Here is a 56,982-nt window from a genome sequence, read left to right as displayed (position 1 = left end):
GGGTCAGGGAGATCGCGACGGTGTCGTCGACCGTCGAGGAGTTCTGCACGATCATGTCGATGTTCGCGCCGGTCCCGGCGACCACGTCGAACAGCAGCGCCGCCTTGCCCGGCGCGTCCGGGACCTCGACGACGGTGATCTTGCCTTCGCTGCGGTCGTGGGCGACGCCCGAGATGATCGGCGCCTCGAGGCCCGGTGCTGCGATGTCGTCCATGGGGAGCTCCTTGGTCGGGTCGGCGGCGTCGCGACGGGCGGCGTCCGCGGGGCGGAGGGTGACGTCGGGGTCGATCGGGATCTCGCGGTCGGGCTCGTCGGTGACGATCGTGCCGAGCCGGCCCGAGTACGAGGAGCGCACGTGCAGCGGCACCCCGTAGCGGCGCGCGTACTCGACGCTGCGCGCCATGAGGATCTTCGAGCCGTTCGCGGCCATCTCCAGCATCTCCTCGCTGGAGATGACGGGCACACGGCGCGCGGCCGGCACGATCCGGGGATCGGCGGTGAAGACGCCGTCGACGTCGGAGTAGATCTCGCAGACGTCCGCCTCGAGCGCCGCGGCGAGCGCCACGGCGGTCGTGTCCGAGCCGCCGCGGCCGAGGGTGGTGATGTCCTTCGTGGTCTGCGAGACGCCCTGGAATCCGGCGACGATCGCGACCGCGCCATCCTCCAGCGCCTCCTCGATCCGGCCCGGGGTCACGCGCAGGATGTGCGCCTTGCCGTGCACCTCGTCGGTGATCAGCCCTGCCTGCGAGCCGGTGTAGGCGCGGGCGTGGACGCCGGTGTCGTTCAGCGCCATCGACAGCACCGCCATCGAGATCCGCTCGCCGGCCGTGACCAGCATGTCCATCTCGCGCGGCGGCGGGTTCGGGCTCACCTGCTCGGCGAGGTCGATCAGATCGTCGGTGGTGTCGCCCATCGCGGAGACCACCACGACCACCTTGTGGCCGGCCCGGGAGTACAGGGAGATGCGGCGCGCGACGCGCTTGATCGAGTCGGCGTCAGCGACGGAGGATCCTCCGAATTTCTGGACGACCAGGCTCATGAGCGGGTTCCTTTGACTGTCGAGGACGGTGCGGATCGTGCGTGGGTGCGCGGACATCCGCCGTCGCGGGTCCGCTCGAGCCGATCGGACGCCCCGTGCCGTGCGGTCCGAGCCAGCCTCGCGGGAGCGGCGCAGACGCACGCCTCTCGCCGGACACCGCTCGTCCCGGACGATCCGGTGACGCCGTCGCGACACACAGGGCAGTCTACGAAGACGGCTCCCCGAAGCCCCAGTGACCTCGTCATTCGAGACAGGGGGCCAGGTCAGGACGGTTCGCGCACGTGACCGGCGCAACACCGCCCCGGGCGCGCCGCGGTGCGGGGCACCGCTTCCCGGTCACCCACCCTCGCTCCTCGACATCATCACCGGAAGGCTCTTCGAGACGTGGATCTGTGCTCCTATGCGGGCCCATACCGTCACTCAGCCACGTCTCGCATGGCGTAGGCCCGCCGGGACCACCGCGGCAGCTGCCCGGAGAGTGATGGCAGCGTGCCGGACGCACGGCAGCGGCAACCACTCCGGGAGCGCGCCGGCGGCTCACCGAGCCTGCGGCGACCTGCGGCCGAGGGTGCTGTGGAGGAACGGTCCGGGGCCATGACCTGGCGATCCATGCAGCCCGCCGAGGTGATGTGGAGGGTTGTGCGACGGGGCGGCACGTCCGGGCATGCTCCCCGCATGCCGCGCCGCCTGCTACCGCTCCCCGCCTCGCTCAGCGGGCCCGTGTTCACAGCAGCCGAGGCGCGGGCCGCTGGAGTCTCGGGAGGCAGGCTGCGCGCCGCCGACGTCTCACGGATCGACCGAGGGCTCTATGCCATGACGGAACGGTCGACCGGGGCCGCGAGCCCGCCCGAGAGCGACGGGGCCCTGCCCGGCGAGGGGGCGAGCACGGTCCGCGAGGCCGACGTGATCCGTGCGCTGCAGCGCGCCGACCCGGACGCGGTCGCCTGCGGTCTCAGCGCGGCCAGGATGTGGAACCTGCCCCTCCCCCTCGACCTCAGCTCCTGGGATGTCGACGACGCGGACTCGACGATCACCATGTCCCTCACCGGAGTCCATCGGCTCAGCTCACAGCAGGTCACCTGGCGTTCCATCGACATCTCCCCTCGCGAGAGGACACGCCGGCGCGGCATCGTCACCACCACGCGCCTGCGCACGTTCCTCGAGCTCGCCGAGGTGCTTCCCCAGGACGACATGGTGGCGATCGGCGATCATCTCGTGCGCATGCCTCGCCCCTCCCTCGAGGGCCGCAGCCTGCCTCATGTCCCGATCGACGAGCTCTCCGACGTCGTCATCCGGTTCCGGGGCCGTGGGTCACGCCGGCTGCGGTCCGCGATGGCGGACGTCCGCGTCGGCGCGGACTCGCCTCAGGAGACGTTCCTCCGCCTCGCGCTCCTTCGGTCCGGCCTGCCCGAGCCTGTGCTGAACACGACGATCCGTCAGGACGGGCGATGGCTCGGGGAGCCGGACATGTCGTGGCCGCAGTGGAAGGTCTGCCTCGAATACGACGGGAGGCACCACCGCACCCGGACCCAGCAGGAGAAGGACATCCTGCGCGGGGAGCGACGACGGCTCGCGGGATGGACCGAGCTCGTGGTCTCCGTGGGCGACATGGACCATGGCGCAGCACGGGCCATCGAGCGAGTGAGGTCCGAGCTGCGCAGGCGCGGCCACACGGCGTGAGCGCGCCTCGAGTCGGCCGTACAGGATGAGCTCGTGCCCCACCATCCGTGCGCCGCGAGCACCCCGAGTCGGCCAGTCGATGCGAGGCTCCGAGCCGGCCGTGCGCGGCGGCCCCCCGACCAGGCCCCGATGGCGATATGCCGAATCCTCCGCGGCACAGGGGGCGAGACGTGGCTTTGTGCTCGAATGACTCGCAATAACGACACAACGCCACGTCTCGCCTCACCGGGCGGAGCCGGGGCGGGCAGGGCCGGACGTCAGAGGCCGGCGGTGAGCTTGGTGAGGAGGGTGCGGGCGCCGTCGGTGCGGAGCGTCCGGAGGGCGTGGAGGTAGGGCGTCGTGAACGCCTCGTGCTCGACCAGGTCGCCGAACAGCTCCTCGTCGCGGAGGAAGGCGAGCGGGTCCTCGTCGTGCTTCGCGGCGGCGGCCATGACGCGGTCGTGGAGGCGGTCCACGACGGGCCACTCCTCGCCGTTCTCCCCCGTGCCCTCGGCGTACCGGGCCCAGGAGGCGACGATCGCGGCCGACGCGGAGACGTCGCGGCCGGCCTCGAGGTTCTCCCGGATCACGGGCACGAGCCAGGTGGGGATGCGGTCGGAGGACTCGGCGGCGAGGCGGGCGAGGGTGTCCTTCACGCTCGTGTTCGCGAAGCGCGCCATGAGCTCGTCCTTGTAGGCGTCGAGGTCCATGCCGGGCACCTCGGGCACGGTCGGGGTGCCCTCGCGGTCCATGTACAGGGTGCGGGTGAAGGGGGCGAGGTGCGGATCGACGGCGGCCTCGTCGGCATAGGTCTGCCCGAGCAGCAGGCCGAAGTAGGCGATGGCCTGGTGGGAGCAGTTCAGCAGGCGCAGCTTCATCAGCTCGTACGGCTCGACGTCCTCGACCATCTGCACGCCGACTTCCTCCCACGCGGGGCGGCCGGCGGGGAACTCGTCCTCGAGCACCCACTGCACGAAGTCCTCGCTCACCACCGGCCAGGCGTCCTCGATGCCGTAGTCCTCGGCGATCATCTCGATGTCCGACTCGGCGGTGACGGGGGTGATGCGGTCGACCATGCAGTTGGGGAACGCGACCTCGGAGGCGATCCAGTCCGCGATCGGCGCATCGCCGTGCAGGCCGTTCTCGTCGCGGCGCTGAGCATAGGCGAGGATCATACGCTTGGCGAGGTCCCCGTTGCCGCGAACGTTGTCGCAGGACATGACGGTGAAGGGGGCGGTGCCGGCCTCGCGGCGTCGGCGCAGCGCCTCGACCACGTAGCCGAACATCGTGCGGGGCTGACCCACCTGCTGCGCGGAGTTCGCGCCGCCGGCGTCCGAGGCCGCGAGGCCCGCGGCCTGGGCGTCGGCAGGATCGAACCGCGTGGCGAGGTCCGCGGCGACCGCCTCGGTCTCGTACTGGAACTCCCCGGTGGAGGGGTTGTAGTTGTACCCGCCCTCGGTGACGGTGAGCGAGACGATCCGCACGGCCGGGTCGGTCATCTGGGCGAGCACGGCCTCGGGGTCGTCGGGGGCGAAGAGGTAGCGGGCGATCGAGCCGATCACGCGGGGGTCGCGCGTCCCGTCGGGCGCCTTCGTGACCAGGGTGTACAGGAAGTCCTGGGCGTCGAGCGCGTCGCGCATCCGGGCGTCGCCCGGCAGCAGGCCGACGCCGCAGAGCGCCCAGTCGAGGTCGCGTCCGGCGTTCATGAGGCGGTCGAGGTACATCGCCTGGTGGGCGCGGTGGAAGCCGCCGACGCCGAAGTGGACGATGCCGACACGTCGCTCGTCCAGCGGCTGCTGCGGGGTGGCGACCTCGCCACGCGCGGCGATCTCGGAGAGGCTGGAAGCGGTCAGGGCGGTCGGAGCGGTCATCGGCTCATCCTTCGACGAGGAATCGGGGGTGCGCCCGACGATACACACTCTGGCGTCAGATGAGCAGAGGGTGGCGCTCACCTGTTCGAGGTCGGGTTCACCGCGTGCCCGAGGGGCCTAGCGGCGGCGCGGTCTACCCGAGGCGACACGGCGGCGCAACGCGCGACCGGATCGGCCAGCACAGCAGAGGCGGAGCGGCCGACCGAGGACGGAGGGGCGCGCTCAGCCCAGGAGCGCCTCGACCTGCTCGGCGAGCTCGGGGGCGAGCACGATGTCGTCGACGAGGCCGGAGCGGGCGGCGGCGAGCACCGCCTCGGGATGGCCGACGGCGGGGATCGCGGCGATCACGCGGGCGCGGCGGAGCTGGTCGGGCCGCACCCCGATCACGCGGTCCTCGACGGCGGAGTGCCACACGGCGCCGCTCTCGCCGAGCAGGATCCCGCAGATCTCGGCGACGACGCCGGCGTCGAGGGCGCGCTGCTGCTCGGCGGGGCGCAGGCGGCTCCAGAGGGTCGAGGCCCCGTCGGCCCAGGCGCCGACGGACACGGTCGCGAGGTCGAGCCCGTCGGCCGCATCGAGCGCCGTGCGCACCTCCTCCATGGAGCGCAGCGAGGCCGCGACCTGCGGGGAGTCGACGATGAGCGGGGTGGGGAGGGCCCAGACCTGGCCGCCGGAGCGGGCACCGAGCTCGTGGACCAGCGCGGAGGACTGCGCGGTCGAGTGCCCGGCGGTGCTCACGGGGCCGACGAGCTGGACGATGTCGGCAGCGGGCAGCGCGTCGAGCGCGGCGGGCAGGTGCATGAGGGTGCGCGACCAGGCCACGCCGAGCCGTCCGCCCTCGCGCAGGTGACGGAGCAGCAGGCCCGCGACCTGGCGGGCGATCGCGGCGCGGGGCGCCTCGCCGGGACGGGCGACCGCGACGGTGACGGAGGAGATGCCCAGGCGCTCGGCGAGCGGGGAGAGGTCGCGGCCGGCGGCGGTCGGGTCGACGACCTCGATGCGGACGATGCCCTCGGCGCGCGCCTCGTCGAGCAGGCGCGCGACCTGGAAGCGGGAGAGTCCGTGGCGCCGGGCGAGCTCGATCTTCGGCACGCCCTCGAGGTGGTGCTCGCTCGCGAGGGCGACCTTGAGCGCGATCGCGTCCGCGACCCCGGCGCCGGCCTGCATCCCGGCACCCGCCTGCATCCCGGGTCCAGCCTGATCGCTCCCCATCGGTTCTCCCTCCGCTGCCTGCATCGACCCCTCAGGTGAGGGCAGATGGTTGCTCGGCTGAGCGTATATGACTACGCTCACCCTCAGTTGAGAAGTCTCCCCGCTCATCTGAGCGAACGGTCGTCCCGTCGGCCGTGCCCTCCCGGGCACGCCCCCGAGGCGCCGACCGTGCCCGCCCTCCGCGACGACGCGCCCGAGCGGCCCGTCTCCGCGATGTTCACAGGAGAACAGCGCATGGGTCCCCGTCCCCACCCCTCACCCCCGCCACGCCCCTCCCGTCCCCGTCGGCGCACGGTCCTCGGCGCCGGGCTCGCCGCGGGCCTCGGTGCCGCCGGCCTCGCCGGATGCGGCGCCGGCTCCTCCGCCGGCGGGAAGGAGTCGATCGTCGTCGCGATCGTCTCGAACCCGCAGATGCAGGACGCGATCAGCCTCATCGACCGCTTCACCGCCCAGCATCCCGACATCGACGTGCGTTTCGTGTCCCTGCCGGAGAACGAGGCGCGCGCGAAGATCACCGCCTCGGTCGCCTCCGGCGGCGGCGAGTTCGACGTCGTGATGATCTCCAACTACGAGACCCCGCTGTGGGCCCCGAACGGCTGGCTCACCGACCTCGAGCCGTACATCGCCCGCACCGAGGGCTACGCGCCGGAGGACTTCGTCCCCACGATCAAGGACGCGCTCACCGTCGACGGCGCGATGTACTCCGTCCCCTTCTACGGCGAGAGCGCCTTCCTCGTCTACCGCGAGGACCTCTTCGACGAGGCGGGCCTGACCATGCCCGAACGTCCCGGCTGGGACGACATCCGCTCCTTCGCCCAGACCCTGCACGACCCCGACGCGGGCATGAGCGGGATCGCGCTGCGCGGACTCGCGGGCTGGGGCGAGAACCTCGCCCCGATGAGCACCGTCATCAACACCTTCGGCGGCTGCTGGTTCGACATGGACTGGGCTCCGCGACTGGACTCCCCCGAGGTGCACGACGCCGTCGCGCTCTACGTCGACACCCTGCGCTCCTACGGCCAGCCCGGCGCCGCGACCTCCGGCTTCGGCGAGTGCCTGACCCAGTTCAGCCAGGGCAACGCCGCCATGTGGTTCGACGCCTCCTCGATGGTCTCCGGCGTCGAGAACCCCGACTCCTCGACCGTCGTCGGGAAGACCGGCTACGCGCTCGGGCCGACGAAGGACACCGAGTACGCCGGCTGGCTCTACTCCTGGGCGCTCGCGATCCCCGAGACCAGCCGCAAGAAGGACGCGGCCTGGGAGTTCATCGCCTGGATGACCCACCCCGACTACTTCCAGCTGGTGGGCCAGGAGATCGGCTGGGAGGCGCTGCCGCCCGGATCGCGCCTGTCCACCTACGAGATCCCCGAGTACGCGGAGCTCTCGAAGACCTATGCCGAGCCGACCCTCGACTCGATGGAGAACTCGACCCAGGAGAACTCGATGACCGTGGACGTCCCCTACGACGGGCTGCAGAACGTCGTGATCCCCGAGTTCCAGGACCTCGGCACCCGCGTCGGCCAGCAGTTCTCCGCCGCGATCGCCGGGCAGAAGAGCGTCGAGGAGGCCCTCGACCAGGCGCAGGGCTTCGCCGAGTCCGTCGCCCGCACCTACGGCTGGGAGGGCTGAGCCATGACCGCACTGGACACCGCACCCACGCCCGGAGGGCGCGCCCCGTCGGCCGACGGGCCCCGCTCCCGCCGCCGCGAGGACGCCACCTCCCGCGCCGAGGGCTGGCGCCGTCGGCTCCCGCTGATGCCCGCCTTCGTGTTCGTGGTGATCTGCACGCAGATCCCGTTCCTGCTCACGATCTGGTACTCGCTGCGCTCACGGAACCTGCTGCGCCCTGAGGGCGAGACGTTCGTGGGGCTGCGGAACTACCTCGACCTCGCCGTCGACTCGACCTTCCGCACCGCGGCGCTGAACTCGATCCTCATCACGCTGGGCTGTGTGCTCGTCTCGCTGCTGCTGGGAATCGGGCTCGCGCTGCTGCTGGACCGGGAGTTCGTGGGCCGCGGATTCATCCGCACCCTGCTGATCACGCCGTTCCTCATCATGCCGGTGGCCGGCGCGATGCTGTGGTCGATCTCGATGTTCGACCCCACCTACGGACTCGTGAACTGGCTGATCGGCACCGTCGGCGTCTCCCCGGTGGACTGGACCAGCCAGTTCCCGATGCTCTCGATCATCATCGCGCTGGTGTGGCAGTGGACGCCGTTCATGATGCTGCTGCTCCTGGCCGGCCTGCAGTCCCAGACCGGCGATGTGCTCGAGGCCGCGCAGATGGACGGGGCCGGGACGTGGACCACCTTCGTCCACATCACCCTCCCCCACCTGCGGTTCTACCTCGAGCTGTCGGTGCTGCTGGGCGCGATCTACGTGGTCAACACCTTCGACCAGATCTACCTCATGACCGCGGGCGGGCCCGGCACGGCGTCCGCGAACCTGCCGTTCTACATCTACCAGCGCGCCTTCCTCGGCTTCGACATCGGGCAGTCCGCCGCGATGGGCGTGGTCACGGTGATCGCCACGATCATCATCGCGACCTTCGCGCTGCGCCTGATCTTCACGAGCATCAACTCCAAGGAGCAGTCATGACCGCCACCCTCCATCGACGAACTGCGAGGAACGAGCGGGAGGAGAGGGCGTCATGAGCACAGCCACAGTCTCTGCGTCGGCCGCCCCTGCCGCCGTGCGCGCTCCCCGCGCCCGCCGCGGCAGGGGCCGGATCGGCGGGCACCTGCTCTCCGTCCTCGCCTGGGCGGTCGGCCTGCTGTTCTTCGCCCCGGTGGCGTGGATGGTGCTGACCAGTTTCAAGCAGGAGTCGCAGGCCGCCTCGAACCCGCCCACCTTCTTCTTCACCCCGACGCTCGAGCAGTACGCCTCGATCATCAGCTCCGCCCAGGTCGGCTCGTACGTGCTGAACTCGGTGCTCGCCACCGGCATCTCGACGCTGCTGGTGCTGGTCCTCGCGGTGCCCGCCGCGTACGCGGTGAGCATCCGGCCCGTGAAGCGCACGCAGGACGTGCTGTTCTTCTTCATCTCGACGAAGATGCTGCCGGTGGTCGCGGTGATCATGCCGATCTACGTGATCGCCGGGCAGATCCGGATGCTCGACAACATCCTCACGCTGATCGTGCTGTACACGGCGATGAACCTGCCGATCGCGGTGTGGATGATGCGCTCGTTCTTCCTCGAGGTGCCCGGCGAGGTGCTCGAGGCGGCCTCGATCGACGGCGCCTCGCTGCTGCGCACGATGCGCACGGTGCTGCTGCCGATGGTCGCCCCGGGCGTCGCCGCGACGGCGCTGATCTGCGTGATCTTCGCGTGGAACGAGTTCTTCTTCGCCCTGAACCTCACCGCGGCGAACGCGGCGACCGTGCCGATCTTCCTGATGTCGACCATGACCTCGGAGGGCCTGTTCCTGGCCCGGCTCTCGGCCGCCTCGGTGCTCGCCTCGCTGCCGGTGGTGCTCGCCGGCTGGATCGCGCAGAAGCAGCTGGTGCGCGGCCTGTCGATGGGTGCGGTGAAGTAAGCGGCCGGCCAGTCGGACCGCGCGGCCGACCACCGAGACGTAGGTTCCTGCCCCTATCGAGCGCGATAGGAGCAGGAACCTACGTCTCGATGCGTGCCGGAGCCCGCGGTCCGGCCGACGCCCGGTTCCGTCAGTCGCCGGGGACGTCGCGCTCGATCTCGGCGAGCCAGGCGGTCGACGCGGCGTCCGAGGGCATCCGCCAGTCCCCGCGCGGGGAGAGCGAGCCGCCGGCCAGCACCTTCGGGGCGTTCGGCAGGGCGGAGCGCTTGAACTGATTGGAGAAGAAGCGCCTGGTGAACACGGTCAGCCAGTGCTTGATCTCCTCGCGGGAATAGGCGCGGCGGTCCTCCTCGGCGTTGCCGGCCGGCCACTCCCCCGCCTCCGCATCGCCCCAGGCCTGATGGGCGAGATAGGCGATCTTGCCGGGGCCGTAGCCGCGGCGCAGCAGGTGGTAGAGCGCGAAGTCGTGCAGCGCGTAGGGGCCGATGGAGTCCTCGGTGGACTGCGCCTTCTGCCCGGGCGCGGTGGGGATCAGCTCCGGGGAGATCTCGGTGTCGAGCACGGCGCGCAGCACCTCGGCGGTCGCGGCGTCGAAGACCCCCTCGGAGATGACCCAGCGGATCAGGTGCTGGATGAGGGTCTTCGGCACGCCAGCGTTCACGCCGTAGTGGGACATGTGGTCGCCCACCCCGTAGGTGCACCAGCCCAGCGCCAGCTCGGAGAGATCGCCGGTGCCCACCACGATGCCGCCGTGGTGGTTCGCGAGGCGGAACAGGTAGTCGTAGCGCATCCCGGCCTGGACGTTCTCGAAGGTCACGTCGTACACCGGCTCACCCTCGCCGAAGGGGTGACCCATGTCCTTGAGCATCTGGGTGGAGGCGGGGCGGATGTCGATCGTCTCGAAGCTCGCGCCGATCGCCCTCGAGAGCAGCTCAGCGTTGGAGCGGGTGTGCTCGGTGGTGGCGAAGCCCGGCATCGTAAAGGCGAGGATCTCGGAGCGGTCTCGGCCCAGCAGGTCCATCGCGCGGGCGCACACGATGAGCGCGTGGGTGGAGTCGAGTCCCCCGGAGACGCCGATGACGGGGCGGGTGCCGCCGGGCTTGTCCCCGCCGATCTGCTTCAGGCGTCGCACCAGCCCTGCGACCTGGATGTTGTACGCCTCGTAGCAGTCCTGGGCGAGGCGCGCGGGGTCGTCGGGCACGAAGGGGAAGCGGTCGAGGTGGCGGCGCAGCGGGCCGGTGGCGGGGCGCGGCCGCTCCGCCAGGACGCCCTCGGGGTCATACGTGCTCCCGGAGTGCGGTGCGTACGCGAACCAGCCCGTCGTCCGTGCGTGCCGGCTCTCCGCCGTGGCGGAGTCCGCGGGCTGTGGCGAGGAGTGCTGGTCGACGCCGTCGGCCGACCCTGGACCGTCGGCCCAGGCCATCGCCCAGTCCGGGTCTCCGGCGACGATCTCGTCGCTCTCGAACGGACCGAACAGGCTCGTCTCCTCCCAGCCGTCGAACTTCTCGAGCGAGGCGGCGTGGGTGCGTCGGTTGTCGTCGAAGGTGTTCTGGCGACGCCGCTCGGCGACGATCCGGTCCAGGTCGACGTCGACGATCGTGGAGCGCACCCCCGTCGGGAACCGCTCGGACTCGCCCAGCAGGTCACCGCACTCGTAGACGAAGGTCTGCCCGTCCCAGGCGAGATCCGTCGTGGACTCCCCCTCGCCGGCGGCGGCGTAGATGTACGCGGCCTGGCCGCGGGCGGAGGCGGAGCGGGCCATGAGCTTGCGGTCCTCGGCGCGGCCGATCGTGATCGGGGAGCCCGACAGGTTCGCGATCACGGTCGCGCCGGCGAGCGCGGCCTCGGCCGACGGCGGGACCGGCACCCACATGTCCTCGCAGATCTCGACGAACAGGCGCAGCCCCGGCACGTCCTCGACGGTGATGATCGAGTGCGGGGACAGGGCGTGCTCCTCCCCGCCCAGGCGCACCGACTCGCCTGCCGCGTCGTCCCCGGGCGCGAACCAGCGCCGCTCGTAGAACTCGCGGTAAGTGGGGAGGTTCTGCTTCGGCGTGACGCCGAGTACCCGCCCGCGATGGATCACGACAGCGCAGTTGAAGATCCGCGAGCGGTCCTTCGCGCGCAGCGGGGCGCCGAGCACGATGATCGGCATCAGCTCCTCGCTCGCCTCGAGCACGGTGAGCACCGCCTGCTCGGCCGCGTCCAGCAGCGGCTCCTGCAGGACGAGGTCATCGAGGGAGTACCCGGTCAGGGACAGCTCGGGGAAGACCGCGATCCCGACCTGCTGGCCGTGCAGGTCGCGCAGCACCTCGAGATGGCGCTCGGCGTTCGCGGCCGGGTCGGCGAGCGCGACCGGCAGGGTCACCGCGGCGACGCGCACGAAGCCGTGGTCGTAGATCGAGGCATGGGGGTCAGTGGCCGCGGCCGCGTGACCGGCGGTGTCCGTCGCAGAGGTCATGGCCCGAGCGTAGTGCGCCGCGCCCCTCCCCGTCGGCCCCTGGACGGGACGGACGGCGCCACGACCTGGGCGGCGCTGCGATAGCTTGACCCGGTGGAACATCGGCACGGCGCAGGCGGGAGGCATCGACGATGACCTCCCGCAGACCCCTTCTCGGCTGGCTCCTGATCGCCCCGAGCCTGATCGGCGTCACCTGCTTCCTGATCCTGCCGGTGGTGCTCGCCTTCGTGGTGTCCCTGTTCCGCTGGGACCTGCTGGGCACGCGCACCTTCCTCGGCCTGGACAACTACGCCTCCCTGCTCGCCGACGGCGCGCTCGCAAACTCCCTGCTGGTCACGGGCGTGTTCACGCTGATCTCGGTGCCGGTGTCTCTCGCGATCGGGCTCGTGCTCGCCACGCAGCTGGTGCGGGCGCTGCCGGGCTCGGCGATCGTGCGGGTGATCGTGGTGATCCCGTGGGTGTGCGCGCCGCTCGCGCTCGGCGTGGTGTGGAAGTGGATCTTCCAGCCGTCGGTCGGCGCGCTGAACCAGATCCTCGGGGTGCGGATCGAGTGGCTGACCGACCCCTCGCTCGCCCTGCCGGCGGTCGCGTTCGTGGCGATCTGGCAGAACGTCGGCTACATCTCGCTGTTCTTCCAGGCGGGGCTGTCTCGGATTCCCGGCTCGATCTACGAGGCCGCCCGGATCGACGGCGCGAACGCCGGGCAGCAGCTGTGGTTCATGACGATCCCGCTGCTGCGCCCGACGACGTTCTTCCTCGCCGTCACCCAGGTGGTCGCCTCCTTCCAGGTGTTCGACATGGTCTTCGCCCTCACCGGCGGCGGGCCGCAGCACCGCACCGAGGTGATCGCCTCTCTGATCTACCACGAGGCCTTCGAGGCCAGCCGTCTGGGCCGCGCGAGCGCGGTCGCGGTGATCCTGTTCGTCCTGCTGGTGGTGATCACGCTGGTCCAGCAGCGCTGGTTCTCCCGGCGCATCACCTACGACATGAGCTGAAGAGGAGGGAGAAGATGACTGCTCACGATCCGAGCCCGGCCGACGTGCGCTCCGCGCCTGCTGCCGACGACGGCTCCGTCGGCCGCGATCACAGGCGCACCGCCCGCCCCTCCGGGCGCCGTCGGCCGCTGACCGGCTCGCTGCTCGCGCGCCGCGTGCTCGGCCACGGCGCGACCTATCTCGTGCTGATCGTCGCGGCCGCGCTCACCCTCGGGCCGTTCCTGTTCTCGGTGATGACCGCCCTGACCTCCACCACGCAGTTCGCGCAGGAGGGGCCGCTGTCGCTCCCCGCCCCGCCGGTGCTGGACAACGTGATCGCCCTGTTCAGCTCCGAGGACGGCTTCGTCACCCCCGTCGCGGTGACCGTGCAGATGGTCGCCGTGATCCTGGTGGGGCAGATGGTGTTCTCGGTGCTGGCCGCCTATGCCTTCGCCCAGCTCCGCTTCCCCGGTCGTGACCTGCTGTTCTGGGTGTATATCGCGACGCTGATGGTGCCGCAGGTGGTGGTCGTGGTGCCGCTGTACCTGATGCTCTCGGAGATGGGGCTGCGCAACACCTTCTGGGCGCTCGTGCTGCCCTTCGTGCTCGGCTCCCCCTACGCGATCTTCCTGCTGCGGGAGAACTTCCGCGGCATCCCCTCCGAGCTCATGGACGCCATGCGGATCGACGGCGCGGGCACGCTGCGGCTGCTGTGGCACCTGGTGGTGCCGCTGAACCGGCCGATCATCGTCACCCTCGTGCTGATCACGGTGGTCACCCACTGGAACAGCTTCATGTGGCCGATGGTGATCACCTCCGGGCCCGAATGGCGGGTGATCACCGTGGCGACCTCCGCGCTGCAGTCGCAGTACAACAACAACTGGACCCTGGTGATGGCCGGGACGACGCTTGCGATGCTGCCGCTGGTGATCCTGATGATCGTCTTCCAGAAGCAGATCACCCGCTCGGTCGGCGACGCGACGCTGCGCTGAGGACCGCGCTCGGCGCGCGCCGCAGCCCGGCGTCTCGGTAGGTCATACAGCGCCCCGCGACGGGGGCTGCGGACGATAATGGACAGAACACCACTTCCCGGAAGGACCTCCCATGCTGAAGCGTCGCACCCTCCTCTCCTCCTTCGCCGCCGCCGGCCTGCTCGGCACCGCGGCGGCCTGCTCCCCGTCGGGCGGCGGTGACAGCGGCTCCGGCGGCGAGGGCGGCGGCAGCGATGCCGGCGGCAGCAGCGGCGGCGACAAGGGCACGCTGACCTTCCGCCTGTGGGACGAGAACGCGGTGGCCGCCTACGAGGAGTCCTTCGCCGCGTTCACCGAGCAGTCCGGCTGGAACGTGTCGATCGACGTGGTGCCGTGGGCGGACTACTGGACGCGCCTGCCGCTGGACGTCGCCAGCGGCGATGCGGCCGACGTCTACTGGATGAACTCCGCGAACTACGTGCTGTACAAGGACTCCGGCGACCTGCTGGACATCAACGAGGTCGTCCCCGACGGCGCCTCCCAGTGGGAGAAGGCCGTGGTGGACCTGTACTCGCGCGACGGCGGGCTCTGGGGCGTGCCCCAGATCTGGGACTCGATCGCCGTGTTCTACAACAAGGCGCTGGTCGAGGAGGCGGGCGTGGACCCGTCGGCCCTCGCCTTCGACCCGGCCGCCGACACGGACTCCCTGCGCGACGCGGGCCGGAAGCTCACGGTGGACGGCGAGGGCCGCCACCCGGGCGAGGACGGCTTCGACGTGGACTCCCGTGCGCAGTTCGGCTTCAACTCGCAGGCCGACCGGCAGGCGATCATCGGCCCGATGCTCGCCTCCAACGGCGCACAGTGGCAGGACGAGGACGAGTACACCTTCGCCTCCCCCGAGGGCATCGAAGCGTTCCAGTACATGGCGGACCTGATCAACGTCGAGAACATCGCGCCCAGCGCCGCGGACACCAACGAGAACGGCGACTTCACCCGCGACCTGTTCACCCAGGGCAAGCTCGCCCTGTTCCAGTCCGGGCCCTACAACCTGCTGCCGGTCTCCGACGGCGTCGCCGACTCCTTCGAGTGGGCGCTCGCCGCCCCGGTCGCGGGCCCCGACGGGGCGAAGTCGCTGGTCCACGGCGTGGTCGCCGTCGGCAACGCGAAGGCCGACGACGAGCAGCAGGCCGGCATCGCCGAGCTGCTGACCTGGCTCGGCTCCAAGGACGGTCAGCTGCCGCTGGCCGAGAAGGGCGTCTCCTTCCCCGGCCACGTCGACGCGCAGGACGCGTACATCGAGTTCTGGAAGGGCAAGGGCGTGGACGTCAGCGTGTTCGTCGAGGCGGCGAAGAACCCCGCCGAGGCCGACACCGGCGCCCGCGCGAACGCGGGGCTGACCGCCGCGATGCCGATCTTCCAGGAGGTGTTCATCGGCCGGCTCTCCGCCGCCGACGGGATCCCGCAGGCGCAGGAGGAGGGCAACTCCGCCATGGCGGAGTGAGCCGCGGGCTCTCCACCGCTCCCTCACAGTTCGTGCCCCGAACGTGCCCAGGAAGGACTGTCGCTCCAGGTCAGGGCATGGGAATGTAGCCCCATGACACAGAGCACACCCCCGGACGGCCCGCCTCCGCCCCTCCCGCCGGTCGACCACGCCTCCCCGCAGAGGGCTCCCGGTCCGGAGGGGCCGGGAATCGTCGCCGAGCACGTCAGTCGCGCCTTCGGCAGCGTGCAGGCGGTGGCGGACCTGAGCTTCACCGCGCCGCGCGGGGCGGTGACCGCGCTGGTCGGCCCGAACGGCTGCGGCAAGTCGACGCTGATGCTCATGCTCGCCTCGCTGCTGGCCCCCGATTCGGGCCGAGTGCTCGTCGGCGGCGTCGACCCCGCCGAGGACTCCGCCGCGGTGCGCGCGCAGGTGGGCTGGATGCCGGACCAGTTCGGGGCGTGGGACTCGCTGCGGGTCGCCGAGGTGCTCGAGGTGATGGGCCGCGCCTACTTCCTGCCCACCGCGCAGCTGCGCGGGAGGGTGGACGAGCTGCTGGAGCTGCTGGACCTCGTGCCGCTCGCGCAGCAGCCCGCGCACGTGCTCTCCCGCGGGCAGAAGCAGCGCCTGGGCCTGGCCCGCGCGCTCGTCCACGACCCGCAGGTGCTGGTGCTCGACGAACCCGCCTCCGGCCTGGACCCGGCCTCGCGCCGACGCCTTTTGCAGGTGGTCCGCTCACGGGCGGCCGACGGGGCGACCGTGCTGGTCTCCAGCCACATCCTCGGCGAGCTCGAGGAGATGGCCGACCACGTCGTCTTCATGGACGGCGGCCGTGCCGTGGACGCCTCGAGCCTCCGCGACCTCGCCGCCCGGCCTCGCCCGTGGCGGATCTCCTCGCTGCACCACCAGGCGCTCGTCGAGGCGCTCGATCACCTGCACGTGCGCCACGGCGAGGTGCTGCCCGGCGACCGCACCACCTCCGGTCATGCGGAGGCGGTGGTGGAGCTGCCCGACGACGCGACCGCCGCCCGCCTGCTCGCGGACCTCACCGCCGCGGGCGCCCAGATCATCGGCTTCGGCCCGACGACGGGTCGGCTCGAGGCCGCCTATCTCGCCTCCGACGCCGCCCAGCGAGAAGGAGCCCTGTGATGAGCACTCCCCAGACCCTCGACGCCGGTCCCGGGACCGACCGTCCCCGCGGCCGCGGCAGCTATGCGCTGCGCTGGCGCGGACTGCGGCTGGTCACCTCGCTCGAGCTGCGCCAGCGCCTGCGCTCGAAGCGCTGGTACGTGTCGCTGGCGGTGTGGACGCTGGTGATGATGGGCATCGGCGCGCTCGGCCTCGGCCCGACGCTGTACTCCGCGCAGTGGGACGAGGTCGGCCCGATCGCGGCGATGGTGTTCAGCCTGCAGATGATCCTGGTGCTCTTCGCGATGCTGCTGGTGGTGCCGGCGCTGTCGGCCGGATCCATCAACGGCGACCGCACCGCCGGGACCCTCGCCACGCTGCAGGCCAGCCTGCTCAGTCCCGCCGAGATCGTGCTCGGGAAGCTGCTCGCAGGCTTCCTGACGGGCCTCGCCTTCCTGGTCCTCGCTCTGCCTTCGCTGGTGCCGATCGCGCTGCTGGGCAGCATCGGGATCCTGTACATGCTCCGGCTGCTCGGGGTGATCGTGCTGCTCACCCTGTGCGTGACCGCGGTGGGGCTCGGGCTCTCGGCGCTCACCTCGAGGCAGCTCGGCTCGGTGGTGCTCGCCTACGTGATCGTGTTCGGGGTGACGGTGGTGCTGCCGATCGCGTGGGGCTCCACCGCCGTGGTGCTGAACGAGGAGCGGGAGGTCACGAACTACTACACGGTCTACGACGACGAGTACTCGATGGAGAAGAGCCGGTGCGCGGCGGAGCAGGTCGAGGAGACGGTGCCGCGGCTGGACCTCTCCCTGCCGCTGCTGTGGGGGAACCCGGTGGTGCTCCTGGCCGAGGCCGCGCCGACCCTCCCCGCGGACTACGACCCCCTCGAGGACCCGGACACGGACCTGCTGACGACGCTGAAGACCGGGATGCGCTCCGCCGCGACCACCACCCACCCCGTCCACTCCGTGTACTGCTCGCCGGACGACCCCGGCTACCCCAGCGATCTCGGCACGCCGCCGAACCGTCCGGTGTGGCCGATGGGTCTCGGGCTGTGGCTGCTCGTCGGGGCGCTGTCGCTGCTGGTCGCGGTGCGGCGGCTCGCCGTGCCGATCCGACGGCTCGGCGCAGGCACCCGGATCGCCTGAGGCGACGGGGCCGGTCGTGGTCAGGTGCTGGCGTCCTGCGTTCCGGTACGACGATATATCCGTACCGGGACGCAGGGCGCCATCGGTCGACCACGCGTCGAGGGACAGTACGGGGTCGCCGGTTCAGCGCTCGCGCAGCCCGGTGACCGTGTCGGGGATGTCGTGCAGGTGCGAGGCCTGCTCGGTGGGGCTGTTGCCGCCGCCGGTGAAGGCCGATCCCTCGGAGCCGAAGTCCGGCAGCACGCCCTGGGCGAGGTCCGCCTGCCGCACGGCGGTGTCGCTCGCGCCGGGGGCGTTCTCGTCCACCCACAGCCGCTCCCCCGCCGCGTCGAGGTCGAAGATCTCCAGCGCGTGGTCGCCGCCGTCGGCCTGGAGGCGCTTGCGCAGCGCGGCGCGCACCGCGGGGTCCTTCGCCCGGTCCGCGCGGGTGCCGAACTCGGGGGCGACCAGCGCGTACGGGGTCTGGCGGCGCGTGAAGTCACCGGCCGGTCCGTAAAGCACGTCCCGCAGCCCGCCCTTCATCGCCTGCGTCGCCGCGACGCCCAGCAGCGGCACCACCATGAGCGCGAAGAGGGTGAGGAACACCCAGGTCAGCGCCGTCCCGGCGCCGAGCAGCGGGAGCAGGACCGCGGCGAGGATGGTCCCGGCGAGCGCCCAGCCCGCGCAGAGCCAGCCGGTCAGCGCGCACACCCGCGCCTCCCACGGGTTCACGCGGGCCCGGTGCGCCCACTCGGCGTAGGTGCGCTGGTCCCGCACCTGGGCGCGGTGGCCGGAGGAGAGCGCGACCGCGAGCGCCGGGGCGAGCGCGCAGCCGGCCGCGACGAGCACGAGCAGGGGGAGGCCGACGGCGAGGTGCTGCCAGCGCAGCGGGGTCTCGACCTGAGACAGTCCCGTCGCAGACAGGGAGCCCAGGACGGTGACGAGGTCCGCGATGCCGAGCACCAGCCAGGAGGTCCCGGCCAGGGCGGGCAGCACCCAGGTCAGTGCCGAGCGCGCGATGAGGGCGAGCGCGGTGAGGGCTCCGCGGGGGCTCCTCGCCCCGTCGGCCGCGGGGGTGCCGGGGTTCGGCGGCAGGTGCCGGCGGTCCTGGGCGAGGTGCTGCCGGGCGGCGGCGCGTCGGCGCTCCGGGTCGGTGCCGATGCGCGCCTCGGTGTGCAGCACCTCGTGGGAGGTGATCCCGAGCAGCCGCGCGGCGGGAACGGTGCGGCGCACGAGCACCCAGGCGAGCTCGAGGGCGACCAGTCCGGCGCACCACACGGACAGGGGGCCCGCGCCGAGCCCGGTCCAGGGCTGCGGCAGGCCGAGCACCACCGTGAGCGGCAGGGCGAGGACGGTGAGCACCGGCAGCGCGAGGAGCATCGCGGTGATGCGGTCCTCGACGCCGCGCTGGAACTGCGTCTCGGAGAGGAAGCGGCGGGGCTGCAGAGGTGCGACCAGGCGCGGCACCAGCAGCGCCCCGAGCAGGCTCAGCATCGTCGCGACGGCTGGGAGCAGCAGGAACGCGGTCCACAGGCCCTCGGAGGTGAAGTTCAGGGCGCTCATCGCCTGGCGCAGGTAGGCCGGATCGCCGAGGCCGGCGAGGAGGGAGAAGAACCAGAAGGTCGGCGAGGCGCCGACGACGTACAGGGTCAGCAGCACGTACCAGAGGCCGAGCAGCACGAGCGCCGGCGCCCAGAGGCGACGCAGCAGGCTGCGGAGGATCTCGCGCCGCGACTCGACCATGATCTCCCCCGGCGCGACCAGGTGCGTCTCCTCCTCCGGCAGGCGCGGCGGCGAGGGCAGGTCCGTCAGCGGCGGCAGCGTCCGGGAGTGGGGAGAGGTCATCACGGGAACCGGCGGCGCCTCAGACGGTGCGGCGGCCGAGGAAGGCGCGGCCCAGGGTCATCTCGTCGGCGTAGTCGAGGTCGCCGCCGACGGGCAGCCCGGAGGCCAGGCGCGTGACGGTCAGCTCGAGCGGTCCGAGCAGGCGGGAGAGATAGGCGGCGGTGGCCTCGCCCTCGATGTTCGGGTCCAGCGCGAGGATGACCTCCTGGGTCTCCCCGGAGCCGAGGCGGCTCATCAGCTGGGTGATGCGCAGGTCGTTCGGGCCGACGCCGCCGATCGGGTCGATCGCGCCGCCGAGCACGTGGTAGCGGCCCTTGAACTCGCGGATCTTCTCGATCGCGACGATGTCCTTGGACTCCTCGACCACGCAGATCACCTCGTCGCTGCGGCGCGGGTCGGTGCAGATGCGGCACTTCTCCTCCGCCGAGACGTTCCCGCAGATCTCGCAGAAGCGGACGGTGTCCTTGACCTGGACGAGCACCTCGGCGAGCCGGCGCACGGCGGCGTCGTCGGCGTCCAGCAGATGGAACGCGATCCGCTGCGCCGACTTGGGGCCGATGCCCGGCAGCTTGCCGAGCTCGTCGATGAGGTCCTGGACGATGCCTTCGTACACGCGTCTCACTCTAGTTCCCGGGGCCGACGTGCGGCGACGGCGCCGAGGTGGTGTGGATCGCGGGTGGTGTGGATCGCTGCGCGCTTCGCGGACGGCCGGACCGGGCGTGCGAGACCTCGCTACGCTGACGATCCCGACCCACTCTCGATGCGGAGAACCATGGCCAGGCTTCCCGACACCCTCCTCGACGCGGTGCAGGCGCGCGTGCTCGAGGGACTCGCCGACCTCGGTGCCTCCGACGCGCTGGTCGGCGTGATCGCGCAGCGCGTGGTCGCGTACCTGCGCAACACCTCCGAGACCACGGTGAGCGTGGAGGAGGACGGCACCACCTTCGTGATCACCGGAGACATCCCGGCGATGTGGCTGCGGGACTCCGCCGCGCAGGTGACGCCGCTGCTGCGGCTCGTGGTCGCCGGGGTGGGGGCCGACGAGGACCGTGCCGAGCTGGTCGCGCTGCTCGCCGGACTGCTGCGCCGCCACTGGCAGTACCTCGAGATCGACCCGTACGCCAACGCCTTCAACCGCGCCCCGGACTCCTCCCACTGGGACGCGGACGAGACCGAGCGCGACAACCCCTGGGCGTGGGAGCGCAAGTTCGAGCTCGACTCCCTCTCCTACGGCCCCGACCTCGCCTGGCGGCTGTGGCGGGCGACCGGCGACACCTCCTGGGCCGACGAGCGCTTCCTGCCCGCGGCCCGCGCGATCCTCTCCACCGTCCGGGCCGAGCAGCACCACGAGGAGCGCTCCGCGTACTTCTTCCGACGCTCCGGCGTGCCCGCCCAGGACACCCTCGCCCGGGAGGGGCGCGGCTCCCTCACCACCCCGAACGGTCTGGTGTGGGCGGGCTTCCGCCCCTCGGACGACGCCTGCGAGCTGGGCTACAACATCCCCGGCAACCACTTCCTCGCCCTCTCCCTGGAGCGTCTCGCTGAGCTGCTGGAGCAGGTCGCGGACGCCCCGGCGGAGGCGGACGAGGCGCGGCACCGGGCGGAGCAGATCCGTGCGGCGCTGGTCGAGCACGGCACGATCGAGGGGCCGACGGGCAAGCAGGTCTGGGCCTACGAGATCGACGGCCGCGGCGACCACCGGTTCCTGGACGACGCGAACGTGCCGAGCCTGCTCGCCCTGCCGTACCTGGGCTGCGTGGCGCAGGATGATCCGCTGTACCTGGCCACGCGAGCCGCGGTGCTCTCGCGCAGCAACCCGTACTACTACGAGGGGCTGTACCTCGAGGGCGTCGGCTCCCCGCACACCCCGAAGGACCACGTGTGGCCGATCGCGCTCGCGGTCGAGGGGCTGACCAGCGCGGAGCGTGGCGAGAAGCTGCGTCTGCTCGAGCTGATGATCCGCACCGACGGCGGCACCGGGATGATGCACGAGGGCGTGCACGTGGACGACCCGTCGGTGTTCACGCGGGAGTGGTTCTCCTGGTCGAACTCGATGTTCTGCGAGCTGGCGCTGGATCTGGCCGGCGTCCTGCGGGATCGATCCGGCACGCACGAGGGGGCGGGTTCCCGCGCCTGAGCCCCGGGCATGACGGGGATCCACCGCAGAGGGCGGCAGTCCCTGGCGGTGCTGGTGGCGTCCAGCCTGCCGCGATAGCGTCTGACCGGGCCGTCGCCATCCTGCTCGGCCCCCCGCCGACCGCGAACAGGACGAGTCCCGATGTCGCCGATGCCCGCCCCGTACGACGCCGCCGAGCCCGCCACCTCCTGCCGGATCACGGAGGCTCCCGAGGTCATGACCGCGGTCGTGGTCCAGCACGACTTCCCGATGTACGACATGCCCGCCCTCATGGACGGTACGTTCTCCCATCTCGCCGAGGCGCTGGCGGCGCAGGGCATCCGCCCGATCGGCCCCGCGTTCTCCCTGCACCACCGAGCGCCGGTCGCGACGGCCGATCTCGAGGTGGGCTTCCCGGTGGACGCGCCGCTGACCGAGGCCCTCGAGCTGCCCAGCGGCTACGAGGTCATCGGGTCGAGCATCCCGGGCGGTCGCATCGCCTGGATCTCGCACATCGGCGCCTACGGCGGCCTCGCGGAGAAGTGGGGCGCGTTCACCGAGCAGGTCGGGGAGTCGGACGAGCAGATGACGTACCCGTTCTGGGAGTTCTACGTCACCGAGCCGCATCCCGACATGAACCCGGCGAAGCTGCGCACGGACCTGTTCTCCCTGCTCGAGCCGCGCGGCTGAGCGACGCCCGGAAGGGCGCGCGCCGCTTCGGTGCTCGCCCGCTCAGGCGGTCGGCTCCGCGGTGTCGGCTCCGCTCGGCGCGATCCGGCACGACCTGCTTCGGCTCAGCGCGGGCTGTCCCGCGTGCGCCGGGTCAGCGCGGGCGGGTCTCGTCGATGACTTCGAGGACCCTGCCGCCGAGCATCTTCTCGATCACCTCGCGGCCGTTCCGGGTCGCGACGACGGCGTCCTCGTCGTCCCGGGTCGCGCCGCCGGTCGGGTCCGGATCGGCCTCCGGTGCCTGATCCGTCTGGCCTCGCCCTCCTCGCAGGCGCTGGCCTGCGGTGCGGGACGCCATCGCGGCCTCGCGGACGAGCGCGGCACCGCTGCGCGGCGCGTCCGCCGCGGGCGGTGCGGCGGGTGCGGCGGTGGGAGCTGCGGCGGGCGGGGCCGACGGCGCCGCAGAGGCCGCCGGTGCTGATCCCGAGGCGGTGCCGGTGACCGACGCGGCGGCGCCCCAGGAGCTCGTCGCGCGTGCGGCGGCGGAGCCGTCGGCACCTTCCGGGGCGTCCTGGCCGGAGGGCTGGGCGCCGTCGCTGTGCGGGACGGCGCGGCCGAGCCCGGCCGGCGGGGCGGTGTCGGGTGAGGTGGGTGAGGCGACCTCGGGGGCCGCGGTGAACTCACGCGGCATGTCACCGCTCCGCGCCACGTCCTCCGGCTCCTGGACCGGGGCCTCGCCCGGCACCGGGGCGGAGGCGTCCGCCCCCTGTGCGAGGTGCGCGGCGGGCAGCGAGCGGACCACGCGACCCTCCGCCAGGGCACGCTTGAGCGCGTTCTGGCCGAAGGTGCGGGGCTCGTCCGCCGGCAGCCTGTCGCGTCCCTCGTCCTCGACCTCGGGCGGCGGCCCGGCCGTCGCGGAGCCCGGCCGTGCCCCGCCAGGAGCATCGTCCGCTGCCGACTCCGTGGCCGCGGAGGCCCCGGACGCCGGCGGTGCCGACGGGACGGCCGCCGCGGCGGATCGGGCCGTGTCGGCGCGGGCGCCGGCTCCTGCGCCGCGGTCCTCGAGCACCTCCGACCAGCGGCCTCCGCCCTGCGCCGCGGCGGGCGGCTGGTGCTGTGCGGGCGGGCCGTACTCCTCAGGGTCCGGCGGGTAGGGGTCGTCGGGCTCCGGCGGGAAGTCGTAGGCCGGGGCGTAGGAGGGTCCGGCCGGAGCGTTCCTCGCGGCGCGCGCAGCGGCGGCCATCGCGCGTTCCGAGGCGCGCTGGCCGACGGACGTGGGCTCCTGCCGCTCGGGACCGTCGCCGCCGACGGGCGCCGCCGACGGGGCGGCCGACTGGGCGGTCGACGCCGCCGAGGACGCTGCCGACGGGGCTGCGGAGCCCGGCGCGGACGGTGCGGCGGCGGGCGCGGACTCGCGCGGCGCCATCGCGGAGGCGGCGTCTCCCCACGACGCTCCCCCGTTCCGCGGAGCCTGGCGGCCGGACGGGTCCTCCGCGTTCGGACCGCCGGCGGCTCCGCCTCCTTGCCCACCCGGGCCGGGAGCGTTCTGCCCGACGGGACCCTGTCCGCGGGGAGCCCAGTCACCCGACCCGCCAGGACCGCCCGAGCCGCCCGGGCCGCTGTGGTCGGCCGGGCCGCCGGGGCCGGCGTTCCCCGGCCCGGCACCGCCAGGACCGTTCCCGCCCGGGCCTCGGCCGGCGGAGCCCGGCCCTGCGGGGCCGCCTCCGCCGGGGCCTGCACCACCGGGACCGGCGCTGCCGGGGCCGGGATCCTCCCCGACGACGGCATCGACCATGACGTCGATGTGCATGATGCGTCGGACGGCGTCGGCGAGGTTCTCCGCGGCCGTGCCGCGGCGGAAGGCGCTCACCAGACCCTCGGTGCGGAATCCGAGCACGAGGGTGCTGCCGTTCACGCCGTTGACATGCGCGTTCTGCGAGATCAGGGCCCAGCTGGGGCGGCGGATTTGCTGCAGCTCGTCAAGGATCGCGGACCAGTGCCCGCGCACCGCGTCGGCATCGAGCCCGCCGCCCGAGGCAGGGGCACCCTGCGGCGCCGCCGGAGCATTCTGCGGTGCGCCCGACTCGCCCTGCGGTGCGGGGCCCGCGCCATGGGGCGTGGACTGGTCACCCTGCGGTCCGGCCGGTCCACCCTGCGGACCTGTCGGTCCGCCCTGCGGAGCCGTCGGGGCGCCGGCGGATGCCGGGGCCGACGGTGCCGGAGCGCCCGGGCCGCCGGGCTCTCCCTGCCCGGCCTGCGGCTCTCGTCGCTCCTCGCCCGAGGCCTGGCCAGCACCCGCACCCGCACCAGCGAGCGCGCCCCAGGAGGAGTCCTGGGCGGGTGCCGTCTGCGTGGGCTCGCCCTGCGTGCTCCCGCCCTGTGCGGCGGCCGGGGCGTCCTGCGTCGGCGCGCTCTGCGTCGGGGCAGGCGGCGCACTGGGGGCGGCTGCGGGGGCGGGGCGCCCGCCGCCGCGTGCCTGACGGGCCGCCTCGGCGCGCTCCTGGGCGATGCGTCGGGCCTCCTCGCGGCCTCCCCCGCCGCCGGTAGGCGCGGCACCGGAGCGGTCCTGCGCGCCGCGGCCTGCACCGGCGCCGCTCTGGGGCGCTCCGCCCTGCGGGGCCGGGGCGTCGGCCGCGGCGAGCGCCGCCCGCTCGTCCCGCAGCACCAGCCGGGCCGCGAGCAGCTCGAGGTGGAGACGGGGCGAGGTCGCGCCGCTCATGGTCGAGAGGGTCTCGTGGACCAGGTCGCCGCACTGCGAGAGATCGGCCGGGGCGAACTGCGCGGCCTGGCCCAGCATCCGCTCGAGCTCGCCGGCCGGGACCTGCGGGAGCAGATCGGCACCCTTGTCCGGCACGGCGGCGAGCACGATCAGGTCCCGCATCCGCTCCAGCAGGTCCTCGACGAAGCGGCGCGGCTCGTGGCCGGTGGCCAGCACGTGCTCGACCGCGGAGTAGAGCGCGGCCGCGTCCCGCTCGGCGATGGCGGTGACCGCCTGGTCGAGCAGGGCGGTGTCGGTGAAGCCGAGCAGCGCGATCGCGGTGGGGAAGTCCAGGCCGTCCTCGCCGGCGCCGGCCATCAGCTGGTCCAGCACGGACATCGAGTCACGGGCGGAGCCGCCGCCGGCGCGCACGACCAGCGGCATCACGCCCTCGCCGACCTGCACGTCCTCCGCGGCGCAGACCTCCTCGAGGTAGGGGCCCAGCACCTGCGGCGGGATGAGCCGGAAGGGGTAGTGGTGGGTGCGGGAGCGGATCGTGCCGATGACCTTGTCCGGCTCGGTGGTCGCGAAGACGAACTTCACATGGTCCGGCGGCTCCTCGACGAGCTTGAGCAGCGCGTTGAAGCCGGCGGAGGTGACCATGTGGGCCTCGTCGATGATGAACACCTTGAAGCGGTCCCGCACCGGGGCGAAGGATGCGCGCTCGCGCAGCTCGCGGGCATCGTCCACGCCGCCGTGGCTGGCCGCGTCGATCTCGACCACGTCGAGCGAGCCGGCGCCGCCGCGGGCGAGGTCGCGGCAGGAGTCGCAGGTCCCGCAGGGAGTGTCCGTCGGCCCCTGCTCGCAGTTCAGGCAGCGGGCGAGGATGCGGGCGGAGGTCGTCTTGCCGCAGCCGCGAGGCCCCGAGAAGAGGTAGGCATGCCCGACCCGGCCCGCGCGCAGCGCACGCCTCAGGGGCGTGGTGACGTGGTCCTGGCCGATCACCTCGGCGAAGGACTCCGGGCGGTAACGACGGTACAGAGCGGTGGCCACCCCGACAGGCTAGTCGAGGCCACCCACGCTCCCCCACCGTCACGAGGATCCTCGTGGAGAACCCCGCACTGTGGAGGAGACGTCACGGCTTCCCTCGTCGACGCCGGGCGGCGGTCACCTCGCGGAGACCTTCCAGCGCCGGCGACCGCCATCCGCCAGTACATCCGCCAGCACTCGTCGGTCATACGACGCGCGGCGGCGACATCCCGGCACAGCACAGCACGGGTACTCCAGAAAACTGCGTACATCACGTACGTCATGTACGTGCTTTTCCACAACAGACACCGCATGCGGAGCCGATACCGCCCAGATGTCCGAGACTCCCCCTCTGAGACACGACAGATACAGGGGATGAGCGGCATGGCAGAGAGTGCATGGGAAGCAGAGGTGGAGCTGTCGGAACGCATCGACGCGGCAGACGGGTCGAATCGGGAGGACACAGCGGACGAGCCGGATCGTGCCGACGAGACGAGCACGGCGGGCACTGGCCACGCGAGGTACGTGAGTGACGCGATCGGAACCCCGCTTGACGGGCCGGCGATGGGCCCGCCTGCACTGACCGCGATCGAGGCCGCGGTCACCACGAAGATCGTGACCGCCTCGGAGTTCCGCACGAGGCTGAGCGAGCTCCTCGAGCTCTCGCACCGTCAGCCCGTCACGGTGATGAGCCGCGGAGCACGAGCGCGCGGCGTGCTGGTGTCCGCCGACTTCTTCGACCGCGCCTGCACCGCTCTCGGGGACGAGCCGTACGCTCGGCCACCGCGCACCCGACTCGAGGAGATCATGGCGGAGAACAGGCAGTTCCTCGAGTTCCTCTGACCAGGTCGCCGGGCCTGCCTGCCCGGTCAGGACGGGAATCAGCTCTGCGTGCTGTGCTCGCCCGCGGAGCGGCCCTCGACCTCGACCTCCGACGGCGACGACCCCGAAGGCTCTGCGCCGTAGTCGCCGTCTGCGTCGTGCGCTCGGCTCCCCGGCGCGACGTCCGCGTCCGCGCTTCTCGGCGTCTCGGCATCCGCCCCGTCCGCGGCGTCCACATCCGCACCGCCCGCGGCGTCCACATCCGCACCGCCCGTCCTCGCGGCATATGCACCGGCGTCGTCGTCCGAGCCCGCGCCCTCGGCCGTCTCCGCCAGCCTCTCGCGGCGCGTGCGCAGGGCGCGGTGGGTCGCCGTGAACACGGCGATGACGACGATCACCGGCACCAGCACGTCCACCAGCCAGCCGGGCACGGAGAAGGGGAGGCCGACGTCCGGCAGCAGGTCCAGCAGCCAGCGCACGGCCTCGCCGATCGGGCGGAGGATCGCGGCGATCAGCTCCTGGATCGGACTCAGCAGGGCGTCGAGGAACTCCCGCACCGGACGCGTGACCTCTCCGATCCAGTCCCGGATCGGCTGGGTGGCCTGGGCGATCGCGTCGACGACGGGCCGGATCCGTGCCTCGACCCACTCCTTGACCGGGTCGAGCAGCCCGCTGAACAGCGCACCGAGGCCCAGCAGGGGGATGAGGAACTTCCCCGCCTTCGCCAGCGCCGCAATCAGCGCGTAGCGGGTGGGATGGGCGGTGCGCTTCTCATCGCGCAGGGCCGACGGGGACCCCTCGGTCGGGACGAGCAGGGTGGTGCGGAATCCGTGGCGCACCTCGACCTCGCCGGCGCCGCCGAGTCCTGCGGTGCGGATCGTGAGCACCTCGCAGTCCTTGACCTCGCCGTCCTCGCGACGACGGCGCACGGTGCAGCGCAGCGTGGAGAACCCCTCGTCGAGACCGAACTGCAGATCGTCGTCGGCCGCGTCGTCATCAGTCGCATCGTCGCGGGTCGCGTCGTCGCCGGTCGCGTCGCCGTCGCTCGCCTCGCGCTTCTCCCGGGCCTTCCGTGCCTTCTCCTCGACCTTGGGGTCGTGCTCGATCCCGTCGATGACCACGGTGAAGGAGGTGTCCAGCAGGCGATGGCGCACACGGACGAGATAGTCGTGGTCACCGGCACGGCCGCTGTACTCGACGTCGGCGGCGAAGCGGGTCGCCGGCTGCTCGCCGAAGGGGACGTCCCCCTCCTTGGCGGCGTCGGTCCTCTCGTCGCGCCGGTCGGCCGCGCCGTCGGCGCCGTCCGCCGTCCCGTCGGCCCCTTCGGCAGCTCCTTGCGTCCCTTCCGTCTCCTCGGTGATCCCGTCGGCGCCGCCCGCCGGACCGGCAGCACGCGTCAGCGCCTCGTCCGGGGAGGCGGGATCGGCGTGGTCCACAGGTGTGCGAGACATGGTTCCACCGTGCCAGGCCTGTTCGCGACAGACATCCTCCGCAGGTCGGTTCCCGCCTTCTCGAGGTCCTCCGATCGGCCGAGGACCGCACGGCTCCTGCCGGCCCGCCGTCGGCGGCGCTCCCTCCGGTCGGCCAGGCCCTCACGGCTCCGCCGCCGCGCCGTCCCAGGCACGCATCGCTCGACCCCTTCCCTCCTCCAGTGCCTGGCAGCAGCACACAACCCCATAGCTGCGCTAATGTGACCGCATAGCAATATTGTTGAACCTGGGAGCATGAGCGCGTAGCGTCCCGCTCGTGAGCACATCAACCACCTCCTCCTCGGCCTCGACGCGGTCGCGCAACCCGCTGACCGCGATCGCCCGCATCCCCTTCGGCTGGCAGGTCCTGATCGGCCTCGTCCTCGGCATCGTCCTCGGCCTCGTCGCCGCCCAGATGGGCCCGGTCGCCGAGACCGAGGCGAACCCCGACGGCGCCAACTGGCTGACCACCACGCTGGACACCATCGGCACGATCTTCGTGACGCTGCTGAAGGCGCTGGTCCCGCCGCTGATCTTCCTCGCGATCATCACCTCGATCGCCAACCTCCGCGGCGTCACCAACGCCGCGCGCCTGGCCGGCAAGACCCTGCTGTGGTTCGGGATCACCTCCCTGATCGCCGTGTCGATCGGCATCGCCCTCGGCGTGCTGACCACCCCCGGCGCGAACTCGCAGGTCTCCGCGGACTCCGCCGAGGCCTCCTCCACCCAGGGCGGCTGGCTCGACTTCCTCACGGGCCTCGTCCCCTCGAACTTCCTGGGCATCACCGGCTCGGCCGGTGACGACGGCTCCGTCTCCCTGAGCTTCAACGCCCTGCAGATCCTCGTCATCTCGATCGCCGTCGGCATCGCCGTGCTCTCCGTCGGCGAGAAGGCCGAGCCCTTCCTGAAGGTCACCGGCTCCGCGCTGGAGATCGTCCAGAAGCTGCTGTGGTGGGTCATCCGCCTCGCCCCGATCGGCACCATCGGCCTGCTCGGCAACGCCGTGGCCTCCTACGGCTGGGACGCGATCGGCCAGCTCGGCGTGTTCACCCTCGACGTCTACGTGGGCATGCTGATCGTGTTGCTGGTCGTCTACCCGATCCTGCTGAAGGTCAACGGCCTGTCCATCGGCTCCTTCTTCCGCGGCGTGTGGCCGGCGACCTCGCTGGGCTTCGTCTCCCGCTCCTCGCTGGGCACCATGCCGATGACCCAGACCGTCACCGAGCGCATGGGCGTCCCGCGCCACTACGCCTCCTTCGCGATCCCGCTGGGCGCGACCACGAAGATGGACGGCTGCGCCGCGATCTACCCCTCGCTCGCCGCGATCTTCGTCGCGAACTTCTACGGCGTGCCGCTGGGCGTGACCGACTACCTGCTGATCGTGCTCGTCTCCGTGCTCGGTTCCGCCGCGACCGCGGGCATGACCGGCGCGACCGTGATGCTCACCCTGACCCTCTCCACCCTGGGCCTCCCGCTCGAGGGCGTGGGCCTGCTGCTCGCGATCGACCCGATCCTCGACATGGGCCGCACCGCCCTGAACGTCACCGGGCAGTCGCTCGTCGGCGTGATCGTCGCCAAGCGCGAGAAGATCCTGGACCAGGACGCCTACGACGCCGCGGCCCGCACCTCCTTCCAGGCCATCCAGGCCGAGCAGAAGGCGGAGGCCGACGAGGCCGACGCCGCGGAGCGCGCGGAGTCCGACGACGCCACCGCCGCGTCGACGGATGCCTCCGAGGCGACCGACGCCCACGAGGCGGCCGGCACCCGCGCCTGACCCGGCCAGCACCTGCGCCGCCGGCACCGCCGGCGCACAATTCCGAGTCCCTGGCGTGACCTCGACCCCGTACAGCGGGTGAGGTCACGCCAGGGACTCGTCTGTTGTCAGCCGCGGGTGCCGGTGGGCGCCGAGGAGCGCCGGCGTGAGCCGCATCCGACGGTGATGCCCTGCCCCTCGACGGAGGGACAGGGCATCACCGGTTCTCGGGCGGGCGTTCAGGCCCGGCGGCGCCGGACCAGAGCGATCCCGGCACCGGTGAGGGCCAGGGCGAGGGCGGCGAGTCCCGCCGCCTCCACGCCCGTGCGGGCGAGCGATCCGGTGCTCACGGCACCGTCCTGGGCCGGCCCTTCACCGGCCCCGTCCGCGGTGCTGCCGGACCCGGTCGCACCGGAGCCGTCGGCCGCCGCCGAGCCCTCGGAACCGGCCGCACCGGAGTCAGCGCTGCCGGGCTCGGACGCATCGGATCCCGTCGCATCGGACCCGGTCGCGCCCGAGGGGTTCGCGTCGGACCCCGCGGCACCGTCCGCGCCGCCGCTCCCGCCGGAGCCGTCACCGGCGCCCGACCCGTCGGAGCCGCCGTTCCTGTCGGAGCCGCCGTTCCCGTCGTGGCCCTCCGAGCCGCCCACGCTCCCGGAGCCGTCACCGGCACCCGGGGCCTGGCCGCCGCCACCCGGCTCGCCGGAGCCGCCATCGTTGCCCGAGCCGCCCTCACTGCCGGAGCCGCCGTCGGACCCGTCCCCGCCGTCGCCGGGCGTGCCGCCCTCGCAGCCAGCCGCGTCGCCGGTCAGCGTCAGCTCTCGCACCTCGGATTGGGCCACGCCGCCGTGGGGGTCGGTCACACGCACGTACCAGGAGTGGGTCCCGGCACCCAGCACCGCGGAGTCCGCCTCGACGGTCTCGCCCGAGGCGACGTCCTGGACCTGGGCGAACTCCTCGGAGGAGAGCACGTCCGCGCGGAAGGCCTCGGTGGTCAGCTCCTTGTCGGCCGGGTCGATGCCGAGCTGCGCGTAGGAGACCTCGAAGTCCTGGTCCTCGGGGGTCAGGGTCGCGTCGTCGCTCGAGTACTGCTCGAGCGAGGGCGAGAAGGTACGCACGATCATCCGCTCGCCCTCGTTGTCGAAGTGCAGCAGGCGCAGGAAGCCCTGACCGCCCTCCGGCAGGCCCTGGTAGTCGAACAGCATCTGCGTGACCTCACGGTCCGCGGTGCCGTCACCGTCGTCGTCGAAGGAGTCCACGCGGGTGTGGGCGTCGTGGTAGTGCCCGCTCATCACCATGGACACGTTGGGGTTCGTGGCCACGACCTCGTCCTGGATCCGCTGCGGGATCGGGCCGAGACCGCCGGTGGTGAGCATGTACTCGTGGAGGTTGATGATCGCGGTGCGCTCCGGGTACTGGGCGAGCACCTCGTTCATCCAGTCGATCTCCGCATCGCCCGGCCCCCAGCCCTGGGAGACGACGATGAAGTCGACGCCGCCGGCGCTGAACAGGGTGTACGAGCCGCGGTTGTCCTCGTAGAACCCGCCGTACCAGGGCTTGTCCTCAAAGCGGTGCTTGCCGAAGTGCGTCGAGTACTCGGTGTAGTCGCCGTCCATGTGGCCGACGTCGTGGTTGCCGGCCAGCACGTTGTAGGGCAGGCCCGCCTCGTCGAGCTGGGCGTAGGCCGGGTTCGCGTTCGCCCACTGCTCGGGCTTGTCGGACTCGTCCACGATGTCGCCGGTGTGGAAGAGGTACTGCAGGTTCATCGGCTCGCGCTGCTCGAGCAGGAACTCGTGGATGTTCAGCTGGTGCTCGTAGAACTCCTCGTTGTAGTACTGGGTGTCGGACTCCCAGGCCAGCGTGAAGTCGTAGTCGGAGCGAGCGGTGGCCTCCGGATGGTGCGGGGCGACGGCGTCGCCGCGGGAGGAGAGGTCTTCCCCGGACCAGCCCACGGAGTGCTGGACGACGGCGCGCAGCTGACCGCCGGCGACGTGCCCGGCGGCGGGGACCACCTCGTCGAAGGCGACGGAGCCGTCCTCGGCGGCGAAGGCGTGGGCGACCTCGACGAGCTCGCCGCCGGCGGTCTCCTCGACCAGCAGCCGCACCCGTGCGCCGGGATCGGCGCTCCCCTCCCAGGTCACGTGCACCTCGGCGTCCTCTCCCGCCCCCTCGGGGACGTCGACGGCGAACTCGTGGAAGGGCAGGGCGTCCTTGGAGGCGGTGGTCTGCCCGCCGGTGAGGGCCTCGCCCTCGCGCTCGGCGGCGTCGGCGTCGCGCACCTCGCCGGCGGTGCCCGCGACGGTCCCGTCGGCGAGCGACGCGGAGGTGCCGGCGCGGAAGGAGACGTCCATCCGGTCGCCCGACGGGTCGGTGACGCGGGCGGCGAGATCGGGCGCCTCGCACACCGGCAGGGTCAGGCCGTCCTCGGTGAGGAGGGTCGCGGTCGGGTCCTCGACGGGGGTGGTGAAGGCGAGGGTGCGCGTCGCCTCGTTGCCGAGCTCGTCGGCCGCGGTGATCTTCAGGGTGTGCTCGCCCGGGTCGAGGGTGAGGGAGGAGAGCTCCTCGCCCGGCTGGACCTCTTCGCCGTCCAGCAGCACGGTGAGGGAGGCGAGGCCGCTGCCGGCATCCTCCGCGGTCACGTCCAGGGAGAAGCTGCCCTGGTAGTCGGCGCCGTCCTCGATCCCGGTGCTGATGGTCGGGGCGGTGTTGTCCACGAGCACGGTGCGCTCGACCCGGTTCCCGTCCCCGTCGGCGCCGACCAGCACGTGCTCGCCGTCGGCGACGGCGGTGGTGTCCCAGGCGACGGCGTGCGCGGTGAAGGCGTCCTCCGGGATCTCGAAGGCGGCGTCGTAGAGGTCGTGCTTGCCGGCCGAGTCGCCCATCGCGATGATCTCGGCGGGGTCGACCCCGTCGACAGGGCGGAGGGTGCGGCCGTCGGGCAGCATCAGGCGCAGGTTCCGGATCGAGAAGTCGTCGTTGTTCTCGTTCTCGTCGATGCCGGGATACGCCTTGGTGCCGGCGGCGACCGTCACCGTCAGCGGCTCGCCGCGCACCACGTGCTGCAGCGGCACCTCGGCGTCGTGGCCGACCCAGTTCGCGTAGGTGCCCTCGTCGAAGATCGAGATGATCTCGTCGCCCACCAGCACGCCGTTGCGGAAGAAGGTGTCGGTCTGGGAGACGTCCATCGCGAAGACCGGTGCGGCCTCGAGCGCGGGGACGACGTCGCTGCGCTCGGTCCCGTCGATGCTCACCGTCGTCTCGGCCGGGTACTGGTCCCCGGCCACCGACACGGAGGCGGTGCCGGAGACGTACTGCCCCTCGGCGAGGTTCATGCGCAGCGGGGCCGCGTCCACGCCGGTCAGCGCCACGCGGGTGGGCTCGGTGCGGGTCTCGTTCGTGCCGTCGGAGGCGACGACGTAGTACTCGAACCAGCGCTTGCCGGTGAGGTCCGCGGCGGGGATGGCGTGGTCGAAGCGGTCGCCCTCGGTGCGGCGCACGGTGATCGGGGTGAACTCGTCCTCGGCGCTGGAGCGGAGGTGGAGGGTGACGGTGCGGGCCTGCACGTCGTCGGTGACCTCGTGGCTGATCACGGCATCGGCCGACGGGTCCAGCTCCGCGGGGCTGAGGTCGCGGACCACGGGGGCCTGCTCGTCGGCAGGGACGTCGACGAGCTCTGCCGGCACCTGGGAGGGGTCGACCGCGCCGGGGGTGGCGGGGGCGAGGCCGGTCCTCGCCGCACGGGAGAAGTCGGGCTGCTCGCCGTCGGCGCCGTCGCCGGTGCGGTACTGGATGCCCTGGTCGGGCTGGGTGTCGTCGGCGCCGGAGAGGTTGTAGAAGGCGCGGTGGACGCTGTCGCCGGCGCGGGTGCGGATCTCGAGCCCGCGCCCGGAGCCGTTGGCCATCCCGGCGGTGGGGGTCTCGACGAGATGCAGGGAGGAGGGGTCCACGCCGTAGTTCGCGGCGAAGTCCTCGGCGGTGGCGGCGTCGTTGGCGCCGTTGCGCACCCAGATCACCAGGGTGCCGCCGGGCTCGATCACGGCGTCCGACGGGCTGAGCGGCCAGTCCGCGGCGTTGGTGATCGACTCGCCGTCGGCGGTGTAGAGGTAGCGCAGCTCGTAGTCCGCCATCGAGATCGGGGCGGTGGTCGCGTTGTACAGCTCGATGAACTCGTAGCCGTCGGCGCTGTCGATGTTGGTGGAGTCGGGGACCAGCTCGGTGATCTGCAGGTGGCCGACGAGGGAGTCGGCGGGCGGAGCGGCCGGCGGAGCCGCGGGCTCGGCGGGCTCCTCCGGCTGCTCGGGCTCGGCGGGCGTGAGCTGGGCGTCCTCGGCGGTGCCCGGGGTGGGCGCGGCGGCGCTCGCGAACAGGGTCGCGGAGAGCGAGTCGGCGGCGGGGAGCGCGAAGTGGGCGCTGAGGTCCTGGCCGACGGAGCCGGCGGGGTAGAAGCTCCGCGAGACCTCGGCGCCGGCGCCGTCGAGCACCCGCACGCCGCGGCCGCCGCCGTTGGCCATGCCGGGCTGGCCGGTCACGCGCACGACGGCGACGTCCTCGGCGGCGCCCCAGCGGGCGCGGAACTCCTCCACGGTGCGGGCGAAGGAGTCCAGGTCCTTCGCCTCGTAGCTCAGCCACAGCACGAGCGAGTCGCCGGGGGCGATCTCGACCGTCTCCTCGAGGGCGAGCGGGACGTCGCGGGACGTGTCGGCGCTGTCGGCGTAGATGTAGCTCAGCGAGTGGCCGTCCTCGCCGCCGACGACGACCGGCTCGGTCGAGGTGTTGGTCAGCTCGAGGAACTCGAACTCGTCGGCCCCGACGGTGTCCGGTGCGATCTCGGTGACCAGCAGCGAGCCGCCAGGGGCAGGGGCGGCCTGCGCGGCAGGGACCGTGCTGCCGGCGAGGACGCCGAGCGGTCCGGTCAGCGGCAGGGCGGCGGGGCCGAGGGCGAGGGCGGTGCCGGCGAGCAGGGCGATGCCGGCGCGGCGCAGCGGGACGCCGCGGCAGGGCGCCGTGCCGTCGGTCGTCGCGGAGCGAGGACCGGGGCGAGGGGATCGTCGCAGGGACGGGGAGGGGCGAGTGGTCATGATGTCCGTTCAGGTCGCGCGGAGCAGAATGTGGGAGCGCTCCCATGGGTACGGGGCGAAGGCGAACGGCGCATGACGCGAGGGTGTCCCGGACCCGGCGCGACCGTTGCGGACCGGTCTCGATCCGGTCACCGGTGACTCCTCGCACCCCGCCTGCCCCCGCCCTGGTCACGCCCGCGCGTCCCGCGTAGGATCGATGCGTTCCCCACCCGCTCCGGCGGGTTCCCGGGTGCATCTACCTCGGGTCCACGACGTGGATCGTCCAAGGCGGCACCACCGTCATGGAGGTTCGATGACCACGCCGCACACCGCCCCGCAGCCCCGCGCCGACGACGCACAGCCCGTCGACGGCCCGACGCGAGGCACCCCCGCCCCCACCACTCTGCGCCGCGAGGCGGGCACCGCCTACTTCCCCATCGCCTTCATCGCCCGCTTCCCCTTCGCGATGATGATCGTGGGCACCCTGACCCTGGTCGTCGCCGCCCGCGACTCGATCGCGCTCGGCGGGCTGAACTCGGCCGTGCTCGGCCTCGGCTCCGCGCTGGTGGGCCCGCTGCTCGGCGCCGCCGCGGACCGCTTCGGCCAGCGCCGCGTGATCCTCGTGGCCGGGATCGTGAACTCGCTGGCGCTGATGGGCCTGGCCTGGGTGGCCTTCAGCCCGCTGCCCGATGTCGCGGTGCTCGCCGTCGGTTTCGTGATCGGCGCGTCCTCCCCGCAGATCGGCCCGTTCTCGCGCACCCGCCTGGTGCACCTGATCCTCACCCGCCTGCCCGTCGCGCGCCGGTCGAAGAGCCTCAACGCCACGATGGGCTACGAGTCCGCGGCCGACGAGACTGCCTTCGTGTTCGGCCCCGTGGTGGTGGGCCTGCTGGCCACGACGATGTCCCCCGCGGCGCCGATGATCGGCGCGGCCCTGCTGACCCTCGTGTTCGTCACCGCCTTCGCGCTGCATCCCACCGCGCGCGCCTCCGCGCCCAGCAGCGAGTCGCCGACCGAGCAGGCGCCCGCCGCGGAGCTCCGCACCGCGCGGGTGCTCGTCCTGGTCGCCGGGGCGCTCGGCGTCGGCCTGTTCTTCGGCACGGTGCTGACCTCGCTGACGGCTTTCCTCGACACCCGCGGCGCGGGCGACTCCGCCGGTCTGGTGTACGGGGTGATGGGCGTCGGCTCGACGATCCTGGCGCTGTCGATCTCGCTGTTCCCGGAGGGGTTCCGCCGCTCCCCCCGCTGGCTGGTGTTCTCCGCGCTGATGCTCGCCTCGATGGTCGCCTTCGGGCTCGCCGGCGGGCTGTGGGGCCTGGTCGGGGCGATGGCCGTGGCGGGCATCGGCATCGGGCCGACGATCGTGACGATCTACAGCCTCGCCGCGGACCGTGCCCCGCAGGGCCGCTCGGCGACGCTGATGTCGATGCTCGGCTCGGCCACGATCGTCGGCCAGTCCGCGACCTCGGCGCTGACCGGCGCAGTCGCGGACGGCGTCGGGGCCGAGGCCGCGATGTGGCTGCCCACCGGAGCGGCGGCGTTCGTGGTCCTCGCCGCGCTGGTCAACGCCGCGCTCGGCGATCCCCGGGCCGCGACCCCGTCGGTCCCGACCGTGGAGGAGCGGGCGAGCACCCTGGAGGAGCTCCCGGCCGAGCACCTGTGAGCGGGTGCCCGGGGCTCACCGCACCGGCAGGCCGGCCTCGGACACCGCTCCGGGCGTCGTCGCGCGGCGCCTGGTGCCGAGGTGCAGCACGGCCGCGGCGACCGCGAGCCACAGAGCCCACGAGCTCAGGTCCAGCAGCCAGGCGGTCTCGGGTTCGAGCGCGCCGAGCACGTTCTGCTCGATCGCGACGCGAGCGCTGTTGAGCAGACCGTGGCCGAGCACGGCAGCCCAGGCGGTGCCGGAGATCTCGCGCAGCGCGGACAGCAGCGGTGCGACGGCGACGATGGTGCCCAGATAGGAGATCGCCTCGCGCGGCGCGAGGCCAAGGGCGAGCACGATCGGCGCATGCCACACCGCCCACATCACCCCGACGAGCAGGGACATCGGCCAGAAGCCGAGCGGGCGGAGCTCGCCGTGCAGCCAGCCCCGCCACCCCGCCTCCTCGCCGATCGCGAACAACGACTGCATCACCAGCACGGCCGGCACGGCGAGGAGCAGGGACGACAGCGGGAGGGCATCGGCCGACGGCGGCGCCCCGGCGCCGAGCCCGATCAGCACCCTGGCCAGCGGCACCATGACGAATGCTGCGATCGCGGCGAGGGCGGCGATCCCGAGCGCCCGCCAGGACGGGACGCCGAGCGCGAGGGCGCGCCACCACGGCGCTCCGCGTCGACGCACCAGCAGGGCGGCCAGCAGCGGGGAGAGCTGCGCGAGCGGCACGGCGAGGCCGACGGCCTCCGGCGGCAGGGCCCCGAACGCGAAGGGCAGGGAGAGGGCGGTCGAGACGGCGAGCGCAATGCCGAGGAAGGCGAGCACGCGGCGCAGCGAGTGGGCGAGGACGGACTGGGCGACTGCCGGGGGCGTCGACATCGTGCGCTCCTGGGGAGGGATGCGCGGGTCCCGGGGCGGGCTCCGCATCGTCGTCCACGCTAGGGATCGCGCCCGGGGCGGCGGTACGGGGAGGACCGCCGGGCCGAGGTGGGGGCATCCCCCGTCGGCGGCGGGGCGCGGCGGGGGCGCGTTCGTCGGCCGGAGGCGCCGCGCCGATGGCCGGACCTGCAGGGCCGTCGGCCCTCCTGCGTCCGGGCATGAAGCGACCCCTCGCGCACCTGTCAGAGCTCACCTGCCCTTGCTGCCGTCAAGCCCTGGGGGAGTTCAGCAAGATGACACCGCACGAGGGGTCGCGGTCGAGTCTACAGACGAGCCCGGCCCTCGTCATGCCGGAGCGGTCGGATGTCGCCGGATTCACCGCTGCGCGCGCATTGCAGTCGGATAACGGACATCTCTTGCCGTGTCTGCGGGGCTGTGACGCGCTAGTGTTCCTCCACGGCGATGTCGGTGACCGGGCTCACAGGCGAGCCCGATGTCCGTCCGCGACCATCCTTCCCCTTCCCCATGGAGATCCCATGTTCTTCGACACCTTGATCACCGGGGCCAACAACCTCGTGTGGTCGCTCCCCCTGGTGGGCCTGCTGCTGCTGACAGGCCTCTACTTCTCCCTGCGCACCCTGTTCCTGCAGGTGCGCTGCATCCCCGACATGCTGGCCCAGCTGAAGAAGGGCGAGGCCTCCCCTGACGGCACCTCGTCCTTCCAGTCGCTGATGATGTCCCTCGCGGGACGCGTCGGCATGGGCAACATCGGCGGTGTGGCCACCGCGATCGCGATCGGCGGCCCGGGCGCCGTGTTCTGGATGTGGCTGATCGCCTTCCTCGGCGCCGCGACCTCCTTCGTCGAGTGCACCCTCGGCCAGATCTACAAGGAGAAGGACAAGGACACCGGCGAGTACCGCGGCGGCCCCGCGTACTACATCGAGAAGGCGTTCAAGCACACCGCGGCCGCCCCGGCATTCCTCGTCTACGCGATCGTGTTCTCGATCGTCACCGTCGTGGCGATGTGCTTCTTCCTGCCGGGCGTGCAGGGCAACGGCATGGCCTCCGCGGCCTACGAGGCCTGGGGCCTGCCCCACTGGGTCACCGCCGTCGGCGTTGTCATCCTGCTGGCCTTCATCATCATCGGCGGCGTGAAGCGCATCGCGCACTTCGCCGTGCTGGTCGTGCCGGTCATGGCGATCCTCTACATCATCGCCGCGCTGATCGTGTTCTTCGTGAACTTCGACCAGATCGGGCACGTGTTCGGCCTGATCTTCTCCAGCGCCTTCGGCCTCGATTCGGCCTTCGGCGCGATCGTCGGCAAGGCCGTCGAGATGGGCGTCAAGCGCGGCCTCTACTCCAACGAGGCCGGCCAGGGCACCGGCCCCCACGCCGCTGCGGCGGCGGAGGTCTCCCACCCCGCCAAGCAGGGCTTCGCGCAGTCCTTCGCGGTCTACATCGACACCCTCTTCGTGTGCACGGCGACCGCGTTCCTGATCATCTCCACCGACATGTACCAGGTGTTCCAGGGTCCCGACGAGGAGCTGATCTACGCCGGCTCGGTCCCCGAGGGCACCGACTATGGTCCCGAGTTCGCGCAGAACGGCTTCGAGTCCGTGTTCCACGGCCTGGGCCCGACCTTCGTGGCGATCGCGCTGTTCTTCTTCGCCTTCACCACGATCGTGGCCTACTACTACATGGCCGAGGTCAACCTCACCTACCTCAACCGCTGGATCCCCAACCGCACCGCGCGACGCGTCCTGGTGCGCTTCCTGCAGGCGCTGATCCTCGTGGCCGTCGTGTACGGCTCGGTGACCACCACGGGCAACGCCTGGGCGCTCGGCGACATCGGCGTCGGTGCGATGGCGTGGCTGAACGTGGTCGCGATCCTCATCCTCCAGGGCCCTGCGCTCAAGGCGCTGAAGGACTACCAGCAGCAGAAGAAGGCCGGCAAGGACCCCCAGTTCGATCCGCGCCTGCTTGGCATCAAGAACGCCGAGTTCTGGGAGCTGCGGGCCGACGGTCTGGTCCGACAGGGCGAGACCGGGGAGGACCTCGAGAAGAAGGTCGCCGGCCGCTGACGCGGACCACCACCCGCCGTCGCTCGGAGGAGCGGCCGGTCCTCGGGGCCGGCCGTTCCTCCGTCCACGCGGGGACTTCCAGGAGTGCGGGGCGATTTCCAGGAGTGCGGGGCGAGGCTCCCCGAGGCGATCTTCGCCTGATCCACTGAGCGGCGCCGCGCCTCGCCGCCCTCCCGGACGTCCGCGCCGCACACAGATGCGCTCCCTGCGTGACCTCGAGGCCGTATACGGCGTGAGGTCACGCAGGGAGCGCAGAATTGTGCGCGGCGCCGTGGCGGGCGGCGGCGCCGCGCCGGGGCAGGTCAGGTCAGGCGCTGCGCCGGCGAGCGGGTCTGGTCCGGGTCGGTCTCGGGGATCTCGCCGAGGATCTCGTCGATCCGGGCCTTCACGTCGGCCTCCAGCGTGACGCCCGCGGCCTTGACGTTGTCGGTGACCTGCTCGGGGCGGGAGGCGCCGATGATGGCGCCGGCGACGTTGTCGTTGCTGAGCACCCAGGCGATCGCGAGCTGCGCCGGGGTCAGCCCCAGCTCCTCCGCGATCGGCAGCAGGCCCTGGACGGCGGTGAGCACCTCGTCGTTCAGGAAGCGCTTGATCATGTCCGCGCCGCCCTTCTCGTCGCGGGCGCGCGAGCCCTCGGGCGCCTCGGCCCCGGGCTTGTACTTGCCCGTGAGGATGCCCTGCGCGACCGGCGACCAGACGATCTGGGAGATCCCCAGCTCGCGCGAGGTCGGCACGACGCGCTCCTCGATGACCCGCCACAGCATGGAGTACTGCGGCTGGTTGGAGACGAGCTGGATGCCGAGCTCGCGGGCGAGCTGGTGGCCGGCGCGCAGCTGGTCCGCGTTCCATTCGGAGACGCCGATGTAGAGCGCCTTGCCGGAGTGGACGACGTCGGCGAAGGCCTGCATCGTCTCCTCGAGCGGGGTCGCGTAGTCGTAGCGGTGGGCCTGGTAGAGGTCGACGTAGTCGGTGCCCAGGCGGCGCAGCGAGCCGTCGATCGACTCGCGGATGTGCTTGCGGGAGAGGCCGGTGTCGTTGTGGCCCTTCGGGCCCGTCGGGAAGTACACCTTGGTGAAGATCTCAAGCGACTCGCGACGCTCGCCCTTCAGCGCCTCGCCGAGCACGACCTCCGCGGCGGTGTTGGCGTAGGTGTCGGCGGTGTCGAAGGTGGAGATGCCCGCGTCGAGGGCGGCGCGGACGCAGGCGCGGGCGCGGTCGTCCTCGACCTGGGAGGCGTGGGTGAGCCAGTTGCCGTAGATGATCTCGCTGATCTTGAGGCCGGAGCGGCCGAGGTGGCGGTGTTCCATGCGCTCCACCCTATGTCCGGCGGCACGGGTCTATCCTGGTGGTCCGCGTCACATCGGCCGACGTCGGCCGTCGCGCCCTCCGTCCGGGGGGCCCGTGGCGCCGAGGCCGATGATCGCCGCCGCGCACCCGGCCGGCCCCGCCGTCGGCCGCGCTGGAAGGAGAGCCCGATGACCGACACCTCCACCACTCCCGCTCCGCAGCCCGGGCAGCCGCCGGCGCCGCCGCTGCCGGAGCCGACCGAGGCCGACGACGTCCTGGAGATGGAGCCGACGGTCGAGGGCGAGGACTTCTCCCGCGTCGCCTTCACCGGTGCGGCGGTCGCGCAGATCCAGCGGCTCATCGACCGCAACGGCCCGCTGATGTTCCACCAGTCCGGCGGCTGCTGCGACGGCTCCTCCCCCATGTGCTACCCGGAGGGCGACTTCATCACGGGCGACGCCGATGTGCGCATGGGCCACGTCGAGGTGCCCCTGCCCGACGGCACCACCAGCCCGCTCGACTTCTGGATGAGCCGCGAGCAGTTCGCCTACTGGCGCCACACGCACCTGACGATCGACCTGGTCGACGGGCGCGGCGGCGGCTTCAGCCTCGAGACGCCCGACGGGAAGCGGTTCCTCACCCGCTCGCGGATGCTCGAGGACCGGGTGCCGGTCGAGGTCCCGGGAACCGGTCCGCGATGACCCGCCGCCCGCTCGAGGACCGCTCGGTCGGCCTCCCTGATGCCGAGCACGCGCCGAACGACTCGCTCGCGTCTGCGCCGTCCGGCGGCAGCCTGCCGCCGCCCAGCGAACCACCGATGACCCCACCCGCCAAGCCGCCCACGGCCCCGCCGACCGATCCCCCCACCGAGCCGCCGGGAGCGCCGCCCTCGGACCCGCCGGCCCCGATCCCCGGGCAACCGCCCGAGCCGTCGCCGGAACCTCCACCGGAGCCGCTCCCCCAGCCCGACCAGCCCCCGCCGCCGGAGCCCCCGCCCGGGGCGCCGCCCACGACGCCGTACTGAGCCGCCGGGTCGCACGCTCGGCCGCTCGGGGCGGGGCGGTGCTCATCGCCGAGGGTCTGTCCGGAGCCGGCCCTCGTCGACGGTCTCCGCGCGACGCACGGAGAGCTCGCGCTGGGCGACCAGGCGCAGCGTGAGCAGCACCGGCTCGAGCATCACGGTGCCTACGACCACGCGGCGCACGGCCTCGTCGGGGTCCTCGGGGACGGTGACCTCATAGACCGCCCCGCCGCTCCCGCTGACCGCCCGGCCGCCTCCACCGACTGCCGGCCTCCGAACCAGACCCATGCCGCGGTCGACGACCTGGTCGTCTTCCACATCGGCATGACCATCCATGCTCCGTGGCGACCTGACCTGTGGGGCCCCGTCGCCGCCGCGATGCCGCGCATGCTCGCCGAGCTGCACCGCAACCGCGCCGCGGCCGCGCGCGGCGAGGCCGAGGACCTGGGCTTCCTCGGCGCGGACACCCTGATCGGCGCGAAGGGCCCCTGGGTCGTCCAGTACTGGCGCAGCACCGAGCACCTCTACGCCTACGCGAGGATGTCGAGTGCCGAGCACCTGCCGGCCTGGAAGGCGTTCAACAAGGCGGCCCGGAAGAATCCCGGCGCGGTCGGGATCTGGCACTAGACCTACGCCGTGCCCGCGGGCGGGATCGAGACCTTCTACGGCAACGGGGCGACGGTCGGGCTCGCGAACGCGGTCGGCTCCGCTCCCCTGACCTCCCGGGGACGCACCGCCGCCCAGCGGCTCGGCACCCGCTGAGGCGCCGCGCCCCTGCCCTCCCGGGACGTCACGTCGCGCAGCAACTCGGCACCTTCCAAGTCACTGCACCTCGAGCGCTCCGGTCCCGGCATCGCCCTCGCCGCGGGGCCGACTCCCGGAAAAGCAGGGGCGCCCGTCGCCACTGCGCCGTAGTGTCGGCCGTCCGAGCCGCGGCCCTGCCGCGGCGCACCGACCCGAGGGGGACCCATGCGAGAGCTCGTCTACTACGTCGGCGTGAGCCTGGACGGCTATATCGCCGGCCCCGACCACCAGTTCGACGCCTTCCTGATCGAGGGCGACCACATGGAGGGGATCAACGAGGAGTTCGCCGACACGATCCCCACCGACATCGCCGCCCACCTCGGCATCGACCAGTCGAGCGGCCGCTTCGACACCGTGCTGATGGGCGCGAACACGCATGCCGTCGGCCTGCCGGACATGCCCAGCCCCTACCGGCACCTCCAGCAGATCGTGTTCACGCACCGTCCGCTCGAGCCCGCCGAGAACCTGCGCGTGACCGACGAGGACCCGGTCGCGGTGGTGCAGGAGCTGAAGCAGCAGGACGGCGGGGACATCTGGCTGTGTGGCGGAGGCCGGCTCGCGACCCAGCTGCGCGGGGAGATCGACCGGCTCGTGCTCAAGCGCCAGCCGTTCCTGTTCGGGGCCGGGATCCCGCTGTTCGCCCCCGGCGAGTACGCGCCCGAGCAGTTCGAGCACGTGCGCACCCGCACCTACGAGACCGGGGTGAGCTTCACGGAGTTCGCGCGACGGCGCTGACCGGGGACGGCGCGTCCTGCTCGGACCCACAGAGCGCGGTGAGAGCCCGCCGTCGAGCGGGATCTGGACGAGTACTGGCGTGTGGCGTTCCGGTACGCCTATATAGGCGTACCGGAACGCCACACGCCAGCAGCCGACCATCCGGTCTCGCGTGGGACGTCGCCATGGCCCACCGGCCGATCTCGCGCACGCAGAAGCGGACCCCGCGCCCGGGCGGGTCAGCTCGCGCGCGGGTCCACCAGACCGGTGCGGTAGGCGATCACCACCGCCTGGGTGCGGTCCCGGGCGCTTAGCTTCGCCAGCAGATTGCCGACGTGCGTGCGGACGGTCTCGACGCCGAGGAAGAGCTCCGCGGCGATCTCGGCATTGGTCTCCCCGCGGGCGAGATGCGCGAGGACCTCGGCCTCGCGGTCCGTCAGCGGCGGCCCGTCGTGCCGGGCGGTACGAGCGCTGGGACGCAGCAGATCCCGCACGGCATCGGGGAATAGCAGGCTCGTGCCGTGGGCGATGGTGCGCACCGCCCGGACCATCTCCGGCCCGGTCGCCCGCTTGAGCAGGAAGCCGGACGCCCCGGCGAGCAGCGCGTCGTGCACATGCTCGTCATGCTCGAACGTGGTCACGACCAGCACCTTCGGCGAATCCGGGAGGTGCAGCATGAGCTCGGTCGCGCGGATCCCGTCGATCCCGGGCATGCGCACGTCCATGCACACCACCTGCGGCCGCGCAGCGCGGACGACGCGCAGCGCCTCGGCGCCGTCGGCCGCCTCGCCCACGATCTCGACGTCGTCCTCGGCGCCGAGGATCAGCGACAGGCCCTGCCGGACCAGGGGCTCGTCGTCGACGACGACGACGCGGATGGGGTCCGGGTCGTCGCCGGGGCGAACAAGGCCGACAGGATCGATCGAGGGGCCGACAGGCTCGATCGAGGGGTCGACAGGTTCGGTCATCGCTCCTCCTCACGCAGCAGCGGCAGGTCCAGGCGCGCGATCCAGTGCTCGCCGCGAGGTCCTGCTTCGAGGGTGCCGCCCAGGAGCGCGGCGCGCTCGCGCAGGCCGACGAGGCCGTGTCCGCCCGGGCCGGCGGCGGGCCGCGCGGGGTCGTCGGCGGGTTCCGCGAACGCATCGTCGAGAGGGCTGGTCACCTCGAGGTGCACGCGTCCGTCGTCGGCGCCGAGGGCGAGGGTGACGGGGCCGGGCGCCGCATGGCGCTGGGCGTTGGTGAGCAGCTCGCCCAGGCCGCGCGCCAGATGGCGGTGCTGGAGAGGAGCGAGATCGGCGGGGAGCTCGCCGCGTCGGCGCAGGTCCATCCCGGCTCGGCGGTGCCCGGCCAGGAGCAGCTCGAGCTCGTCCTCGGCAGCGGGTTCGTCACCGGGAGCAGCGGGCGCGTCCGTGGCGCGGCCGTCCGGCGCGGCGGGGTGCCGCGGCGTCCGTCGGCCTCCCTCCTCCTCGCGCAGCAGGGCCAGGACGGCGTCGAGCTCCCCGGTCGCGTCGCGGACGGTCTCCTCGATCGCCGCGAGCGCGGCCGCGGTCGCCTCGGGATCCCTGTGCTGCACGGTGCGTGCGGCCGCGGCCTGCACGCTGACCACCGTGAGGGCATGCCCGATCCCGTCGTGCAGCTCGCGTGCGATCCGGGTGCGCTCGGCCTCGCGGGCGACGCGCTGCTCGGCCGCCTCGAGCCGGTCGGTCGCCGTCGGCCCCAGCAGGTGGGGTGCGAGACGCGAGAGCGCGGCGCCCAGCGGCCACCACGCGAGCGCCGAGGCCGCCCCGATCAGCAGCGCGAGCGCGGCCGCGCCGAGCCGTCCGACCGCCCCCTCAGGCATCGGCAGCCCGGAGCCGAGCGACCGGCCGGCCGCGAGCTCGACGAGGAACAGCCCGGCGGAGGGCACGAGGGTCGCCAGCAGCGTCGCGCAGAGCAGCCCGGAGCCCAGATGGAGCACGACCCACAGGGCGGTGCGGGCGTGATGGCCCGCGCGGGGCCTGCGCGGCACGAGCAGCTCCCCGTCGGCGCCGAGCATGCCGCGGGCCCCGGTCACCTCGAGCTCCCGCACCCCGGGCACGAGGCCCAGCAGCGCCGCGAGCAGCACGCTCGCTCCCGCGATCACGCCCACGGGACCGGCTCCCCGGAGGGCGCCGACCGTGCCGGAGCCGGCCTCGGACCCCGGCTCCGCGCCGAGGCCGACGGCGATGACCGCCACGACGACGACCAGCAGGACCACCGCCAGGCCGATGGCGGCTCCCGCCATCAGCCACGCGAGGCGGCGGCCCTGCCGTCGGAGGATCTCCATCCGCTCATCGTCGTCGATCATGCGCGGCGGGCACCAGCGACTTCCGGCTCGGATCCGCGACGCCCCTGGTCACGACGGTGGCCGATGTAACCCCAGACGGCCAGGGCGAGCGCGGGGCCCCACAGCCAGCACGGGAAGGTCACGGCGAACAGCAGACGGTCGGCGACGGTCATCGCCTCCGCTCCGACCAGCATCGGCACGGCGGCGAAGGTGAACAGCGCGGCGACCGCGCCGCCGGGCACCGCGGCCGCGGCGATCGGCACCTCCCGGCCCGCGACGACCGGCATCCAGCGAGGGAACCTCTTGCCCCACGGCAGGATCAGCCCGAGGGTGAGCACCACGGCGAGCCAGCTGCCGGAGGAGAGGGCGAGGCCCCACAGCCGGGTGCTGAGCTCGAGCCCTTCGGGCGCCAGCAGCGGCCAGGGCGTCAGCCAGGACAGCCGGATCAGCGCGTAGGGCAGCGCACAGGCCGCGGCTAGGAGCGTCAGGGGCACCCGGTGACGGGCCACCCAGGAGGCGAGGCGCGACGCGCTGCCGTCGCCGCGCAGGACGAGCGCGGCGAGCCCGGCCCACAGGGCTCCGCCGGCGACGAGCAGCAGGGTCGTCGCGATCATCGGGATCTCGGCGACGAAGGCGGGAAGGAGATAGCCGGCGAGATCCAGCAGCGCCTCACCGAGGAGCAGTGCGCCGGCCGCGAGCGCGATCACGACGATCCCGACGACGGGCACGCGCAGGCGTGGGTATCGGCGGATCACCTGCACGACCAGCAGCCCGACGACGGCGGGCATCGCGAGCGCGAGCAGGTAACCGGCCGTGGACAGGGTCGACATGCTGCCCATCCCCACCCCGGCGACCAGCACCTGCGAGGCCGCGACGGTCAGCAGCGCGGGGCGCGGCAGCCTCCGGGAGTGGGCGGTCAGCGCCGCACAGGCGCCGAGCAGGGAGACGGCGGCGAGGGCCGCGGCGGCGCCCGTCGGGCCGAGGAGCAGCTGGAGGGGCGTGCGGTCGGGTGGCCCGCCGAGCAGCTCGGCGTCCGGGGCGAGTGCCCACGCCGCCCCGAGCAGGGCGATGAGCGCGCTGGCCAGGAGGGTCGCGAGCAGCAGCGCGCGGGGCGCGGAGGCAGGTCGGGCGGTGTCGGTCGGGGGCTGTGAGGGCGTGTTCGTGGTCATGCCCCGAGCCTTCTCGGGCGCCGCGCTCAGCACCTCCCCCGCGCGGGGGAACCGGCCCCGTCGACGGGTGGGATCCGTCGGCCCGCTGACCGGTCACGCCCGACCGATCCGGATCCGCAGGCCGCGCCTCGACAACGCGCACGGCGCGACGGGTCCTCCTCTCGCCGTCGGGCGCCGGGGGCGCGGATCAGTGGCCGAGGACGCGCCGGGCGGCGAACAGGCCGGCACCCGGCAGCATGACTGCCCGGCGGGCGACCTGCTGGAGGCGCAGCTGGAGATGGCTCGCGGGGGCGAAGAAGGAGGCGCTGCGGCGGCCAGCGAGCTGCACCTGCTCGGCCGTCGGCCGCCAGCGCCGTTCGTACTCGACCAGCCCCACCTCGACGTGCGGTCCGGCCGCGCGGAGGCTCCGGGCCAGCGCCTCGGCCCCCGCGATCGCGAGCGAGGTGCCCTGCCCGGCCAGGAGCGAGGGGGCGTGGGCGGCGTCCCCGGCGAGGGCCACGCGCCCGCGGCTCCAGCGGGGCGCGATCGCCTGGGCGGCGAGGTCGTCGTAGAAGGACTCCGGGGCGTTCTCGAGGGCCCGGTCGACCTGCGGGTGGAGGCCGGCGAAGTCGCGCTGGAGCTGCTCCCGATCGGGGACGGGCCGCTCGGTGCTCGCCGCATCGGTGCGCTCGGCGAACATCGCCCCGACCCGGCCGTCGCCGGCCGCGTACGCCCAGCCCACCCGGCCGACGGTGTCGGTCATGAGCATCCGCTCCCCCAGCTCGCCTGCGAGCTCCGGATCCGGATAGAGGTAGCTCGCCACGCGATAGCCCATCGGCACGATCTCCCCGTGCCCGGGCGCGACCCTCTCCCGCACCGGGGAGCGCACGCCGTCGCAGGCCACGACGAGGTCGGAGGCGAGCGTGGTCCCGTCGGCGAGCTCGACCAGGGCGCCGCGCGGGAAGCCCCCGCCCTGCAGCCCGATGTCGCGGACCGCGACGGCGCGGGCGCCGTAGCGCAGGTCGACCGATCGCGGAAGTACGGCGAGCAGCCCGAGCTCGACCTCCGGTCGCAGGATGGAGAAGTAGCGGCCGCCCAGGGCCGCGGCGAGGGGTCCGACGTCGATCCGGCCGGACTCAGCCCCGTCGGGCGTCCCGTAGCGCACGCCCTCGTAGACGTGGCCGCGGGCGCGGAGCTCGTCGATGATGCCCATCCGCTCGGCGGCGACGAAGCCGGGGCCGAAGAAGTCGATCATGTAGCCGCCGCCGCGGGGGCCCGGGGAGGCCTCGAGCACGGTGACGTCGTGGTCGGGGGCGAGCTGGTGGGCGAGGGCGAGGCCGGCGATGCCGCCTCCGATGACGGTGACGTCCATGCCCTCGACGCTACCTGTGCCCGACGGAGCTGCCCAGGGGGTTTCCCTGAGGACCGCCGGCCTCCCTCGTTCTGCGAGACGTGGGTTCTGCACGGTATTCGGGCTCATTCCGCACAGAACCCACGTCTCGGATGCCCTCGGCGACCTGGGCGGGCCGGGAGGGCTACTCGGCCTCGGGCTCGCCCGTCGCGACGGCAGGGACGGGGCCGGTGGTGGCCCCCTCGAGCACCGCCTCGTCCTCGTCGGGGTCGACACCGTCGGCGAACTGCGACCAGTACAGCCGGTGGTAGGCGCCGCCTGCGGCGAGCAGCTCGTCGTGCGAGCCCTGCTCGACGATGTCGCCGTGCTCCATCACCAGGATCACGTCCGCGTCGCGGATCGTGGAGAGCCGGTGCGCGATGACGAAGCTGGTGCGGTCGGTGCGCAGCGCCGCCATCGCCTCCTGCACGAGCACCTCGGTGCGGGTGTCCACGGAGCTGGTGGCCTCGTCGAGGATCAGCAGCGCGGGGTCCGCGAGGAAGGCGCGGGCGATCGTGATCAGCTGACGCTCGCCGGCGGAGACGTTCGCGCCCTCGTCCTCGATGACGGTGTCGTAGCCGTCGGGGAGCGTGTGCACGAAGCGGTCCACGAAGGTGGCGGTCGCGGCGGCGACCACCTCCTCGTCGGTCGCATCCAGCCGGCCGTAACGGATGTTCTCCCGGATCGTGCCGCCGAAGAGCACCGCGTCCTGGAGCACCATTCCCACGCGGGAGCGCACCGCGCCGCGGTCCAGGGCGCGGATGTCCACGCCGTCGAGCCGGATCTCGCCGGCGTCGATCTCGTAGAACCGCATGATGAGGTTGACCAGGGTGGTCTTGCCCGCGCCGGTGGGGCCGACGATCGCGATCGTCTGACCGGGCTCCGCCGTCAGCGACAGGTCGCTGATCAGCGGCTTCTCCGGGGTGTAGGAGAAGGCGACGTGGTCGAACTCGATCCGGCCGCGGGTGGGGCCGGTGAGCTCCTGGCGCGGGACGATGCGGTGCGCGACGGTTGCAGCGCCCGCCGAGGTCGCTGCGTCGACCGTGGACGCCGCGCCGATGGTGGACGCCGGGTCGGCGGCGTCGGACTCGTCGGCCGTCGTCGCGCCGGCCACAAGCCCGCGCGCGGTGATCTGCCCGTCGGGCTCCTGCTCCTCGGCATCCAGCAGCTCGAAGATCCGCTCGGCGGAGGCGACGCCGGAGATGAGCATGTTCGCCATCCCCGCCACCTCGCCCAGCGGCGCGTTGAACTCGCGGGAGTACTGGATGAACGCGGTGACCTGACCGAGGCTCATCTGCCCGGCCGCGATCCGCAGACCGCCGACCACGGCGATGCCGACATAGCCGAGGTAGGTCACCCACTGCATGATCGGCATGATCATGCCGGAGTAGAACTGCGCCTTGAACGACGCCTCCCACAGCTCCTCGTTGCGCGTATCGAACTGCTCGCGCATCGAGTCCTGGCGGTCGAAGACGGTGACCAGGTCGTGACCGGTGAAGGACTCCTCGACGTGGCCGTTCAGGCGCCCGGTGCCCCGCCACTGGGCGGTGAAGAGCTTCTGCGACTTCGCGCCGATGATGCCGATGACCACGCCGGAGATCGGCAGGGCGATCAGGGCGATGAGCGCGAGCTGCCAGGACAGCCAGAACATCATCACGGTGATTCCCACGATGGTGAGGACCGCGTAGACGAGCGAGGCGAAGGCCTGCTGCAGGGCGGTCTGGACGTTGTCGACGTCGTTGGTGGTGCGGGAGAGCAGGTCGCCGCGCTGGCGGGTGTCGAAGTAGCTCAGCGGCAGGCGGTTGACCTTTGCCTCGATCCGCTCGCGCAGGTCGTAGACGATGTCCATCACCACGTCGTTCAGCAGCCGGCCCTGCAGCCAGTCGAACAGCGCCGCGATCACGTACATCCCCAGCACGATCAGCAGCAGCCGGCCGAGGGCGTCGAAGGCCACGCCGTCGCCGAGGAATCCGTCGAAGATGACGTCCATCGCGTCGCCGAGGATCGAGGGCGCCCACACGGTGAGCACCGTCGAGACGATGCCGAAGGCGAGCACCACGGCGAGCCCCAGCTTGTGCTCGCGGAAGGTGCCTGCCAGGCGCAGCGCGGAGGGCCAGAACGCCTTCGCCTTGCGGGGCGCGCCCTCTCCCCATTCGCTGCTCATCGAGTCCTGCATCTCCAGGATCTCGGCCTCGGTGAGCTCGGCGGTCCCGACGCCCTTGGCCTCGGAGGACTTCTTCGCGGAGGTCTTCTTCTTCGTGCTCATGCCATCTCCTCCGCGGTGATCTGGGAGTCGACGATCTCCCGGTAGGTCTCGGAGCTCTCCAGCAGCTCCTCGTGGGTGCCGCGGCCGACGATCCGGCCCTCCTCGAGCACGAGGATCTGGTCGGCGGAGGTGATGGTGGAGATGCGCTGGGCGACGATGATCGTGGTCGCGCCGCGGGTGTGCTGGGCGAGGCCCTCGCGCACCCTCGCATCCGTGGTGACGTCGAGCGCCGAGAACGAATCGTCGAAGACGAACACGCGCGGCGCGGCGACGAGGGTGCGGGCGATGCACAGGCGCTGCCGCTGGCCGCCGGAGACGTTGGTGCCGCCCTGGGAGACGGTGGAGTCCAGCCCGGTGGCGACGTCCTCGCCCTCGCCGGTGCTGCGCTCGCGCACGAAGCCGGCGCCCTGGGCGACCTCGAGCGCGTCCCAGAGCTGCTTCTCGTCGGCCGAGGGGTCGCCGAAGCGGAGGTTGTGCGCGATGGTGCCGGAGAACAGGTACGGCTTCTGCGGCACGAGGCCGACGGACCGGGAGATGTCGGCGCGGGCGAGGTCGGTGACCGGCACCCCGTCCAGCAGCACCTGGCCGCTGGTCGCGTCGTGCAGGCGCGGGATGAGGCTGACCAGCGTGGTCTTGCCGGAGCCGGTCGAGCCGATGATGGCGGTGGTGCGGCCGGCCTCGGCGGTGAAGGAGACGCCGTCCAGCACCGGGGACTCGGCGCCCGGGTAGGAGAAGGTGACGTCGCGGAACTCGACAGTCGCTCCCCCGTCGGCCGCCGGCAGCGGGGTCGGGGCGGCGGGCTCGTGGAGGGTGGGCGTGGTCTCGAGGACCTCGCCGATGCGACGGGCGGAGATGATCGCGCGGGGGAACATCATGAACATGAAGGTGCCCATCATGACCGCCATCAGGATCTGCAGCAGGTACTGCATGAAGGCGGTGAGCGCGCCGACCTCGACCAGCCCTGCGTCCACGCGGTGACCGCCGAACCAGAGCACGGCGGCGGTGGCGAGGTGGAGCACGATCGTGATCGCCGGGCCCATGATCACGAACAGGCGGCCGATCCGCACCGAGGTATCGGTGAGGGTCGCGTTCGCGTCGCGGAAGCGGCCGGTCTCGTGCTTCTCGCGCACGAAGGCGCGCACCACGCGGATCCCCATGATCTGCTCGCGCATCACGCCGTTGATGGAGTCGATGTTGTCCTGCATCCGCTGGAACAGCGGCATCAGCCGGGTGACCAGCAGGCCGACGATCACCATCAGCACCGGCACGGACACCCACACCAGCCAGGACAGCCCCGGGTCCTCCTGGATCGCCATGACGATCCCGCCGATGGACATGATCGGCACCATGACCATGAAGTTCAGGGTCATCAGCACGAGCATCTGCACCTGCTGGACGTCGTTGGTCGCGCGCGTGATGAGGGTCGGGGCGCCGTAGCGGCCCATCTCCTCGGTCGAGAAGCGGTCCACGCGGGTGTAGACGGAGCGGCGGATGTCGCGGCCCATGCCCATCGCGACGCGGGCGCCGAACCAGACCGACGCGATCGCCGTGACGACCTGCGCCATCGCGACGATCAGCATGATCCCGCCGACGCGCCAGATGTAGTCGGTGTCGCCGGTGGCGACGCCGTTGTCGATGATGTCGGCGTTGAGGCTGGGCAGGTAGAGGGTCGCGAGCACGGTCGCGAGCTGGAGGACGGCCACGGCGGCCACGTGCGGCAGATAGGGCCGCAGATGGCGCCGGATCAGGGTCCAGAGCATGAGGGGATCTCCCGGAGCAGGGTGGTGCGGCCCGGCCGACGGGGGTGAGCGGCCGGGGTCTCGTCGGAGCGTAGGACGGGCTGAGGACAGATCCTGTCCTCGAAGGGGCCGACGGGGTCGTCGGCCGCGTGGTCGGCGGGGCGTGCGCCGGACCTGCCGGAGCCCGAGGTGACGGGCGCTGCCGGAGCGGGACCGCTGGTCGCGGCGTGGGCCCAGGCGGACAGGGCCGGTCCGAGGAGCAATCCTCCCCCGAGCATCCCGCTCGGCGCACCCGACTTTCGGCCATCGCGGCTGAGATCCGAGGCACCTGGGCGTACCGGCGACATCGGGCTCGACCGGTCAGATCCGGCCGCACCGAGCGGGCCGGATCGCGCCATACTGGAGGCTCCCCGCGCGGAAGGACGGCTATGACGACGAGGACCCTGCTGGTGGGCTGCGGGCGCCTGGGCCTGCGGGTGGGCGACCTGCTGCTCGCTGATCAGGACGAGAGAGGTCGTCACGAGGTCCTCGGGCTGCGCCGCGACCCGAGCTCCCTGCCGCCGGGGTTCGTGCCCGTCGCCGCCGATCTCTCCGCCGCCCTCCCCACCCCGCTGCCGCGGGTCGATGCCATGGTCATCACCCTCACCCCGTCGGCCGCCCCGAGCTATCGCGAGCCTCTCGCGCATCTCGCGGCCGCGCTGCCCGAGGTCCCACGGCGCACGGTGTTCGTCTCCTCCACCCGGGTCCTCGAGGGATACGACGCCTCGCGTCCGCTCACCGAGGCGGACCCCGCGCGACCGCGCTCCGACCGCGCCCGCGTGCTGATCGAGGGCGAGGAGACGGCGCGCGAGCTGTTCGGAGCGGTGATCCTGCGCCCGGCGGGGATCTACGGACCCGGCCGGAACCGTCTAATCCGGACCGTCCTCGAGGGGCGCCCGGTCGAGCACGGTCGTCGGACGAACCGGATCCACGAGGCCGATCTCGCCCGCGCGATCCTCGCACTGCTGTCCTCGCCCGCACCGCCGGCGCTGCTCCATGCGACGGACGGCGCACCCGCCCTGCTCGGCGAGGTCGTCACGCATCTCGCGCAGCGTCTCGGCGTGCCCGCGCCGCCGCGCACGTCAGCGGATCCCGGGGCAGGCACCGTGCTGGAGGCGACCGCGCTGCACGAGCTGCTGGGCGAGCTCGAGTTCCCGGACTTCCGGGCGGGATACGACGCGATGCTCTGAACGCGGGCGCTCAGCCGGTCACCAGGTGCGCGACCACCGGCAGCGTCACCGTCATCGCGAGCGCGTTCAGCACCATCGCGGCACTCGACCAGCCGCCGGAGACCGTCGACTCCCCCAGCACCCGCGAGGTGCCGATCCCGTGAGAGGTCAGGCCGATCGCGAAGCCGCGCGCCCGCTCGTCGCGGACACGCACCAGGCTCAGCAGCGCCGGCCCCACCACCGCGCCGAGCGTGCCGGAGACCAGGGTCAGCACCACCGCGAGCGGCACCGACGCCCCGAGACTCTCCGCGATCGTGAGGCCGACGGGCGAGGTGACCGAGCGCGGCAGCGCGGCGCGCAGCGTCGACTCGTCGGCCCCGAGCGCGACCATCGCGGCGACGGTCACCGAGATGCTCACGATCCCCGCGACCACCAGGGTTGCGAGCACGGCCGGCGCCGAGGCGAGCAGCGCGCGGCCGTTGCGCAGCAGCGGCAGGGCGAGGGCGACGGTCGCGGGGCCCAGCAGGAGCGTCAGCAGCGCGACCTGCTCGAGGTAGAGGGCGTAGGGCATCCCGGTCAGCTGCAGCACGGTCGCGATCACCACCACGCTGACCAGCACCGGGGAGAGCAGGCCGGGACGGCCCAGCCGGTGGTACAGCCCGTAGGACAGCAGGTATACGACGAGGGTCAGGGTGAGGCCGAAGACCGGCAGCTCGTACAGCGCGCTCATGCGCGGGCACCTCCTGCGGCCGCCGACGGTCCGGCCCCGCCGTGCCCCGGCGACCTGCCGGGGCCGTCCGTCCCGTCGGCCGGAGGCGGGGCGTCGGGACCGCCCGCCTCACCCCGTCGGCGGTCCTGGCGGCGCAGCAGCGCCTGGAGCATCAGCCCGGAGATCACCAGCGCGAGCACGAAGGAACCGCCCACGGCGAGCGCGAGCGGGAGCGCGTTCGCGGCGAGGGTGTCCAGCTCGAGCAGGATCCCCACACCGGGCGGGACGAACAGCAGCTGCAGGTGCGCCAGCAGCGGGGTCGCCGCGGGCTCCGCGGCGCGGAGCACACCGCGGGTGGGCCGGAGGATCCCCAGCAGCGCCAGCAGCACGATCCCGAGCACCACCCCGGGCACGGGCAGGTCGAGCAGCGCCGTCGCGGCCAGGCCCGCCATCTGCGCGAGCAGCAGGACCACGAGGCCGAGCAGCACGGGAGGCAGGAGGGCGGCGCGTGACATCCGGCAAGGGTAGCCCGCACCGGGGCGCCTGCCCCGATGTGGTTCGTGCCGCACGAGCGGTGGATCACGCACGTCTTGCCGCGCGGGGGCGGGCTGTCACAGCGTGGAGGGCTCATTTCGGCGCATCGGTCGCGTCTCGCGGGGACGGTGCGCGATCGAGACCGCCCGCTGAGGCTCGCCCGGTCGCTCCCCTCGACCCCTCGGAGGTGACCGGGTTGCCCAGCCCGCTCGACAGCACCCTCAGCCGACGCACCGCGCTCCGCGGCTTCGGCGCCCTCGGCCTCACCGCGGCCGGACTGCTCGCGTCCACGCAGGCCCATGCCACCGGCGACCTCGTGGTCGTCGACCAGATCGGCACCGGTCCGTGGGACACGGAGAACTGCGGCCCCACCTCGACGGTCATCGCCATGGTCGCCGCGGGCCGGAAGGTCCCGCACTACGTCTCGGGCGAGAAGGGCACGACGGTGGGCGGCAACCGCAAGGCGGTCATCGAGATGCGGGCCCGCTGCGGCCTGTCCCCGTGGGGCGAGCCCGAGGAGAAGACCGTCGACTACACGGGTGCCTATCTCGGCGACCTCGAGAACGGCCTGCGGGACGCGGGCGCCCGCGCCACCCGCGCCCGGTTCGAGGAGGGGCTGGAGGCCGCCGCGCGCGGAAAGGTCGTGATACTGCACGTCCACCACGGCCGGCTGCTCGGCGAGGAGGAGGCCGACTACGGCCACTTCGTCGTCGCCCAGGGCGAGGACGAGAACGGGAACCCGCGCGTCTCCGATCCGGGCCGCGCCCAGGAGATCGGCATCACCACCTACTCCCCCGACCGGCTGCGCCACGCCCGCCAGGGCCTCGCCACGGTCGTCAGCTGACTCCCGGCCGGGCCGGCCCCTCGCCATACTGGCGGGATGACCCTTCGGTTCCCGCTGCGCGGCCCGCGTCTGGACCTGCGCCCGTTCACGGTCGACGACGCCGCGGCCGCGCACCGCGTCTACGGCGATCCGGAGGTGATGCGCTTCGTCGGCGACGGCGAGCCCGCTTCCCCGGAGCGGACCGCGCAGATGCTCGCCGACTACGCCGCCCACCAGGCCCGGCACGGCTTCGCGTTCTGGGCCGTGATCGAGCGTGCGAGCGGCGAGCTGATCGGCGATGCGGGTCTGGAGGTCACCGACCAGGGCGTCGAGCTCGGGTACACGCTGGCACAGGACCGGTGGGGCCGCGGGCTCGCGACCGAGGCGGGGCGGCTGTGCGTGGAGGCGGCCGACGGGCCGCTCGGGCTGCGCCGTCTCGTCGGCCTCGCGGACCTCGCGAACCCGGCCTCGGCCACGGTGCTCGCCCGGCTCGGCTTCACGGACGACGGGATCGTCGACGCCTACGGCCGGTCGCACCGGCGCTTCGTCCGGGAGCGCTGAGGCGGGGCCGGTCAGCCCGCCGGCGTGGTCACGCGCCCGTGCGACCAGGCGCCTCCCTCGCGCCGGTAGCCGACGCGCACGTGCTTGCGGTCCAGCCGCGACTGGGTGAACTCGTACCAGGCCGGCTGCAGCGCGTAGACCTGCCAGTCCGGGTTCGGGGAGCCGTCGTAGGAGGGGCGCGAGGCCCAGTCGGTCTGCGAGGTCGCCTCGTCCAGCACCACGACCCCGCCGCCCACCTGCACCTGCCTGCCGCTCTCGCGCCAGAAGAAGGTCATCGCGGCGCGGGGGTCGGCGGCGAGCTGCTCGCCCTTGCGGGAGGTGCGGTGGGTGGAGACGAGCAGGCCGCGGGCGTCGAGGTCCTTGAGGATGAGGGTGCGGCCGACGGGCGCTCCGCCGTCGAGGGTCTGGAAGGTCATGGCGTGCGGCTGGCGGGCGCCGCTCGCGATCGCGTCCTCGAGCCAGTCGAGGAAGAGCACGGCCGGGTCCTCGGGGACGGAGTCAGGGTCGAGGCCGGGCATGTCCTCGGGGAAGGACGGCAGGGCGCGGAGGCGGTCGGCGAGTTCGCTCATGCCCGCCATCCTCGCGCCGCCGGCCCCAACGCTCAACCCGGTGCCCGGGCAGGGACACCTCGCCCCCACCGACCGGTCGCGCGGAGCGCTGGCTGGGGCAGATACCTCCAGGCACACCCCGGCTCAGGTTTTGCTGCCCGCAGGACCGATGCGACGCGCGACATAGGTCCTGGGCGCAGCAGAACCTGTCGATCCGACGGCCCCGCCGCTCACCCCAGACCCCGGCACACCATCGAGACGTAGCTTTGGTGCTCTCTCCGGGCATATAGAGCACCAAAGCAACGTCTCGATGGGCAAAGTATGGGGACGGCGGGCCTTCCAGGGCCGAGGGGGTCGACGGGGCCGCCGGAGGGGGATCAGCCGAGGAAGATGCCG

44 protein-coding genes and 1 other RNA gene (2 of these 45 running past the window's edge) are annotated in these 56,982 nt (G+C 72.7%); 22 read left to right on the top strand and 23 right to left on the bottom strand.

Annotated features, from left to right (window positions below):
* Positions 1–1,039, bottom strand: partial view of an aspartate kinase gene (locus A4A78_RS04930; protein WP_062947253.1) — the 5' portion only. The gene continues 329 nt to the left of window position 1, outside the view; only the first 1,039 of its 1,368 coding nucleotides appear in the window; the start codon lies at positions 1,037–1,039; the stop codon falls past the left edge of the window.
* An 813-nt stretch (positions 1,040–1,852) separates the two neighbouring features.
* Here A4A78_RS04930 and A4A78_RS04925 point away from each other — a divergent pair.
* Positions 1,853–2,719 carry a hypothetical protein gene (locus A4A78_RS04925; protein ID WP_156488555.1) on the top strand — a complete coding sequence of 289 codons (867 nt, stop codon included), beginning with the start codon at positions 1,853–1,855 and terminating at the stop codon, positions 2,717–2,719.
* A gap of 257 nt (positions 2,720–2,976) precedes the next feature.
* Here A4A78_RS04925 and A4A78_RS04920 read toward each other — a convergent pair whose 3' ends face one another.
* Complete coding sequence (locus tag A4A78_RS04920; RefSeq protein WP_062947251.1) at positions 2,977–4,569, bottom strand: mannitol dehydrogenase family protein; 1,593 nt, start codon at positions 4,567–4,569, stop codon at positions 2,977–2,979.
* 222 nt (positions 4,570–4,791) lie between these two features.
* Complete coding sequence (locus A4A78_RS04915; RefSeq protein ID WP_231880841.1) at positions 4,792–5,781, bottom strand: sugar-binding transcriptional regulator; 990 nt, start codon at positions 5,779–5,781, stop codon at positions 4,792–4,794.
* A 234-nt stretch (positions 5,782–6,015) separates the two neighbouring features.
* Here A4A78_RS04915 and A4A78_RS04910 point away from each other — a divergent pair, with 234 nt between their 5' ends.
* Genes A4A78_RS04910 through A4A78_RS04900 form a run of 3 tightly spaced genes read left to right on the top strand, consistent with a single transcriptional unit; the run spans position 6,016 to position 9,316 of the window.
* The gene (locus A4A78_RS04910; RefSeq protein ID WP_062947249.1) at positions 6,016–7,410 is read left to right on the top strand and encodes a sugar ABC transporter substrate-binding protein; all 1,395 of its coding nucleotides are present in this window, start codon (positions 6,016–6,018) and stop codon (positions 7,408–7,410) included.
* A 3-nt stretch (positions 7,411–7,413) separates the two neighbouring features.
* Positions 7,414–8,379, top strand: coding sequence for a carbohydrate ABC transporter permease (locus tag A4A78_RS04905; RefSeq protein WP_062947248.1), 966 nt, complete (start codon positions 7,414–7,416; stop codon positions 8,377–8,379).
* 52 nt (positions 8,380–8,431) lie between these two features.
* The gene (locus A4A78_RS04900) at positions 8,432–9,316 is read left to right on the top strand and encodes a carbohydrate ABC transporter permease (protein WP_062947247.1); all 885 of its coding nucleotides are present in this window, start codon (positions 8,432–8,434) and stop codon (positions 9,314–9,316) included.
* A 130-nt stretch (positions 9,317–9,446) separates the two neighbouring features.
* Here A4A78_RS04900 and A4A78_RS04895 read toward each other — a convergent pair whose 3' ends face one another.
* Positions 9,447–11,777 carry an NAD(+) synthase gene (locus A4A78_RS04895; protein ID WP_062947246.1) on the bottom strand — a complete coding sequence of 777 codons (2,331 nt, stop codon included), beginning with the start codon at positions 11,775–11,777 and terminating at the stop codon, positions 9,447–9,449.
* Positions 11,778–11,908: 131 nt separating this feature from the next.
* Between A4A78_RS04895 and A4A78_RS04890 the strand changes: the two genes are divergently transcribed.
* The 5 genes from A4A78_RS04890 to A4A78_RS04870 all read left to right on the top strand — a co-directional run bounded on the left by A4A78_RS04890 (position 11,909) and on the right by A4A78_RS04870 (position 17,478).
* Positions 11,909–12,772: a carbohydrate ABC transporter permease gene (locus tag A4A78_RS04890; protein ID WP_062947245.1), complete on the top strand. Its 864-nt coding sequence runs from the start codon at positions 11,909–11,911 to the stop codon at positions 12,770–12,772.
* A gap of 14 nt (positions 12,773–12,786) precedes the next feature.
* Positions 12,787–13,743 carry a carbohydrate ABC transporter permease gene (locus tag A4A78_RS04885; protein ID WP_231880840.1) on the top strand — a complete coding sequence of 319 codons (957 nt, stop codon included), beginning with the start codon at positions 12,787–12,789 and terminating at the stop codon, positions 13,741–13,743.
* Between the two features lie 112 nt (positions 13,744–13,855).
* Positions 13,856–15,223 carry a sugar ABC transporter substrate-binding protein gene (locus A4A78_RS04880; protein WP_062947244.1) on the top strand — a complete coding sequence of 456 codons (1,368 nt, stop codon included), beginning with the start codon at positions 13,856–13,858 and terminating at the stop codon, positions 15,221–15,223.
* A 93-nt stretch (positions 15,224–15,316) separates the two neighbouring features.
* Positions 15,317–16,351: an ABC transporter ATP-binding protein gene (locus tag A4A78_RS04875; RefSeq protein ID WP_082835187.1), complete on the top strand. Its 1,035-nt coding sequence runs from the start codon at positions 15,317–15,319 to the stop codon at positions 16,349–16,351.
* Positions 16,351–17,478 carry an ABC transporter permease gene (locus tag A4A78_RS04870; RefSeq protein WP_062947243.1) on the top strand — a complete coding sequence of 376 codons (1,128 nt, stop codon included), beginning with the start codon at positions 16,351–16,353 and terminating at the stop codon, positions 17,476–17,478. The genes A4A78_RS04875 and A4A78_RS04870 overlap by 1 nt, the downstream gene beginning before the upstream one ends.
* Before the next feature lie 123 nt (positions 17,479–17,601).
* Here A4A78_RS04870 and A4A78_RS04865 read toward each other — a convergent pair whose 3' ends face one another.
* Together A4A78_RS04865 and recR are read right to left on the bottom strand one after the other, a co-directional pair.
* The gene (locus tag A4A78_RS04865) at positions 17,602–19,302 is read right to left on the bottom strand and encodes a hypothetical protein (RefSeq protein ID WP_062947242.1); all 1,701 of its coding nucleotides are present in this window, start codon (positions 19,300–19,302) and stop codon (positions 17,602–17,604) included.
* A gap of 19 nt (positions 19,303–19,321) precedes the next feature.
* Complete coding sequence (gene recR, locus A4A78_RS04860) at positions 19,322–19,915, bottom strand: recombination mediator RecR (RefSeq protein ID WP_010549346.1); 594 nt, start codon at positions 19,913–19,915, stop codon at positions 19,322–19,324.
* Between the two features lie 159 nt (positions 19,916–20,074).
* Between recR and A4A78_RS04855 the strand changes: the two genes are divergently transcribed.
* Positions 20,075–21,439, top strand: a complete 1,365-nt coding sequence (locus tag A4A78_RS04855) for a glycoside hydrolase family 125 protein (protein WP_062947241.1) — start codon at positions 20,075–20,077, stop codon at positions 21,437–21,439.
* A gap of 141 nt (positions 21,440–21,580) precedes the next feature.
* Positions 21,581–22,108, top strand: coding sequence for a GyrI-like domain-containing protein (locus A4A78_RS04850; protein WP_062947240.1), 528 nt, complete (start codon positions 21,581–21,583; stop codon positions 22,106–22,108).
* Positions 22,109–22,241: 133 nt separating this feature from the next.
* On the opposite strand, the gene A4A78_RS04845 is transcribed toward A4A78_RS04850, so the two are convergent.
* The gene (locus A4A78_RS04845; RefSeq protein ID WP_062947239.1) at positions 22,242–25,838 is read right to left on the bottom strand and encodes a DNA polymerase III subunit gamma and tau; all 3,597 of its coding nucleotides are present in this window, start codon (positions 25,836–25,838) and stop codon (positions 22,242–22,244) included.
* Between the two features lie 540 nt (positions 25,839–26,378).
* On the opposite strand from A4A78_RS04845, the gene A4A78_RS17750 reads away from it, so the two are divergent.
* Positions 26,379–26,657, top strand: a complete 279-nt coding sequence (locus A4A78_RS17750) for a type II toxin-antitoxin system prevent-host-death family antitoxin (protein WP_156488554.1) — start codon at positions 26,379–26,381, stop codon at positions 26,655–26,657.
* A gap of 38 nt (positions 26,658–26,695) precedes the next feature.
* Here the strand turns inward: A4A78_RS17750 and A4A78_RS04835 are convergent, their stop codons facing one another.
* The gene (locus A4A78_RS04835; RefSeq protein ID WP_231880839.1) at positions 26,696–28,087 is read right to left on the bottom strand and encodes a hypothetical protein; all 1,392 of its coding nucleotides are present in this window, start codon (positions 28,085–28,087) and stop codon (positions 26,696–26,698) included.
* 295 nt (positions 28,088–28,382) lie between these two features.
* On the opposite strand from A4A78_RS04835, the gene A4A78_RS04830 reads away from it, so the two are divergent.
* Entirely contained in the window at positions 28,383–29,879 is a 1,497-nt protein-coding gene (locus A4A78_RS04830; protein ID WP_062947236.1) for a dicarboxylate/amino acid:cation symporter, read from the top strand.
* Positions 29,880–30,097: 218 nt separating this feature from the next.
* On the opposite strand, the gene A4A78_RS04825 is transcribed toward A4A78_RS04830, so the two are convergent.
* Complete coding sequence (locus A4A78_RS04825; RefSeq protein ID WP_062947235.1) at positions 30,098–34,936, bottom strand: lamin tail domain-containing protein; 4,839 nt, start codon at positions 34,934–34,936, stop codon at positions 30,098–30,100.
* Positions 34,937–35,228: 292 nt separating this feature from the next.
* Between A4A78_RS04825 and A4A78_RS04820 the strand changes: the two genes are divergently transcribed.
* Positions 35,229–36,578 carry an MFS transporter gene (locus A4A78_RS04820; protein WP_082835186.1) on the top strand — a complete coding sequence of 450 codons (1,350 nt, stop codon included), beginning with the start codon at positions 35,229–35,231 and terminating at the stop codon, positions 36,576–36,578.
* A 15-nt stretch (positions 36,579–36,593) separates the two neighbouring features.
* On the opposite strand, the gene A4A78_RS04815 is transcribed toward A4A78_RS04820, so the two are convergent.
* Together A4A78_RS04815 and ffs are read right to left on the bottom strand one after the other, a co-directional pair.
* Positions 36,594–37,448 carry a CPBP family intramembrane glutamic endopeptidase gene (locus A4A78_RS04815; protein ID WP_062947234.1) on the bottom strand — a complete coding sequence of 285 codons (855 nt, stop codon included), beginning with the start codon at positions 37,446–37,448 and terminating at the stop codon, positions 36,594–36,596.
* Positions 37,449–37,667: 219 nt separating this feature from the next.
* Positions 37,668–37,764, bottom strand: an RNA gene (ffs, locus tag A4A78_RS04810) — signal recognition particle sRNA small type.
* 220 nt (positions 37,765–37,984) lie between these two features.
* On the opposite strand from ffs, the gene A4A78_RS04805 reads away from it, so the two are divergent.
* Positions 37,985–39,529 carry an alanine/glycine:cation symporter family protein gene (locus tag A4A78_RS04805; RefSeq protein WP_062947233.1) on the top strand — a complete coding sequence of 515 codons (1,545 nt, stop codon included), beginning with the start codon at positions 37,985–37,987 and terminating at the stop codon, positions 39,527–39,529.
* Between the two features lie 302 nt (positions 39,530–39,831).
* On the opposite strand, the gene A4A78_RS04800 is transcribed toward A4A78_RS04805, so the two are convergent.
* Complete coding sequence (locus tag A4A78_RS04800) at positions 39,832–40,836, bottom strand: aldo/keto reductase family protein (RefSeq protein WP_062947232.1); 1,005 nt, start codon at positions 40,834–40,836, stop codon at positions 39,832–39,834.
* 168 nt (positions 40,837–41,004) lie between these two features.
* Here A4A78_RS04800 and A4A78_RS04795 point away from each other — a divergent pair, with 168 nt between their 5' ends.
* Positions 41,005–41,517: a DUF779 domain-containing protein gene (locus tag A4A78_RS04795; protein ID WP_062947231.1), complete on the top strand. Its 513-nt coding sequence runs from the start codon at positions 41,005–41,007 to the stop codon at positions 41,515–41,517.
* Positions 41,518–41,882: 365 nt separating this feature from the next.
* Here the strand turns inward: A4A78_RS04795 and A4A78_RS17745 are convergent, their stop codons facing one another.
* Positions 41,883–42,155 (bottom strand): hypothetical protein, encoded by a 273-nt coding sequence (locus A4A78_RS17745; RefSeq protein WP_062947230.1) that lies wholly within the window; start codon positions 42,153–42,155, stop codon positions 41,883–41,885.
* A 6-nt stretch (positions 42,156–42,161) separates the two neighbouring features.
* Between A4A78_RS17745 and A4A78_RS04785 the strand changes: the two genes are divergently transcribed.
* The 3 genes from A4A78_RS04785 to A4A78_RS04780 all read left to right on the top strand — a co-directional run bounded on the left by A4A78_RS04785 (position 42,162) and on the right by A4A78_RS04780 (position 43,376).
* The gene (locus A4A78_RS04785) at positions 42,162–42,464 is read left to right on the top strand and encodes a monooxygenase family protein (RefSeq protein ID WP_156488553.1); all 303 of its coding nucleotides are present in this window, start codon (positions 42,162–42,164) and stop codon (positions 42,462–42,464) included.
* Between the two features lie 9 nt (positions 42,465–42,473).
* Entirely contained in the window at positions 42,474–42,599 is a 126-nt protein-coding gene (locus A4A78_RS18245; protein ID WP_255360958.1) for a hypothetical protein, read from the top strand.
* A 207-nt stretch (positions 42,600–42,806) separates the two neighbouring features.
* Complete coding sequence (locus A4A78_RS04780; RefSeq protein WP_062947229.1) at positions 42,807–43,376, top strand: dihydrofolate reductase family protein; 570 nt, start codon at positions 42,807–42,809, stop codon at positions 43,374–43,376.
* A gap of 218 nt (positions 43,377–43,594) precedes the next feature.
* Here A4A78_RS04780 and A4A78_RS04775 read toward each other — a convergent pair whose 3' ends face one another.
* The 6 genes from A4A78_RS04775 to A4A78_RS04750 form a co-directional block, all read right to left on the bottom strand.
* A complete protein-coding gene (locus A4A78_RS04775; protein WP_082835185.1) occupies positions 43,595–44,323 on the bottom strand; it encodes a response regulator transcription factor in 729 nt (242 codons plus the stop codon).
* Positions 44,320–45,681 (bottom strand): sensor histidine kinase, encoded by a 1,362-nt coding sequence (locus A4A78_RS04770; RefSeq protein WP_062947228.1) that lies wholly within the window; start codon positions 45,679–45,681, stop codon positions 44,320–44,322. The genes A4A78_RS04775 and A4A78_RS04770 overlap by 4 nt, the downstream gene beginning before the upstream one ends.
* Positions 45,678–46,829 (bottom strand): hypothetical protein, encoded by a 1,152-nt coding sequence (locus tag A4A78_RS04765; RefSeq protein ID WP_062947227.1) that lies wholly within the window; start codon positions 46,827–46,829, stop codon positions 45,678–45,680. Before A4A78_RS04765 ends, A4A78_RS04770 begins: the two co-directional genes overlap by 4 nt.
* Before the next feature lie 187 nt (positions 46,830–47,016).
* Positions 47,017–48,180: an FAD-dependent oxidoreductase gene (locus tag A4A78_RS04760; protein ID WP_062947226.1), complete on the bottom strand. Its 1,164-nt coding sequence runs from the start codon at positions 48,178–48,180 to the stop codon at positions 47,017–47,019.
* 163 nt (positions 48,181–48,343) lie between these two features.
* Positions 48,344–50,464, bottom strand: coding sequence for an ABC transporter ATP-binding protein (locus tag A4A78_RS04755; protein ID WP_062947225.1), 2,121 nt, complete (start codon positions 50,462–50,464; stop codon positions 48,344–48,346).
* Entirely contained in the window at positions 50,461–52,224 is a 1,764-nt protein-coding gene (locus A4A78_RS04750; RefSeq protein WP_062947224.1) for an ABC transporter ATP-binding protein, read from the bottom strand. The genes A4A78_RS04755 and A4A78_RS04750 overlap by 4 nt, the downstream gene beginning before the upstream one ends.
* Positions 52,225–52,631: 407 nt before the next feature.
* On the opposite strand from A4A78_RS04750, the gene A4A78_RS04745 reads away from it, so the two are divergent.
* On the top strand, positions 52,632–53,432 hold the full coding sequence (locus A4A78_RS04745) for a sugar nucleotide-binding protein (RefSeq protein ID WP_062947223.1): 801 nt from the start codon (positions 52,632–52,634) through the stop codon (positions 53,430–53,432).
* Between the two features lie 10 nt (positions 53,433–53,442).
* On the opposite strand, the gene A4A78_RS04740 is transcribed toward A4A78_RS04745, so the two are convergent.
* Positions 53,443–54,141, bottom strand: a complete 699-nt coding sequence (locus A4A78_RS04740; RefSeq protein WP_062947222.1) for an LrgB family protein — start codon at positions 54,139–54,141, stop codon at positions 53,443–53,445.
* Entirely contained in the window at positions 54,138–54,635 is a 498-nt protein-coding gene (locus tag A4A78_RS04735) for a CidA/LrgA family protein (RefSeq protein WP_062947221.1), read from the bottom strand. Before A4A78_RS04735 ends, A4A78_RS04740 begins: the two co-directional genes overlap by 4 nt.
* A gap of 215 nt (positions 54,636–54,850) precedes the next feature.
* On the opposite strand from A4A78_RS04735, the gene A4A78_RS04730 reads away from it, so the two are divergent.
* Both A4A78_RS04730 and A4A78_RS04725 read left to right on the top strand, forming a co-directional pair.
* Entirely contained in the window at positions 54,851–55,498 is a 648-nt protein-coding gene (locus A4A78_RS04730) for a hypothetical protein (RefSeq protein ID WP_062947220.1), read from the top strand.
* A 36-nt stretch (positions 55,499–55,534) separates the two neighbouring features.
* Positions 55,535–56,038 (top strand): GNAT family N-acetyltransferase, encoded by a 504-nt coding sequence (locus A4A78_RS04725; RefSeq protein WP_062947219.1) that lies wholly within the window; start codon positions 55,535–55,537, stop codon positions 56,036–56,038.
* Positions 56,039–56,049: 11 nt separating this feature from the next.
* Here A4A78_RS04725 and A4A78_RS04720 read toward each other — a convergent pair whose 3' ends face one another.
* On the bottom strand, positions 56,050–56,607 hold the full coding sequence (locus A4A78_RS04720) for a pyridoxamine 5'-phosphate oxidase family protein (protein WP_062947218.1): 558 nt from the start codon (positions 56,605–56,607) through the stop codon (positions 56,050–56,052).
* 356 nt (positions 56,608–56,963) lie between these two features.
* Positions 56,964–56,982, bottom strand: the final stretch of a protein-coding gene (locus A4A78_RS04715) for an AbgT family transporter (protein WP_062947217.1). It continues 1,568 nt past the right edge of the window; the window shows 19 of its 1,587 coding nt (coding positions 1,569–1,587); the start codon falls outside the window, past its right edge; the stop codon is at positions 56,964–56,966.

It is taken from the genome of Brachybacterium sp. sponge (assembly GCF_001613775.1).
GTDB lineage: Bacteria > Actinomycetota > Actinomycetes > Actinomycetales > Dermabacteraceae > Brachybacterium > Brachybacterium conglomeratum.
The sequence above is the reverse complement of the archived record's forward strand: the minus strand, read 5'-3'. Positions and strand labels throughout refer to the sequence as shown.

Bases quoted from the DNA above. Each gene is read 5' to 3' on its own strand.
- A4A78_RS04780 (WP_062947229.1), top strand. From the start codon at position 42,807: ATGCGAGAGCTCGTCTACTACGTCGGCGTGAGCCTGGACGGCTATATC.
- A4A78_RS04905 (WP_062947248.1), top strand. From the start codon at position 7,414: ATGACCGCACTGGACACCGCACCCACGCCCGGAGGGCGCGCCCCGTCG.
- A4A78_RS04825 (WP_062947235.1), bottom strand. From the start codon at position 34,936: ATGACCACTCGCCCCTCCCCGTCCCTGCGACGATCCCCTCGCCCCGGT.
- A4A78_RS04720 (WP_062947218.1), bottom strand. From the start codon at position 56,607: ATGAGCGAACTCGCCGACCGCCTCCGCGCCCTGCCGTCCTTCCCCGAG.
- A4A78_RS04870 (WP_062947243.1), top strand. From the start codon at position 16,351: ATGAGCACTCCCCAGACCCTCGACGCCGGTCCCGGGACCGACCGTCCC.
- A4A78_RS04770 (WP_062947228.1), bottom strand. From the start codon at position 45,681: ATGATCGACGACGATGAGCGGATGGAGATCCTCCGACGGCAGGGCCGC.
- A4A78_RS04885 (WP_231880840.1), top strand. From the start codon at position 12,787: ATGACTGCTCACGATCCGAGCCCGGCCGACGTGCGCTCCGCGCCTGCT.
- A4A78_RS04895 (WP_062947246.1), bottom strand. From the start codon at position 11,777: ATGACCTCTGCGACGGACACCGCCGGTCACGCGGCCGCGGCCACTGAC.
- A4A78_RS04775 (WP_082835185.1), bottom strand. From the start codon at position 44,323: ATGACCGAACCTGTCGACCCCTCGATCGAGCCTGTCGGCCCCTCGATC.
- A4A78_RS04910 (WP_062947249.1), top strand. From the start codon at position 6,016: ATGGGTCCCCGTCCCCACCCCTCACCCCCGCCACGCCCCTCCCGTCCC.
- A4A78_RS04750 (WP_062947224.1), bottom strand. From the start codon at position 52,224: ATGCTCTGGACCCTGATCCGGCGCCATCTGCGGCCCTATCTGCCGCAC.
- A4A78_RS04755 (WP_062947225.1), bottom strand. From the start codon at position 50,464: ATGAGCACGAAGAAGAAGACCTCCGCGAAGAAGTCCTCCGAGGCCAAG.
- A4A78_RS04785 (WP_156488553.1), top strand. From the start codon at position 42,162: ATGACCATCCATGCTCCGTGGCGACCTGACCTGTGGGGCCCCGTCGCC.
- A4A78_RS04760 (WP_062947226.1), bottom strand. From the start codon at position 48,180: ATGGACGTCACCGTCATCGGAGGCGGCATCGCCGGCCTCGCCCTCGCC.
- A4A78_RS04880 (WP_062947244.1), top strand. From the start codon at position 13,856: ATGCTGAAGCGTCGCACCCTCCTCTCCTCCTTCGCCGCCGCCGGCCTG.
- A4A78_RS04740 (WP_062947222.1), bottom strand. From the start codon at position 54,141: ATGAGCGCGCTGTACGAGCTGCCGGTCTTCGGCCTCACCCTGACCCTC.
- A4A78_RS04875 (WP_082835187.1), top strand. From the start codon at position 15,317: ATGACACAGAGCACACCCCCGGACGGCCCGCCTCCGCCCCTCCCGCCG.
- A4A78_RS04835 (WP_231880839.1), bottom strand. From the start codon at position 28,087: ATGTCTCGCACACCTGTGGACCACGCCGATCCCGCCTCCCCGGACGAG.
- A4A78_RS04765 (WP_062947227.1), bottom strand. From the start codon at position 46,829: ATGACCACGAACACGCCCTCACAGCCCCCGACCGACACCGCCCGACCT.
- A4A78_RS04855 (WP_062947241.1), top strand. From the start codon at position 20,075: ATGGCCAGGCTTCCCGACACCCTCCTCGACGCGGTGCAGGCGCGCGTG.
- A4A78_RS04745 (WP_062947223.1), top strand. From the start codon at position 52,632: ATGACGACGAGGACCCTGCTGGTGGGCTGCGGGCGCCTGGGCCTGCGG.
- A4A78_RS17750 (WP_156488554.1), top strand. From the start codon at position 26,379: ATGGGCCCGCCTGCACTGACCGCGATCGAGGCCGCGGTCACCACGAAG.
- A4A78_RS04795 (WP_062947231.1), top strand. From the start codon at position 41,005: ATGACCGACACCTCCACCACTCCCGCTCCGCAGCCCGGGCAGCCGCCG.
- A4A78_RS04815 (WP_062947234.1), bottom strand. From the start codon at position 37,448: ATGTCGACGCCCCCGGCAGTCGCCCAGTCCGTCCTCGCCCACTCGCTG.
- A4A78_RS04850 (WP_062947240.1), top strand. From the start codon at position 21,581: ATGTCGCCGATGCCCGCCCCGTACGACGCCGCCGAGCCCGCCACCTCC.
- A4A78_RS04820 (WP_082835186.1), top strand. From the start codon at position 35,229: ATGACCACGCCGCACACCGCCCCGCAGCCCCGCGCCGACGACGCACAG.
- A4A78_RS04925 (WP_156488555.1), top strand. From the start codon at position 1,853: ATGACGGAACGGTCGACCGGGGCCGCGAGCCCGCCCGAGAGCGACGGG.
- A4A78_RS04915 (WP_231880841.1), bottom strand. From the start codon at position 5,781: ATGGGGAGCGATCAGGCTGGACCCGGGATGCAGGCGGGTGCCGGGATG.
- A4A78_RS04725 (WP_062947219.1), top strand. From the start codon at position 55,535: ATGACCCTTCGGTTCCCGCTGCGCGGCCCGCGTCTGGACCTGCGCCCG.
- A4A78_RS04805 (WP_062947233.1), top strand. From the start codon at position 37,985: ATGTTCTTCGACACCTTGATCACCGGGGCCAACAACCTCGTGTGGTCG.
- A4A78_RS04735 (WP_062947221.1), bottom strand. From the start codon at position 54,635: ATGTCACGCGCCGCCCTCCTGCCTCCCGTGCTGCTCGGCCTCGTGGTC.
- A4A78_RS04920 (WP_062947251.1), bottom strand. From the start codon at position 4,569: ATGACCGCTCCGACCGCCCTGACCGCTTCCAGCCTCTCCGAGATCGCC.
- A4A78_RS04900 (WP_062947247.1), top strand. From the start codon at position 8,432: ATGAGCACAGCCACAGTCTCTGCGTCGGCCGCCCCTGCCGCCGTGCGC.
- A4A78_RS04865 (WP_062947242.1), bottom strand. From the start codon at position 19,302: ATGACCTCTCCCCACTCCCGGACGCTGCCGCCGCTGACGGACCTGCCC.
- A4A78_RS04800 (WP_062947232.1), bottom strand. From the start codon at position 40,836: ATGGAACACCGCCACCTCGGCCGCTCCGGCCTCAAGATCAGCGAGATC.
- A4A78_RS04890 (WP_062947245.1), top strand. From the start codon at position 11,909: ATGACCTCCCGCAGACCCCTTCTCGGCTGGCTCCTGATCGCCCCGAGC.